This window comes from Pseudomonas moraviensis subsp. stanleyae, from assembly GCF_036283065.1.
Lineage (GTDB): Bacteria > Pseudomonadota > Gammaproteobacteria > Pseudomonadales > Pseudomonadaceae > Aquipseudomonas > Aquipseudomonas stanleyae.
On record NZ_JAADJI010000003.1, the window covers coordinates 394,337 to 450,510 of the forward strand.

General features: G+C 61.2%; 49 protein-coding genes, 1 other RNA gene and 4 pseudogenes (2 of these 54 running past the window's edge). 30 read left to right on the top strand and 24 right to left on the bottom strand.

Annotated elements, in window-relative coordinates:
• From GXB78_RS06960 to GXB78_RS06970, 3 genes are all read right to left on the bottom strand, one after another.
• Window positions 1-3,084, bottom strand: the 5' portion of a protein-coding gene (locus GXB78_RS06960) for an amino acid adenylation domain-containing protein (protein WP_329514869.1). Its footprint begins 318 nt before the window's first position; the window shows 3,084 of its 3,402 coding nt (coding positions 1-3,084); its start codon is at window positions 3,082-3,084; the stop codon falls past the left edge of the window.
• A gap of 186 nt (window positions 3,085-3,270) precedes the next feature.
• The gene (locus tag GXB78_RS06965) at window positions 3,271-4,254 is read right to left on the bottom strand and encodes a TauD/TfdA family dioxygenase (protein ID WP_329514870.1); all 984 of its coding nucleotides are present in this window, start codon (window positions 4,252-4,254) and stop codon (window positions 3,271-3,273) included.
• Between the two features lie 39 nt (window positions 4,255-4,293).
• Complete coding sequence (locus GXB78_RS06970) at window positions 4,294-5,034, bottom strand: thioesterase II family protein (protein ID WP_329514871.1); 741 nt, start codon at window positions 5,032-5,034, stop codon at window positions 4,294-4,296.
• Between the two features lie 135 nt (window positions 5,035-5,169).
• On the opposite strand from GXB78_RS06970, the gene GXB78_RS06975 reads away from it, so the two are divergent.
• Window positions 5,170-6,303, top strand: coding sequence for a cupin-like domain-containing protein (locus GXB78_RS06975; protein ID WP_329514872.1), 1,134 nt, complete (start codon window positions 5,170-5,172; stop codon window positions 6,301-6,303).
• A gap of 189 nt (window positions 6,304-6,492) precedes the next feature.
• Here GXB78_RS06975 and GXB78_RS06980 read toward each other — a convergent pair.
• Window positions 6,493-6,678: pseudogene (locus tag GXB78_RS06980) on the bottom strand (MFS transporter); the annotation flags it as partial.
• On the opposite strand from GXB78_RS06980, the pseudogene GXB78_RS06985 reads away from it, so the two are divergent.
• Window positions 6,669-6,818: pseudogene (locus tag GXB78_RS06985) on the top strand (cupin-like domain-containing protein); the annotation flags it as partial. The pseudogenes GXB78_RS06980 and GXB78_RS06985 sit on opposite strands and share 10 nt — an antisense overlap.
• 169 nt (window positions 6,819-6,987) lie before the next feature.
• On the opposite strand, the pseudogene GXB78_RS06990 reads toward GXB78_RS06985, so the two are convergent.
• Window positions 6,988-7,164, bottom strand: a pseudogene (locus GXB78_RS06990) (MFS transporter); the annotation flags it as partial.
• Here GXB78_RS06990 and GXB78_RS06995 point away from each other — a divergent pair.
• A pseudogene (locus GXB78_RS06995) lies at window positions 7,155-7,304 on the top strand (cupin-like domain-containing protein); the annotation flags it as partial. The pseudogenes GXB78_RS06990 and GXB78_RS06995 overlap by 10 nt on opposite strands.
• A gap of 153 nt (window positions 7,305-7,457) precedes the next feature.
• Here the strand turns inward: GXB78_RS06995 and GXB78_RS07000 are convergent.
• Window positions 7,458-8,639: an MFS transporter gene (locus tag GXB78_RS07000; protein WP_329514873.1), complete on the bottom strand. Its 1,182-nt coding sequence runs from the start codon at window positions 8,637-8,639 to the stop codon at window positions 7,458-7,460.
• Window positions 8,640-8,885: 246 nt separating this feature from the next.
• Here GXB78_RS07000 and GXB78_RS07005 point away from each other — a divergent pair, with 246 nt between their 5' ends.
• The 5 genes from GXB78_RS07005 (at window position 8,886) to GXB78_RS07025 (ending at window position 14,367) form a co-directional block, all read left to right on the top strand.
• The gene (locus GXB78_RS07005) at window positions 8,886-9,890 is read left to right on the top strand and encodes a family 2 encapsulin nanocompartment cargo protein terpene cyclase (protein ID WP_329514874.1); all 1,005 of its coding nucleotides are present in this window, start codon (window positions 8,886-8,888) and stop codon (window positions 9,888-9,890) included.
• Between the two features lie 90 nt (window positions 9,891-9,980).
• Entirely contained in the window at window positions 9,981-10,781 is an 801-nt protein-coding gene (locus tag GXB78_RS07010) for an SDR family oxidoreductase (protein ID WP_329514875.1), read from the top strand.
• Window positions 10,774-12,600, top strand: coding sequence for a glycoside hydrolase family 15 protein (locus GXB78_RS07015; RefSeq protein ID WP_329514876.1), 1,827 nt, complete (start codon window positions 10,774-10,776; stop codon window positions 12,598-12,600). Before GXB78_RS07010 ends, GXB78_RS07015 begins: the two co-directional genes overlap by 8 nt.
• A 392-nt stretch (window positions 12,601-12,992) precedes the next feature.
• Window positions 12,993-13,382, top strand: a complete 390-nt coding sequence (locus GXB78_RS07020; protein WP_329514877.1) for a hypothetical protein — start codon at window positions 12,993-12,995, stop codon at window positions 13,380-13,382.
• A 97-nt stretch (window positions 13,383-13,479) separates the two neighbouring features.
• On the top strand, window positions 13,480-14,367 hold the full coding sequence (locus GXB78_RS07025; protein WP_329514878.1) for an alpha/beta fold hydrolase: 888 nt from the start codon (window positions 13,480-13,482) through the stop codon (window positions 14,365-14,367).
• Here the strand turns inward: GXB78_RS07025 and GXB78_RS07030 are convergent.
• Window positions 14,336-15,319: a GlxA family transcriptional regulator gene (locus GXB78_RS07030; protein ID WP_329514879.1), complete on the bottom strand. Its 984-nt coding sequence runs from the start codon at window positions 15,317-15,319 to the stop codon at window positions 14,336-14,338. The two genes, GXB78_RS07025 and GXB78_RS07030, sit on opposite strands and share 32 nt — an antisense overlap.
• An 89-nt stretch (window positions 15,320-15,408) precedes the next feature.
• Between GXB78_RS07030 and inhA the strand changes: the two genes are divergently transcribed.
• From inhA to GXB78_RS07045, 3 genes are all read left to right on the top strand, one after another.
• Window positions 15,409-16,095 carry an isonitrile hydratase gene (gene inhA / locus GXB78_RS07035; protein ID WP_329514880.1) on the top strand — a complete coding sequence of 229 codons (687 nt, stop codon included), beginning with the start codon at window positions 15,409-15,411 and terminating at the stop codon, window positions 16,093-16,095.
• A gap of 226 nt (window positions 16,096-16,321) precedes the next feature.
• Window positions 16,322-17,113 (top strand): CPBP family intramembrane glutamic endopeptidase, encoded by a 792-nt coding sequence (locus tag GXB78_RS07040; protein ID WP_329514881.1) that lies wholly within the window; start codon window positions 16,322-16,324, stop codon window positions 17,111-17,113.
• 102 nt (window positions 17,114-17,215) lie between these two features.
• Entirely contained in the window at window positions 17,216-18,781 is a 1,566-nt protein-coding gene (locus tag GXB78_RS07045; protein WP_042608406.1) for a methyl-accepting chemotaxis protein, read from the top strand.
• Window positions 18,782-19,093: 312 nt separating this feature from the next.
• Here the strand turns inward: GXB78_RS07045 and GXB78_RS07050 are convergent, their stop codons facing one another.
• Together GXB78_RS07050 and GXB78_RS07055 are read right to left on the bottom strand one after the other, a co-directional pair.
• Window positions 19,094-19,447: a DUF6124 family protein gene (locus GXB78_RS07050; protein WP_329514882.1), complete on the bottom strand. Its 354-nt coding sequence runs from the start codon at window positions 19,445-19,447 to the stop codon at window positions 19,094-19,096.
• Window positions 19,448-20,483: 1,036 nt separating this feature from the next.
• The gene (locus GXB78_RS07055) at window positions 20,484-21,164 is read right to left on the bottom strand and encodes an alpha/beta family hydrolase (protein WP_329514883.1); all 681 of its coding nucleotides are present in this window, start codon (window positions 21,162-21,164) and stop codon (window positions 20,484-20,486) included.
• Window positions 21,165-21,256: 92 nt separating this feature from the next.
• Here GXB78_RS07055 and ccoN (GXB78_RS07060) point away from each other — a divergent pair, with 92 nt between their 5' ends.
• The 4 genes from ccoN (GXB78_RS07060) to ccoP (GXB78_RS07075) are packed head-to-tail and all read left to right on the top strand — an operon-like array spanning window position 21,257 to window position 24,456.
• A complete protein-coding gene (gene ccoN / locus GXB78_RS07060; protein WP_263469602.1) occupies window positions 21,257-22,681 on the top strand; it encodes a cytochrome-c oxidase, cbb3-type subunit I in 1,425 nt (474 codons plus the stop codon).
• A gap of 10 nt (window positions 22,682-22,691) precedes the next feature.
• Window positions 22,692-23,300, top strand: a complete 609-nt coding sequence (gene ccoO, locus GXB78_RS07065; protein WP_329514884.1) for a cytochrome-c oxidase, cbb3-type subunit II — start codon at window positions 22,692-22,694, stop codon at window positions 23,298-23,300.
• 5 nt (window positions 23,301-23,305) lie between these two features.
• The gene (locus GXB78_RS07070) at window positions 23,306-23,503 is read left to right on the top strand and encodes a cbb3-type cytochrome oxidase subunit 3 (protein WP_329514885.1); all 198 of its coding nucleotides are present in this window, start codon (window positions 23,306-23,308) and stop codon (window positions 23,501-23,503) included.
• Window positions 23,500-24,456, top strand: a complete 957-nt coding sequence (gene ccoP / locus GXB78_RS07075; RefSeq protein ID WP_329514886.1) for a cytochrome-c oxidase, cbb3-type subunit III — start codon at window positions 23,500-23,502, stop codon at window positions 24,454-24,456. Before GXB78_RS07070 ends, ccoP (GXB78_RS07075) begins: the two co-directional genes overlap by 4 nt.
• Before the next feature lie 165 nt (window positions 24,457-24,621).
• Here ccoP (GXB78_RS07075) and GXB78_RS07080 read toward each other — a convergent pair whose 3' ends face one another.
• Entirely contained in the window at window positions 24,622-24,756 is a 135-nt protein-coding gene (locus tag GXB78_RS07080) for a hypothetical protein (RefSeq protein WP_329514887.1), read from the bottom strand.
• A gap of 199 nt (window positions 24,757-24,955) precedes the next feature.
• On the opposite strand from GXB78_RS07080, the gene ccoN (GXB78_RS07085) reads away from it, so the two are divergent.
• The 6 genes from ccoN (GXB78_RS07085) to GXB78_RS07110 all read left to right on the top strand — a co-directional run bounded on the left by ccoN (GXB78_RS07085) (window position 24,956) and on the right by GXB78_RS07110 (window position 29,376).
• The gene (ccoN, locus tag GXB78_RS07085; RefSeq protein ID WP_039763035.1) at window positions 24,956-26,398 is read left to right on the top strand and encodes a cytochrome-c oxidase, cbb3-type subunit I; all 1,443 of its coding nucleotides are present in this window, start codon (window positions 24,956-24,958) and stop codon (window positions 26,396-26,398) included.
• On the top strand, window positions 26,398-27,006 hold the full coding sequence (ccoO, locus tag GXB78_RS07090) for a cytochrome-c oxidase, cbb3-type subunit II (protein ID WP_007917161.1): 609 nt from the start codon (window positions 26,398-26,400) through the stop codon (window positions 27,004-27,006). Before ccoN (GXB78_RS07085) ends, ccoO (GXB78_RS07090) begins: the two co-directional genes overlap by 1 nt.
• 5 nt (window positions 27,007-27,011) lie before the next feature.
• Complete coding sequence (locus GXB78_RS07095) at window positions 27,012-27,197, top strand: CcoQ/FixQ family Cbb3-type cytochrome c oxidase assembly chaperone (protein ID WP_016775513.1); 186 nt, start codon at window positions 27,012-27,014, stop codon at window positions 27,195-27,197.
• The gene (gene ccoP, locus GXB78_RS07100) at window positions 27,194-28,177 is read left to right on the top strand and encodes a cytochrome-c oxidase, cbb3-type subunit III (RefSeq protein WP_329514888.1); all 984 of its coding nucleotides are present in this window, start codon (window positions 27,194-27,196) and stop codon (window positions 28,175-28,177) included. Before GXB78_RS07095 ends, ccoP (GXB78_RS07100) begins: the two co-directional genes overlap by 4 nt.
• Before the next feature lie 525 nt (window positions 28,178-28,702).
• The gene (locus GXB78_RS07105) at window positions 28,703-28,957 is read left to right on the top strand and encodes a type II toxin-antitoxin system Phd/YefM family antitoxin (RefSeq protein ID WP_329514889.1); all 255 of its coding nucleotides are present in this window, start codon (window positions 28,703-28,705) and stop codon (window positions 28,955-28,957) included.
• Window positions 28,957-29,376, top strand: coding sequence for a type II toxin-antitoxin system VapC family toxin (locus GXB78_RS07110; RefSeq protein WP_329514890.1), 420 nt, complete (start codon window positions 28,957-28,959; stop codon window positions 29,374-29,376). The genes GXB78_RS07105 and GXB78_RS07110 overlap by 1 nt, the downstream gene beginning before the upstream one ends.
• A gap of 38 nt (window positions 29,377-29,414) precedes the next feature.
• Here GXB78_RS07110 and GXB78_RS07115 read toward each other — a convergent pair whose 3' ends face one another.
• Complete coding sequence (locus GXB78_RS07115; RefSeq protein WP_329514891.1) at window positions 29,415-30,416, bottom strand: metallophosphoesterase family protein; 1,002 nt, start codon at window positions 30,414-30,416, stop codon at window positions 29,415-29,417.
• Between the two features lie 486 nt (window positions 30,417-30,902).
• On the opposite strand from GXB78_RS07115, the gene ccoG reads away from it, so the two are divergent.
• The 6 genes from ccoG to hemN all read left to right on the top strand — a co-directional run bounded on the left by ccoG (window position 30,903) and on the right by hemN (window position 38,650).
• The gene (ccoG, locus tag GXB78_RS07120) at window positions 30,903-32,318 is read left to right on the top strand and encodes a cytochrome c oxidase accessory protein CcoG (RefSeq protein WP_253500657.1); all 1,416 of its coding nucleotides are present in this window, start codon (window positions 30,903-30,905) and stop codon (window positions 32,316-32,318) included.
• A 13-nt stretch (window positions 32,319-32,331) separates the two neighbouring features.
• Window positions 32,332-32,871, top strand: coding sequence for a FixH family protein (locus GXB78_RS07125; RefSeq protein ID WP_329514892.1), 540 nt, complete (start codon window positions 32,332-32,334; stop codon window positions 32,869-32,871).
• Between the two features lie 213 nt (window positions 32,872-33,084).
• Window positions 33,085-35,535 carry a heavy metal translocating P-type ATPase gene (locus GXB78_RS07130; RefSeq protein ID WP_329514893.1) on the top strand — a complete coding sequence of 817 codons (2,451 nt, stop codon included), beginning with the start codon at window positions 33,085-33,087 and terminating at the stop codon, window positions 35,533-35,535.
• 23 nt (window positions 35,536-35,558) lie between these two features.
• The gene (gene ccoS / locus GXB78_RS07135) at window positions 35,559-35,771 is read left to right on the top strand and encodes a cbb3-type cytochrome oxidase assembly protein CcoS (RefSeq protein ID WP_039763029.1); all 213 of its coding nucleotides are present in this window, start codon (window positions 35,559-35,561) and stop codon (window positions 35,769-35,771) included.
• Window positions 35,764-36,447 (top strand): sulfite exporter TauE/SafE family protein, encoded by a 684-nt coding sequence (locus GXB78_RS07140; RefSeq protein WP_329514894.1) that lies wholly within the window; start codon window positions 35,764-35,766, stop codon window positions 36,445-36,447. Before ccoS ends, GXB78_RS07140 begins: the two co-directional genes overlap by 8 nt.
• An 820-nt stretch (window positions 36,448-37,267) precedes the next feature.
• Window positions 37,268-38,650 carry an oxygen-independent coproporphyrinogen III oxidase gene (hemN, locus tag GXB78_RS07145; RefSeq protein ID WP_329514895.1) on the top strand — a complete coding sequence of 461 codons (1,383 nt, stop codon included), beginning with the start codon at window positions 37,268-37,270 and terminating at the stop codon, window positions 38,648-38,650.
• Here the strand turns inward: hemN and GXB78_RS07150 are convergent.
• Entirely contained in the window at window positions 38,647-39,129 is a 483-nt protein-coding gene (locus GXB78_RS07150) for a hypothetical protein (protein ID WP_329514896.1), read from the bottom strand. The two genes, hemN and GXB78_RS07150, sit on opposite strands and share 4 nt — an antisense overlap.
• A 153-nt stretch (window positions 39,130-39,282) precedes the next feature.
• On the opposite strand from GXB78_RS07150, the gene fnr reads away from it, so the two are divergent.
• On the top strand, window positions 39,283-40,017 hold the full coding sequence (gene fnr, locus GXB78_RS07155; protein ID WP_329514897.1) for a fumarate/nitrate reduction transcriptional regulator Fnr: 735 nt from the start codon (window positions 39,283-39,285) through the stop codon (window positions 40,015-40,017).
• A gap of 75 nt (window positions 40,018-40,092) precedes the next feature.
• Window positions 40,093-40,641, top strand: a complete 549-nt coding sequence (locus tag GXB78_RS07160; RefSeq protein ID WP_024012326.1) for an adenine phosphoribosyltransferase — start codon at window positions 40,093-40,095, stop codon at window positions 40,639-40,641.
• 110 nt (window positions 40,642-40,751) lie between these two features.
• Here GXB78_RS07160 and GXB78_RS07165 read toward each other — a convergent pair whose 3' ends face one another.
• The 5 genes from GXB78_RS07165 to dnaX form a co-directional block, all read right to left on the bottom strand.
• Complete coding sequence (locus tag GXB78_RS07165; RefSeq protein WP_329514898.1) at window positions 40,752-41,900, bottom strand: acyl-CoA dehydrogenase family protein; 1,149 nt, start codon at window positions 41,898-41,900, stop codon at window positions 40,752-40,754.
• Window positions 41,901-42,092: 192 nt separating this feature from the next.
• Window positions 42,093-42,695, bottom strand: coding sequence for a recombination mediator RecR (gene recR / locus GXB78_RS07170; RefSeq protein ID WP_243241739.1), 603 nt, complete (start codon window positions 42,693-42,695; stop codon window positions 42,093-42,095).
• Between the two features lie 66 nt (window positions 42,696-42,761).
• Window positions 42,762-43,796 carry an NADP-dependent oxidoreductase gene (locus tag GXB78_RS07175; protein WP_016773860.1) on the bottom strand — a complete coding sequence of 345 codons (1,035 nt, stop codon included), beginning with the start codon at window positions 43,794-43,796 and terminating at the stop codon, window positions 42,762-42,764.
• A 262-nt stretch (window positions 43,797-44,058) separates the two neighbouring features.
• Window positions 44,059-44,397: a YbaB/EbfC family nucleoid-associated protein gene (locus GXB78_RS07180; protein ID WP_003223337.1), complete on the bottom strand. Its 339-nt coding sequence runs from the start codon at window positions 44,395-44,397 to the stop codon at window positions 44,059-44,061.
• A 66-nt stretch (window positions 44,398-44,463) separates the two neighbouring features.
• Complete coding sequence (gene dnaX / locus GXB78_RS07185) at window positions 44,464-46,548, bottom strand: DNA polymerase III subunit gamma/tau (protein ID WP_329514899.1); 2,085 nt, start codon at window positions 46,546-46,548, stop codon at window positions 44,464-44,466.
• Between the two features lie 145 nt (window positions 46,549-46,693).
• On the opposite strand from dnaX, the gene GXB78_RS07190 reads away from it, so the two are divergent.
• A complete protein-coding gene (locus GXB78_RS07190) occupies window positions 46,694-47,443 on the top strand; it encodes a substrate-binding periplasmic protein (RefSeq protein ID WP_329514901.1) in 750 nt (249 codons plus the stop codon).
• Window positions 47,444-47,549: 106 nt separating this feature from the next.
• On the opposite strand, the gene GXB78_RS07195 is transcribed toward GXB78_RS07190, so the two are convergent.
• The 7 genes from GXB78_RS07195 to smc form a co-directional block, all read right to left on the bottom strand.
• Window positions 47,550-49,517: a hypothetical protein gene (locus GXB78_RS07195; RefSeq protein ID WP_329514902.1), complete on the bottom strand. Its 1,968-nt coding sequence runs from the start codon at window positions 49,515-49,517 to the stop codon at window positions 47,550-47,552.
• Between the two features lie 36 nt (window positions 49,518-49,553).
• Entirely contained in the window at window positions 49,554-50,054 is a 501-nt protein-coding gene (locus GXB78_RS07200; RefSeq protein WP_329514903.1) for a hypothetical protein, read from the bottom strand.
• A 205-nt stretch (window positions 50,055-50,259) separates the two neighbouring features.
• An RNA gene (ffs, locus tag GXB78_RS07205) (signal recognition particle sRNA small type) lies at window positions 50,260-50,356 on the bottom strand.
• A gap of 134 nt (window positions 50,357-50,490) precedes the next feature.
• A complete protein-coding gene (locus GXB78_RS07210) occupies window positions 50,491-51,654 on the bottom strand; it encodes a zinc-binding metallopeptidase family protein (protein ID WP_329514904.1) in 1,164 nt (387 codons plus the stop codon).
• 239 nt (window positions 51,655-51,893) lie between these two features.
• Window positions 51,894-54,251 (bottom strand): NAD-dependent DNA ligase LigA, encoded by a 2,358-nt coding sequence (gene ligA / locus GXB78_RS07215; protein WP_329514905.1) that lies wholly within the window; start codon window positions 54,249-54,251, stop codon window positions 51,894-51,896.
• Between the two features lie 183 nt (window positions 54,252-54,434).
• Window positions 54,435-55,298 (bottom strand): cell division protein ZipA, encoded by an 864-nt coding sequence (gene zipA, locus GXB78_RS07220; protein ID WP_041479106.1) that lies wholly within the window; start codon window positions 55,296-55,298, stop codon window positions 54,435-54,437.
• Between the two features lie 225 nt (window positions 55,299-55,523).
• Window positions 55,524-56,174, bottom strand: the 3' portion of a protein-coding gene (smc, locus tag GXB78_RS07225) for a chromosome segregation protein SMC (protein WP_329514906.1). 2,838 nt of this gene lie beyond the right edge of the window; only the last 651 of its 3,489 coding nucleotides appear in the window; the start codon falls outside the window, past its right edge; it ends in the stop codon at window positions 55,524-55,526.

Consider the following 56,174-nt stretch of genomic DNA (forward strand, 5'->3'; position numbering starts at 1 on the left):
CTGCGCCGGATCCGGCGCCGGCAAGGCCTTGCGGTCGAGCTTGCCACTCGGTGTCAGCGGCAGGTTCGCCAGCAACAGCAGATGCCCCGGCACCATGTAATCCGGCAGGCTGGCCTGCAGCGCGGCGCGGGTTTGCTGACGGAACGCCGCTTGCGTCGCCGCACTGGCGAGCACCGCCGGTTCCGTCACCACGTAGGCAACCAGTTGTGCACCGCCCGCGAACGGCACCGCCAGCACCACCGCTTCGCGAACGCCCGGACATTGCTGCAGGCGCGATTCGATCTCGCCCAGTTCGATGCGGAAGCCGCGAATCTTCACCTGATGATCGACCCGGCCGACGTACTCCAACGCGCCATCGCCGCGCAGCCGCGCACGGTCGCCAGTGCGATACAGGCGCTGGCCGTCGGCGAACGGATCGGCAATGAAGCGCTCGGCGCTGAGGCTCGGCTGACGGTGATACCCCCGCGCCAGCCCCGGCCCACCGATGTACAACTCGCCCACCGCGCCTTGCGGCAGCAGGTTCAGATCGTCGTCGAGCACGTACAGGCGCCGCGCTGCCAGGCCCTTGCCGATCGGCATGCCGCGCCACGACACGTCCTGCGCGGTCAGTGCAGTGCAGTCATGAATCGTCGAGACCACCGTGGCCTCGGTCGGGCCATAGGTGTTGAGCAGGCGCACATGGCCAAGCCCGGCCTGCTGCCACAAGCGTAAACCGTCCACCGCCATGGCTTCGCCGCCAACGTGAACCTGTCGCAGCGCACCGAAACTGGCCGGCGGTTTCGCCGCGTATTCCTGCGCCAGCCAATACCAGTAGGCCGCCGGCAGATCGGCCAGGGTGATGCGGTGATCGATGATCACCTGATGCAGCGTCGCGCTGTCCCACAACGGCGCGTCGCGCATGACCACGCTGGCGCCATGGCACAGCGGCGGGAAAAACTGCTCGACGAAACCGTCGAAGCTGCTGGTGGCGAATTGCAGAACCCGGTCGCCTTCGCGCAGATCGCTGTAATCGATGGCGCGGGCGATGAACTCGCTCAGTGCGCCGTGACTGACCGCCACGCCTTTCGGCCTCCCGGTGGAGCCGGAGGTGTAGATCACGTAAGCGAGGTTGTCGGCCTCGACCGTGACCGGCAGGTTGTCGCTCCTCCCGCTGTCGTCCAACTGTTCCAGACACAGGCACTCGATGCCATCGAGGGGCGGCAGGCTGGCGAGGCTTTGCCGGTCGCTGAGCAACAGCTTCAGGCCACTGTCATCGAGTACATGGCGCAGGCGTTCGGCCGGGGTCTGTGGATCCAGCGGCACATAGGCACCGCCGGCCTTGAGCACCGCCAGCAGCGCCACAGCCAATTCCAGCGAACGCCCCAGCGCGACGCCGACCAGCACGTCCGGGCCGACACCCTGTGCGCGCAACTGATGGGCCAGACGATTGCTGCGAGTGTTGAGTTCGGCGTAGCTGAATGCCGGTGCAGGCGCAGTGGCCAACCGCACCGCCGGCGCTTGCCCAGTGCGCGCGACCTGCGCTTCGAACAGGCTTTGCACGCTGGTGAAATGAGGCGCAGGCGCAGTGGACTGAATCAGCGCTTGCCGCTCGCTATCGGCGAGCATCGCCACGTCGCCGATCAACTGCTGCGGGTCCCGGCACACCGACTGGAGAATGTTGCGCCAATGCCCGGCCAGCGCAGCGATGGTCGCGGCGTCGAAAATATCCGTGGCGTAAGTGAAGGCGGCGAACAGTTGCTCGCCCTCCTCACGGGTGTCGAGCATCAGGTCACTGGTGGCCGCGTGTTGCCGAGCGCTGCCGGCCAGTTGTTCTTCGCTCAGATAGCCCACGCGCAAGCCTGAAGCGAGTTGCGCCTGATGCAAATCGGTGACCAGCGGTTGATGGTTGAACATCACTTGAAACAGCGGATTGTGGCTCTGGCTGCGCGCCGGTTGCAGGGCTTCGATCAGGGCGTCGAACGGCAGATCCTGATGGGCCTGAGCACCCAGTGCCGCTTGGCGCAGGCTCTGCAGCAGCGCAGTGAACGGCGTCTGCGCAGTGACCGCGCTGCGCAGGATCTGTGTGTTGACGAAGAAGCCGATCAGGCCTTCGGTTTCACTGCGGGTGCGGTTGGCGATCAGCCCGCCGACACGAATATCGGTCTGGCCGCTGTAGCGATGCAACAGGGTTTTGAACGCTGCCAAAAGCACCACGAACAACGTCACGCCCTGGCGCTGGGCGAGGTTTTTCAGCTCTTCGCGCAGGGCTGCGTCAATCACCGTTTCCAGACGTGCGCCCTGATGGCTGGACTGCGCGGGATAAGCGCGGTCGGTGGGCAATTCCAGCACTGGATGCTCGTCGCCCAGTTGCGCGCGCCAGTAGTCGAGTTGCCGCTCGCGCTCGCCAGCCTCCAGCCAACTGCGCTGCCATAGCGCATAGTCGCGGTAATGCACGGTCAACGGCGCCAGTGTCGGTTCGCGCCCCGCGACCAGCGCGTCGTAGGTACGCATGAATTCGTCGATCAGAATGTTCATCGACCAGCCGTCGGCGATGATGTGATGCAGGGTCAGCAGCAGCACGTGTTCCTCTTCGGCCAGGCGCAACAGCCGCAGACTCAGCAGCGGGCCGTTCTGCAGATCGAAGGCCTGGGTCGCCTCGGCCATCATGTGCTGCTGCGCGAGCGGCCAGCGCTGCGCTTCGGGCAACCCGCTCAGGTCAGTCACGGGCAACTTCAGTGGCTGCGGCTCGGCCACACGCTGGAAGGCACGCTCGCCGTCCTGGCCGAAGGTGGTGCGCAAACATTCGTGGCGCGCCACCAGACGACTGAAGGCCTGCTCGAGTGCCTCGACTTGCAGAGCGCCATCCAGACGCACCGCCATCGGCAAGTTGTAGGCGGCGCTGGTCGGCTCCAGTTGCCAGAGAAACCACATGCGCTGCTGCGCGTAAGACAGGCCGTCGCGCTCGGCGATGCCTTCGCAGGCGGTCATGGGAAGCTGCGCAAAATCGATGCCTTCGCGGGCCATGCCGGCGAGGAACAAACGACGTTTGTCCTGGGGCAATTCGATAAAGCGGCGGGCTAGTTTCTGTGCGTCTGCGGCATTCATGCGTGGAGTCCTTGCTGATCGGCGGCGTGACCTGGAGACCCGGTCGTATCAACAAGAACGAATGGCCCGCGCGACGATTTAGCGCGCCAGCGGCGATAGCGGCCCGACGGTACAGGCCAGACAGACAAATGCCGAAGCCCGGTACAGGTCCGGCTTCGGCATTCAAATTGAAGCGTTGCGATCCGCTCAGCGCGCGTCCTGCGAATGCCCCTCGGCCATCGCCACGATGACTTTGCGCGGCCCTTCGAACGGTGAACGTGCATGCGCGGACAACATGTTGTCGAGCATCAGCACATCGCCTTCCTGCCAGGGGAAACTGATCGCACAGTCATCGAGCACCGCACGAATCTGCGCCAGCACTTCGTCTTCGATTGGCGAGCCGTCGCCGTAGTAGACGTTACGCGGCAGGTCTTCTTCGTCGACGATGTCGAGCAGGCTTTCGCGCACTTCCGCTTGCAGGTTGGAGATGTGAAACAGGTGCGCCTGATTGAACCAGACGTGCTCGCCCGTTACCGGGTGCACCGCCACCGCCTGACAGGTCTGCCGCGTGCGCAGCTCACCGTCGTCCTTCCATTCACAGACAATGCCGTGGGCCTTGCAGTAGGCCTCGACGACTTCGCGGTCTTCGGTGTTGAACACGTCTTCCCACGCCACATCGAGGCCGTTGCCGAAGTTGCGCACATACATCAGGCCTTTACTGACGAAACGTTCACGGATCGCCAGCGGGATGCGCCGGTACACTTCGCGGCTGTCGGCGATCGGCGTCTCGCCGCCGGACTTGGCGGCGATCATGCTGTAGAACCAGATCTTCATCGGCCAGTCGCGGGAATACGCTTGTTCGTTATGCAGCGGAATGCTCTGGTGCGCCGGGTATTCGGTGGAGGTGTATACGCCTTGGGTGACGTTGGTGCGCGGCGTCGAGCCGAACTCGTAGTTCAGCAACGGATGGCCGAAGCTCGCGGCGAACTGGCGGAACTGCTCCGCGCCGTCGAGACGGAAGCCGCGAAACAGCACGCCACCGTCGCGCAGCAGATGCTCATCGACCAGTTCCTTCAATTCATCGAATACCGCCAACAGATCGGTGTCGGCATCGCTCGCCTCGATCAACAGCGGCAAGCGTCCGCGCTGCGGCAGCAATGGCCGAACGGAAAATCCCAAAGCAACAGCCATGACTGGCCTCCTGACTATGCGTGATGGATGAGTCGCGTCTCAGAACGCCGGTTGTGCAGCCTGCGCAAGGCGCCGGTGATGCACTTCCAGATGCGTCTTGATCGTGCGAATGACCCGCGCCTCATGTTCATGAATGAAGAAATGCCCGCCGGTCATCATGTCCACCGAAAAACTGCCCAGGGTCTCCTTGCTCCAGCCGATCAGTTGTTCGGTGGTGGCGCGGTCTTCCTTGCCGCCGAGCACGTGCACCGGGCAACTGAGCAAGGGCCGCTCGGCAGGCGTGAAGCGCCCGCACATCATGAAATCGGCGCGCAGCACCGGCAGGGTCAGGCTCATCAATTCCTGATTGGCGAGGATTTCTTCGCTGGTGCCCTGAAAGGTGCGCAACTGTTCGATGAGTTCTTCATCGCTGCGCGGCTCGGCAAAACCGCGGTCGTAGTCGCTGCGCATGGTCGGTGCGGCGGTGCCGGAGGCGAACAGCGCCAGCGGCTCTAGCGCGCCGAGCTCGCGCAAGGCATGGGCCAGTTCGCAGGCGAGCAACGCGCCGAGGCTGTGCCCGAACAACGCATACGGGCCTTGCAGACCCGGTTTGTGTTCGCGCGCCAGTTGCCGCGCCAATGCGCGCATGTCGGTTTGCAGAGGTTCGTCGAACCGCGCGCCACGCCCCGGCAGTTCCACCGGTTGCAATTGCAGCCACGTCGGCAGTTGACGCCGCCAGCGGCTGTAAACCATGGCGCTGGCACCCGAATAGGGCAGGCACAGCAATGTCAGCTTGGTCACCGCACTTTCCTTGAAAAATGTGTCTGCAAGAAAGACGGATCACTGGCCGGACAAATTAGTCATCGAGCGCTAAATTCCCCCGCCGGCCGCTCGTTGCCTGTTCAGGAAAAAAACAACAATCGCGAGGGAATCACCGTGGACCTGCAGAGCATTCTGGGCAAGCTGTTCGCCAACGCCGGCGCGGTCGGCATCGAGGGGGTTTTCCAGTTCATCTTCAGTGCGCAACAGGCGTACTGGTACGACATCAAGACCAGCCAGCGCACGGAACTCGGGCGCCACCTTAGCCCGGACGTGACCATCGAAGTCGCGGAAAAGGATTTTCTCGGGATCATGGCCGGCGTGGCCAACGTCGAGGAACTGTTCGCCAGCGGTCGCCTGAAGATCGGCGGCAACATGGGCCTGGCGACAATGCTGCCGCAGATCATCGACCACGCCCGCCAGGGAGGCGGCACGGTGGAAAAGGTCGACATGAACAAGCGCTACCCGACCCCGCCGCGCTTCAGCGAAAAGCTCACTGCCGCACTGCCCCGGCAGACCAGCGTCGAACGCCGGGCACGCGCCGAATTGAGCCGACATGAATTCGAAACCCGTTATCTGCCCAATGGCATTCCGCTGGTGATCAGCAACGCCCTGCACGACTGGCCGTTGTTCAGCCTGAGCCGCGAAGAGTCGCTGGTGCATTTCGCCGAACTGCAGGGCATCACCCGCCACGGCGATTACGTGAAGAAGACCTTTTCCACCGAGCGTGATTTCCGCTCGACCTCGATGGCCGAGTTCATCGCCTCGCTGGACAGCCCGGCAGTCAAAGGCGCGGACGGCGAGCCGCCGGCGTACATGGGCAACAACATCCTGCCCGCGCAGTTGTTGCAGCAGATCCAGTACCCGCCCTACTTCGACACGTCGCTGTTCATCCCGCCGCGCATCTGGATCGGCCCCAAAGGCACGCTGACGCCGTTGCATCGTGACGACACCGATAACCTCTTCGCCCAGGTCTGGGGGCAGAAAAAATTCACCCTCGCCGCACCGCATCACCGCGAAGCGCTGGGCACCTGGTCGACTGCGCCCAAGGGCGGTCTGGATGGCTGCGATTTCAACCCGGATGCGCCGGACTATGAGCGTTTCCCGGCGGCGCGGGATGTGACGTTTTTGCGGGTGACGCTGGAGGCGGGGGATTTGCTGTTTTTGCCCGAGGGCTGGTTCCATCAGGTTGAATCGGTGTCGACCTCGTTATCAGTCAACTTCTGGATCAACTCAGGCCGAGGCTGGTAACCCGATCCCCTATAGGAGCGTAGGAGCGTAGGAGCTGACGAGTGCAACGAGGCTGCGATCTTTTGATCTTGATCTTGATCTTGATCTTGATCTTGATCTTGATCTTGATCTTGATCTTCAAAATCCAAAGTCAAAGTCAAAGTCAAAATCAACGTCAAAAGATCGCAGCCTCGTTGCACTCGTCAGCTCCTACGCTCCTACCCGGAGGTGACGGTAGCTCTGGATCGCGGAGCCCAACACCACCGCCCCCGCCGCTATCGCCAGCCAAAACCCGCTACGCGCGCCAAACGCATCGACCAGCGCCCCGGAGCCAGCGGCGCCGATCGCCACGCCGATGCTCAACCCGGTCAGGCCGTCAGTGAGTCTGGCCGGCGGCGCGGGATGTGACGTTTTTGCGGGTGACGCTGGAGGCGGGGGATTTGCTGTTTTTGCCAGAGGGCTGGTTTCATCAGGTTGAATCGGTGTCGACCTCGTTATCAGTCAACTTCTGGGTCAACTCAGGCCGAGGCTGGTAACCCGATCCCCTGTAGGAGCGTAGGAGCGTAGGTGCGTAGGAGCTGACGAGTGCAACGAGGCTGCGATCTTTTGATCTTGATCTTGATCTTGATCTTCAAAATCCAAAGTCAAAATCAACGTCAAAAGATCGCAGCCTCGTTGCACTCGTCAGCTCCTACAACCGTGGGGTTATTTGAGGTGACGGAAACTTTGAAACGCTGAAACCAGCACCACCGCCCCCGCCGCTATCGCCAGCCAGAATCCGCTGCGCGCACCAAACGCATCCACCAACGCCCCGGAGCCAGCGGCGCCGATCGCCACGCCGATGCTCAACCCGGTCAGGCCGTCAGTGAGTCTGGCCGGCGGCGCGGGATGTGACGTTTTTGCGGGTGACGCTGGAGGCGGGGGAATTGCTGTTTTTGCCCGAGGGCTGGTTCCATCAGATTGAATCGGTGTCGACCTCGTTATCAGTCAACTTCTGGGTCAACTCAGGCCGAGGCTGGTAACCCGATCCCCTGTAGGAGCGTAGGAGCGTAGGAGCTGACGAGTGCAACGAGGCTGCGATCTTTTGATCTTGATCTTGATCTTGATCTTCAAAATCCAAAGTCAAATTCAAAATCAACGTCAAAAGATCGCAGCCTCGTTGCACTCGTCAGCTCCTACGCTCCTACCCGGAGGTGGCGGTAGCTCTGGAACGCTGAAACCAACACCACCGCCCCCGCCGCTATCGCCAGCCAGAACCCGCTACGCGCGCCAAACGCATCGACCAACGCGCCGGAGCCAGCGGCGCCGATCGCCACGCCGATGCTCAGCCCGGTCACCAGCCAGGTCAGGCCCTCGGTCAGTTTGGCCGGTGGCACGATGCGTTCGATCAAGGCCATCGCGACAATCAGTGTCGGCGAAAAGAACAGGCCGGCGATGAATACCGCCACCGACAGGCCGAGAATATTGCTCGCCAAAAGCAGCGGCAGCGTAGTCACCGCCGTCGCCACACCGCCGTAGAGAAACAGTCGAGGCAACGGCAGTTTCGAGCGCATCGCACCGAAGGCGATCCCGGCCAGGCATGAGCCGATTGCGTATACCGACAAGACAATACTCGCCGCTGCCGGCTGGCCCTGGTGCTGGGCAAAGGCGACGCTGACCACGTCGATCACCCCGACGATCACGCCCATCGCCAGCATCAACGCCAGCAGCCATTGCACGTCGGTGGAGCGAATGATCGAGCCTTGATGCTGCGACTCCTGCGCGTGCACCGGCGGCTCGGTGCTGCGCTGGGCGACAAACGCCGTCACGCCGATGGCCAGCGCCAACAACGCTGCCAGCGGCCCGGCCTCGGGAAACACCGCGACGGACAAGCCCACCGACAGCGGTGGCCCGACGATAAAACACACTTCGTCGAGCACTGACTCCAGCGCATACGCCGTCTGCAATTGCGGCTGGCCTCGATAGATTTCGGTCCAGCGCGCTCGGACCATCGCCGACATGCTCGGCATGCACCCGGCCAGCGCGGCGAACACGAATAACGTCCAGCTCGGTGCCTGCAACCGCGTGCACAGCAGCAGCATCAATAACCCGCCGCCACCGGTCAGTGCAGCGATGGGCAGCACCCGCCCCTGCCCATAACGGTCCACCAGCCGTGACACCTGCGGCGCACAGAACGCCGTGGCCAGGGCAAAAGTCGCCGCTACCGCCCCCGCCAACGCATACCCGCCGTGCAACTGCGCGAGCATGGTGATCAGGCCGATCCCGGTCATCGAAATCGGCATGCGCGCCAGCATCCCGGCCAGCACAAAAGCCCGGGCGCCGGGGGCGGTGAACAATTCGCGGTAGGGGTTTGCCATCGATTGCAGCCTCATCAGGGGCGGCCAAGTTGCCATAGGCTTGAATGCCGTGGAAGCGCGCAATTGTTGGTGGAGTGTGAAAGCCAGCTGATCTTTGCAGCGCTGAAAGGCGATGACCATTGGTCGAAAACCCACGCTGACCTGTCAGACCTGACAGGTGCGCTTCATTGTCGTTTGCGCTCTGATGAGGCCTTGGATCTTCGCCTATCACCGTGGAACCCCGCGAACGCACTCAGGAGTCTGGCCATGGACCAATCGTCAATGCTCGTCTCACCCGAAGCGGAAAAGGCGCCGTGGGCTGTGCCCGACCTGTATGGTCTGGCGCCCTTTCGCAACGACGCCGCGCTGGCGGCCGCGGTGGATGATCGGCTGATGCCGTGGATCGAGCAGGTGGGGATTTTTCCGGGGCGGCACGACAAGGTCCGCGCCATGGGTTTCGGTCGCTTCGCCATGCTCTGTCATACCGACACCGACGAGCCCGATCGGCTGTTGCTGGCGGCGCAATGTTTCGCCGCGCTGTTTGCCGTCGACGATTACTACTGCGACGATGAGCGAACCGGGTCCGAGCCGAGAATGGTCGGGCCGCGCCTCACTCTGGCACTGGCAGCGCTGGAGCCGGTTCACTTGAGCGACCGGTTTCGCCCGGGGCTCGAGCAGGCCCTGAACAGCGATCCGGTGCTGGTCGCACTGCGGGCCTATCTGAGACGGGTCGAGACGCTCTCGACGGCGGCGCAGGTTGCCCGCGTACGCCATGAAATCACTGCCATGTTCGTCACCATGACCGCCGAAGCGGCTTGGCGGATCGAAGGGCTCACGCCCGCGCTCTGGGAATATCTGGCTCAGCGTCAGGTCAACAGTTTCCTGCCGTGCCTGTCGCTGATCGACGTCATCGGCGGGTATGAATTGCCCGCCAATGTCTACAGCGCACCCGAGGTGCGCAAGGTCACGACCCTGGCCGCCAGCGCCACGATCATTGCCAATGATCTGTTTTCCGCGCTGAAGGAACAGCAGGCCGGTATCGGCGATTTCAACCTGCCGTTGTTGCTGAGCCGCGAACAGGGCTGCTCACCCGCGCAGGCGATGGCGCAAAGTGCTGCCGTTCACGATGACATCATGCATCTATATGAGGCGGCAGAACGGGCGGTATTGCCGCACGCTTCGCCGCTGCTCAAACGCTATCTGCGCGGAATCAAGAGCTGGCTGGCCGGCAACGTCGAATGGCACCGCAGCAGTGGCCGCTACCAGGTCTGACGCTGGCGAACTTTTCATGGTTGCAGATGAACTCTCGCCGCAGGCCATCAGTCAGCTAGTTAAGTCTCTGGAACCAAGGCGTGAATCGTCATGCAGATTTCCCTCGCTCATCAGGTGGCGCTGGTCACCGGCGCCAGCTCCGGCATCGGTCACGCTGCCGCAAAAGCATTGGCCGCCGCCGGCGCGGCGGTCGTGATCAACTACAACAGCAGCGCCGGACCCGCTGAAGAACTGGCGGCACAGATCAACGCTAATGGCGGCAAGGCTCTCGCCATCGGCGCCGACGTCTCGAAAGAGGACGAGGTCGAACGGCTGTTCAAAGAGACCGTCGACGCCTTCGGCTCGCTGGATATTCTGGTGGCCAACTCCGGTCTGCAAAAAGACGCCGCTGCCGTGGACATGACCCTCGACGACTGGAACACGGTGATCGGCGTCAACCTCACCGGGCAGTTTCTCTGCGCGCGGGCGGCGTTGCGGATTTTCCAGCGTCAGGGCGTGCGCGAAGGCGTGTCGCGCGCGGCGGGCAAGATCATTCACATGAGCTCGGTGCACCAGCGCATTCCGTGGGCCGGGCATGTCAATTACGCGGCATCCAAGGGCGGCGTCGATCAATTGATGCAAAGCCTCGCCCAGGAAGTCAGCCACCAGCGCATCCGCATCAACAGCATCGCGCCCGGTGCGATCAGCACCGCGATCAACGCTGAAGCCACCGCAGGCGCGGCCGGCGAAAAACTTCTCGAACTGATTCCCTACGGACGCATTGGCGATGTCGAGGATGTCGCCAATGCCGTGGTCTTTCTCGCTTCCGATCTGTCCGATTACATTGTCGGCACCACCCTGTTCATCGATGGCGGGATGAGCCTCTATCCGGAGTTTCGCGGCAATGGCTGAGCCTGAAATGGAACAACAAAGCGCCATCGGTGCTCACGGCATCATCGGCGACATGCGCAGCGCCGCACTGGTCAACGACAAGGGCAGCGTGGATTTTTTCTGCTGGCCGGAGTTCGACAGCCCGACGATTTTCTGCTCGCTGCTCGACACGCCTGAGGCAGGGATTTTCCAGCTCGCGCCGGACTTGCCCGATGCCCGCCGCGAACAGATTTACCTGCCCGACACCAATGTCTTGCAGACCCGTTGGCTGAGTGAACATGCGGTGGTGGAAATCACCGACCTGTTGCCCATCGGCGACGATGTCGACGCCCTGCCCCTGCTGATGCGCCGGGTGCGAGTGGTCAGTGGTTCGGCGACGTTCAATCTGCGTTGCGCGGTACGTCACGACTACGGCCGCGCCAACAGCCGCGCAGAGATCGACGAGAAGGACGTGACGTTCCACGCTGCGGGTCAGCCATCGCTGCGCCTGGCTTCAGATCAAACCCTGCAGATCGATGCACAAGCGGCCGTCGCGCAGTTCACCCTCAAGCACAATGAAACCGCCGCCTTCATGCTCGGCGGCAGCGATGATCCGCGCTTTGCCGAAGGCGCCGCCGAATTGTGCATGGAGCGCACCTTGAAATACTGGCGCGGCTGGATCGGCCAGTCCAACTATCGCGGGCGCTGGCGGGAAATCGTCAACCGCTCCGCCCTGGCTCTGAAGCTGCTGACCTCGCGTCGCCAAGGCGCGATCCTCGCCGCCGCTACCTTCGGCCTGCCGGAAACCCCCGGCGGCGAGCGCAATTGGGATTACCGCTACACGTGGATTCGCGATGCGTCGTTCACGGTATACGCGTTCATGCGCCTGGGCTTCGTCGACGAGGCCAACCACTATATGCAGTGGCTGCGCGGACGGGTCAGCGACTGCTGCGGCAAACCGATGAAGCTCAATATCCTCTATGCCATCGACGGCCAGCAGGAATTGCCGGAAACCGAACTGACCCACCTGTCCGGTCACGGCGGCGCGCGACCGGTGCGTATCGGCAACGGTGCCTACGAGCAGATCCAGCTCGACATCTTCGGCGAGCTGATGGACGCGGTGTATCTGGTCAACAAGTACGGTGATGCGATTTCCCACGAAGGCTGGCGGCACGTCGGCGAAGTGGTCGATCAGGTCTGCGAGAACTGGCAGAGCGAAGATGTCGGCATCTGGGAAATGCGCGGCGAGACCCATCATTTCCTGCACTCGCGGCTGATGTGCTGGGTGGCGCTGGACCGCGCGATCCGTCTGGCCTCCAAGCGTTCGCTGCCGGCGCCGTTCGCCCGTTGGGATCAGACCCGGCAAGCGATCTACACCGATATCTGGGACAACTTCTGGGATGAAGAGCGCGGGCATTTCGTCCAGTACAAGGGCGGCACCGCGCTGGACGGCTCGATGCTGCTGATGCCGCTGGTGCGTTTCGTCAGTGCCAAGGACCCGCGCTGGCTCTCGACTCTGGAAGCGATCGAAAAAACCCTGGTGCGCGACGGTATGGTCTATCGCTATCGCAACGAAGACGCCAACATCGATGGCCTCAACGGCACCGAAGGCGCATTCGCCGCGTGTTCGTTCTGGTACGTCGAATGCCTCGCGCGCGCCGGCCAAGTGGAAAAAGCCCATCTGGAGTTCGAGCAGTTGCTGCGTTACGCCAACCCGCTGGGCCTGTACGCCGAAGAGTTCGACAGCCATGGCCGCCATCTGGGCAACACGCCGCAAGCGCTGACACATCTGGCGTTGATCAGCGCAGCGAGCTTTCTCGATCGCAAGTTGAGCGGCGAGAAGAGTTCCTGGCAGCCGTAATTGTCACCAAGGGCTGTAGGAAACAGCCCTGATCAACGCCGAATTGTGGAATTGACGCCACGCAAACAGGCTGTTGCTCCCAGTCTCTGTAGCGAGGGAGCTGGTCCCGCCGGGTCGCGAAGCGGCCCCGTCACTTGACTGCTCACTGAATGAAAGCCCCCGCAGCCACTGGCTTTGCGCCTGCTGCGAAGCCGAGCGCGAGCAAGCTCCCTCGCCACAGTTTCAGGCGTGGGACGCTGCCGTGTTGGTTAAACAGAGGCCATGGAGGCCTACCCGGCAACGTACGCTTACACGCCGAAATACCTTGTTGCCAGCCGTTACATCCACACCTACCATCCAACGCAACGGGCACAGCGGAGCTGTCCAACCACCCCCGAATTCAAGGAACCGGAATGCCTCACCACGTCCAGCGCAGCATCCACTCCCCTCTTCGCACCGGGCTGAGCCGCACCCAGCTCTGGGAAAGCGCCGATAAAGGCCTGATCAAATGCTGGGAAATCGGCCGCCAGCGCGCCGAACGATTTCCCGAACTCGCCCAGCGATGCGTTGCGGGCGAGCTGCCGGTGCTTGGCTGGAAGGGTGGCGTCAGTCGCAGCCTGAAGAAAAACGAGAAATACGGTTCGCTGAAATATCTCGCGCAGTGGCAGGGCTTGCGCGGCGAGGATCTGGATATTGATCTGGCGCAGGAGCGTTCGCTGATGTGTTCGCGGACGAAGATGAAGGTCACGTTTACCCCGGACCGGACCAAGTATTTCAATCAGGTGGCGGAGGTAGAGGCTTAGCGCCGGGCGTTGACATGCAGCTCGTCGGCTGCGTTGAGCCGGGCAATGCGTTCGCAGGTCCAGAGTGTTTGTTGCGATTCAAACGGAGTGGTTAGTCATGATCGAAACCGTACTCACCCCAACGCTGACCATCGCCTACGAACAACATGGCCCTGAAACCGGCGCCGCAGTGATTCTGCTCCACGGCTTCCCCTATTCCCCGCGCGCCTTCGACGAAGTCGCCCCGGCGCTGGCCGCGCAAGGCTATCGCGTCGTTGTGCCGTATTTGCGCGGTTATGGGCCGACCCGGTTCAACAGCGCGCAGACCCTGCGCTCTGGCCAGCAAGCCGCCATGGCGCAGGATCTGCTCGATCTGATGGATGCGCTGGCCATCGAACAGGCCACGCTGTGTGGTTATGACTGGGGCGGTCGGGCGGCGTGCATTGTCGCGGCGTTGTTTCCGGCGCGGGTGCGCGGGCTGGTCAGCGGCGATGGGTACCTGGTGCAGGACATTGCGGGTTCGACTCAGCCGCTAGACCCGGAAGACGAGCATCGGCTCTGGTATCAGTACTACTTCCACACGCCGCGTGGCGCCGAGGGTCTGCGGCAGAATCGCCGGGCGTTGTGTCAGTTGCTCTGGCGGCTGTGGTCGCCGACATGGTCGCGAAGGGACGAACGCTACCCGCTGACTGCCGGCGCTTTCGATAATGCTGATTTCGTCGATGTGGTGATTCATTCCTACCGGCATCGTTTCGGGTATGCCTCGGGCGATCCGGCACTGGAATGGATGGAAGAAGCACTGGCCAAGCAGCCCGTCATAAGCGTACCGAGCATTTCGCTGTGCGGTGCCGATGATGGTGTCGGCCCGCCTGCGGCGGTTGATGAAGATGCCGAGCATTTCAGCGGCTTTTATGAGCGGCGCGTGTTGGCCGGCGTCGGGCACAACATCCCCGAAGAAGCGCCGCAGGAAACCCTCAAGGCACTACTGGATCTGTTACAGCGCTGACGGAAAACCGCTCGCGATACGCCTGCGGCGTCACGCCAATGGCACGGAGAAAACTGCGCCGCAGCGTCTCTTCGCTGCCAAAGCCGCAATTGGCCGCGATGCGTTTGACCGGCAGGCCGGTATCGCTGAGCAGTCGCCGGGCGGTTTCCACGCGGATCAATTCGATTGCCCGCGCCGGGGTCTGGCCGGTGTCGGCGCGGTAGTGGCGGATGAAGCTGCGCTCGCTCATGCCGGCCTGTTCGGCGAGGGTCGGGATGCCGAGGTCGCAAGTGAGGTTCTCGGCGATCCAGGCGTGCAGTTCATCGAAGCGGTTGCCCTGCTGTTGCAGCGACAGGGTCACGCTGAACTGCGACTGCCCGCCCGGGCGTTTGAGGAACACCACCAAGTGCCGGGCCACGTCGAGGGCAATGTCGCGGCCGAGGTCTTCTTCGACCATGGCCAGCGCCAGATCAATACCCGCCGTAACCCCTGCAGAGGTCCACACCGGGCCGTCGTTGATGAAAATCGGGTTGGCTTCCACGCGCAGATTCGGATGTTGCTCGGCCAATTGTTCGCAGCGCGTCCAGTGGGTGACCACGCGGCGGCCGTCGAGCCAGCCGCTGGCCGCGAGCAGAAAGGCCCCGGTGCACACCGAAGCCACACGTCGACAGCCGTGGGCATGTTCGCGCACCCAGTCGACCAGTTGCAGATCTTCCGACGCCGTGTAAATGCCCCAGCCACCCGAGATGATCAATGTGTCGCTGGGCGTTTGCGGCAACGGTTCGGCCAGCACCGCCAGCCCCGCCGACGACAGCACCGCCCCGCCGCCGCTGGCGATTACGCTCGGCGCGTAGGGCGTCGGCAATCCGCGCTGGCGGGCGAGATCATTGGCCGAGGCGAACACCTGCAACGGCCCGGTGACATCAAGAATCTGCATGTTGGCAAACGCGAGGACGTGAATGGCTTTGGGCATTTGGCGTAATTCGTGGGGTGATTGGCGTATGCGCCAGAACCTACGCGCCTACAGTGAAGTCGTCCACTTCTTTCAACGGAGCAAGAACGATGACGCTGCAGATCGGTTTTCTGTTATTCCCGCAGGTTCAGCAACTCGACCTGACCGGCCCTTACGACGTGCTCGCCTCGCTGCCTGGCGTGCAGGTGCATCTGGTCTGGAAGGACCTGATGCCGGTGACGTCCAGCACCGGCCTGCTGCTGAAACCGACCACCACCTTCGACGATTGCCCGGAGCTGGACGTGATCTGCGTGCCCGGCGGTGGCGGCGTCGGGCCGTTGATGGAGGATCAGGATGTACTGGATTTCATCAAGCGTCAGGCCGCCCAGGCACGTTATGTGACTTCGGTGTGCACCGGCTCGCTGGTACTTGGCGCAGCGGGTCTGCTGCAGGGCAAACGCGCGACCACCCATTGGGCGTATCACGAGTTGCTGCCGAAGCTGGGGGCGATTGCGGTGAAGGATCGGGTGGTGCGCGACGGCAATCTGTTTACCGGTGGCGGAATCACCGCCGGGATCGATTTTGCCTTGGTGCTGGCGGCGGAACTGGTCGATGCCGACACGGCGCAACTGGTGCAGTTGCAGCTGGAATATGCCCCGGCGCCGCCGTTCAATGCCGGCAGCCCAGACGTGGCGCCGAGTGCGGTGGTCGATGAAGCGCGGTTGCGCGCGGCGCCTTCGTTGAAGCTGCGCACCGAGATTACCGAGCGCGCGGCGGCCAAACTGAACCTGCACTAATTTCCCCGCCAAATGCAAAACCTGTGGGAGCGAGCCTGCTCGCGAAGACGGAGTGTCAGTCGCCAGTGATGTCATCTGGAAAACCGCTTTCGCGAGCAGGCTCGCTCCCACAGGGCTCCGTGTCGACCATAGATGTGAGTTATCCCCAATTGACCATACCTTCCCTTGTCCCACCGCCCTCGCCCGTGTAGAAAGCCCCTTCCAGAATTTCGCACAAGGACTTTCGATGAAGGCGCTGCCCTGGCTCTATCTTGCGCTGCTCGGCCTCGGTTACGGACTGGCCCTGAGCTATGGCCAACTCGGTTGGCTGGCATTGATCTCCGTGGGGCTTTTGCTGTTCGCCGCGTTCGCCGTGCGCCAGCAGCAGGTGCCGGTCGCGCGCTGGCTCGGCCATGGTCTGTTTGTCGTCCTGGCCTTGGCGCTGGCAATGCATTGGCTACCGGGTTTTGCCAACGGTCGCGCGATCAATCCGCAACGCTTCACTGAAAACGCCGTGCCGTTCGCGATGTACCTCAACCTCGACAAACCGCTGGTGGGTTTCTGGCTGCTGCTGGTGTGCCCGTGGATTGTTGCGCGGCGGTCGTTGCGACTGAAGGTCTACGCCACCGCCCTCGCCCTGACGCTGTGCGTGATTCTCGCACTCGGCGGTGCGCTGTTGCTTGGCGTGATTGCCTGGGCGCCAAAGTGGCCGGATCAGGCCTGGCTCTGGGTGCTGAACAATCTGCTGCTGGTGACGCTGGTCGAGGAAGCGCTGTTTCGCGGCTATATACAGGGCGGACTCAGCCGTCGTCTCAAGCACTTGCCGTATGGCGACAACCTCGCGCTGCTGTCGGCCTCGCTGCTCTTCGGTCTGGTGCACGCCGGCGCTGGCTGGACCTGGGTGTTGCTGGCGGGACTGGCCGGGGTCGGCTATGGTCTGGCCTACCGCTTCGGCGGACTGGGCGCGGCGATCGCCACGCATTTCGGCCTGAATCTGCTGCACTTCGGCCTGTTCACCTATCCGATGCTGGCCAGTTGACGCAAGCGCCGTTTTGCGACGCCGTACTTAATTCTGAAAAAAAACTTCAATAAAAACCTGGCAGCGCCGACAACCTTTGAAAGCCTTGCGGATTGAAAAACCATGCGTAACAACCAGCCCATTACTCAACGCGAGCGGACCTTTCCAGCTCAGCAACGGTTGATTTCCACCACCGATGCCAAGGGCGTGATCACCTACTGCAACGACGCGTTCGTTGAAATCAGCGGGTTTTCGCGGGAGGAACTGATCCGGGCGCCGCACAATCTGGTCCGTCACCCTGACGTGCCGTCGGCGGTGTTCTCGCACATGTGGGGCACACTGAAACAAGGCTTGCCATGGATGGGCATTGTCAAGAATCGCTGCAAATCCGGCGACCACTATTGGGTTAACGCCTACGTCACGCCGGTGTTTGATGGCAGCCAGGTAATCGGTTACGAGTCGGTGCGCGTCAAACCCACCGCCGAACAGATCCGCCGCGCCGAAGCGCTTTATCAACGCATCAACCAGGGCAAGTCGGCGATTCCTTCGACGGACAAATGGCTGCCGATCCTGCAGGACTGGCTGCCGTTCATTCTGGTCAGCCAACTGAGCTTCATGATCGGCGCGACGCTGAACTCGCAGTGGGGCTTCGCCCTCGCCGCCGGTCTGTCGGTGCCGCTGGGCCTGATGGGCCTGCAATGGCAGCAACGCGGGCTCAAGCGCCTGCTGCGCCTGGCCGAGCAGACCACCTCCGACCCGCTGATCGCGCAGATGTACACCGACAGCCGTGGCGCCCAGGCGCGTCTGGAGATGTCGATCCTCAGCCAGGAAGCGCGCCTGAAAACCTGCCTGACCCGCCTGCAGGACACCGCCGAACACCTGACCGATCAGGCCAAGCAGTCCGACGCCCTGGCGCACAACAGCTCGACCGGCCTGGAACGCCAGCGCGTGGAAACCGAACAGGTCGCCACCGCCGTCAACCAGATGGCCGCCACCACCCAGGAAGTCGCCAGCCACGTGCAACGCACCGCTGACGCCACCCAGGAAGCCAATCGCCTGACCGGTCGCGGCCGCGACATCGCCGGAGAAACCCGCGAAGCCATTCAGCGTTTGTCCGTGGTTGTTGGGGAAACCGGCCTGACCGTGACGCAACTGGCCAAGGACAGCGACGAAATCGGCGGCGTGGTCGACGTGATCAAAGGCATCGCCGACCAGACCAACCTGCTCGCCCTCAACGCTGCGATCGAAGCGGCACGTGCCGGCGAAATGGGCCGTGGTTTTGCGGTCGTGGCTGACGAAGTACGCCAGTTGGCGCAACGCACCAGCGAATCCACCGGGCAGATTCATGCCCTGATCGCCAAGTTGCAGCAGACCGCCTCCAGCGCCGTGCAGACCATGGAAGCCGGGCATCGCCAGGCCGAAGAAGGCGTGGCCCGGGTACTGGAAGCGGATCAGGCCCTGGTCGGCATCAGCGAAGCCGTGGCCAACATCACCGACATGACCACCCAAATCGCCGCCGCGACCGAAGAGCAAAGTGCCGTGGCTGAAGAGATCAGCCGTAACATCAGCAATATTTCGGAATTGGCGGATCAGACCTCGGAACAGGCGCACAACTCGGCATTGTTGAGTGAAGAGCTGACCAAAACTGCGAATACGCAATATTCGTTGGTGGAGCGGTTTAACCGCTGATTGGATGGTTGAAATGAAAAAACCCGGATGGCGTGAGCTTTCCGGTTTTTTTGTTGTGCCAATGAAAAGCCCCCCTCACCCAACCCTCTCCCCCCAAGGGGGGCGAGGGGGAAAGGGGGCCGATCTCGGTCGGGTTTTAGATCTGCGTTTGGCTTTGAGCAGCTTCTCTAATGTGCATTCGGCGCGGTATTTCAAGTCGGTGTACGTCGAACAAACACCTCAGTCAGTTCCTTCTCCCTCTGGGAGAGGGCTAGGGTGAGGGCTGGTTCTGAAGGAACCCGATCTCTGCCACGCTGGAGCCGAGGGACTCAATTATTGAGGCAGCTTCAGCTTGTCCAGCAGTCGATTGACCAACAATTCGTTGAGCATGATCACCTGTTGCAGCGCCAGCAGTGGTTTGCGTTCCGGGCCGCCTATCGAGTTGGCGATGTTACCGGCCATGGCATGCGCGTATGAAAGCGACTCGCAGGCCTCGAGCAACAAGGTTTCGTCATCCAGCGTGGGGTCCACGACATAGACGGGGCGGTATTTTGGCGAATTTGGCGGGGCGGCCAGGTCTGCGGGTTTGAGGTAATAGTTGAGGGCGCGGTCGGTGGCTTCTTTGACTTTTTGCGAGTCGAGGTCGGGGCCGTGGGGGGTTGGCGGGTTGGGGGTTGCTTTGAACATGATGAAGCTCCTATTGCAGATTCAAGGAGCCGTCACCTTCGCTACCAAACGAGGGTGGCGGCCATACGCGGGTTGGTAGACCGGCTGCAATAGGAACCCGGCGCCCGCGAACGAGCCCCACGCATGACCACCATATAAACCGAGCCCCGAAAAAAGGACGGTCTGAAGGCGTAGACATACGGCCATTACAGACGGGCTACCAAACCCGATCACTGCTTTTTGTCAGTGACCGAGAAACGATATAGCCAACCTCATAGCCGTGTAAGCCGGCGGATTCTGGCGTACGCGTAGGCAACGGCGCAAGGAGTTGTAGCCGGGATGGCGTAACGGATCGTGTAGTTTAAACGCGCGAACAAAATCATGTTTACACACAGGAAATGCCGGACCGAGCACGCTTCCGGCTCTTTATCGTGTCAGCGAAATCGCCCCTCACCCTAACCCTCTCCCGGAGGGAGAGGGGACTGAACCGAGGTGTTTGGGAGAACTACGCCGACGTGCAATACCGCGTTGAACTCAGGCTTTGAAAACCACACATATCGGCCCCCTCTCCCTCGGGAGAGGGCTGGGGTGAGGGGCCGCAGCAACACAAATCAAAAGCCGAACACCCACGCTTTTCACCACTCAATAGGCCGAGTGTCAGCTCGCCTGCTCTTGATCTTGATCCACCGGCGACGTCGGAAGGCTGAGCGGAGGGATTGATCCGGGGGTGGGAGCGCAGCGACCGTTTGGCGCAGCCAAACACATCGAGAGGAGGTGCAGCGAAGCAAACCGGAGGCGATGCGCCCGGATCGATCCCGCAGCGAAGGGACCCCGAGCCCCAGCGAGCGGGCCGAACGTAGGAGCTAGCGTTTTTTGCTTACTTTTTTAGGCGCTTGTAAAAAAGTAAGTCGCCGTCAGGCGAAACCGCCAGCCGCAGCTCCCGAAGCAACGGATATGCCCCCAAAAGCAAGATCAACAGCTACCCCTCACCCCAGCCCTCTCCCCCAAGGGGGCGAGGGGGAAAGGGAGCCGATCTCCATGGAGAATAGAATCTCGGTTACCCCTTGAGAAATTCGGATACTTTCTGCGCGGCGCTGCCCAAATGCTGTTCATGGGTAAACCCGGAAGCCTTGAGCGGCTTCAAATCATGATCCCCCGCCGCCAACCACATCACCTCAATACTCGGTGACAACGTGTAAGCCTCGACAGCTTCACGATTACCCAGCGCATCCCGTTCCCCCTGCACAACCAACGTCCGCGTGCGCAACGCAGCCAAATGCTCCACCCGCGGCTTCTCCGGCTTCCCAGCCGCATAAAACGGATATCCCAGACACACCAACCCATCAGCCCCCTGCTCATCCGCCAGCAGACTCGCCATCCGCCCCCCCATCGACTTGCCGCCAATCGCCAACGGCCCAGTGACATGACGCCGCACAACCGCAAACACCTCGCGCCAACATTCCTGCAACTTGCCAGCAGGATTCGGCGGCCGCTTCACCCCATCCACCCGCCGCTGCGCCATATACGGAAACTCAAACCGCAACACGTTCACCCCAAGCCCGGCAAGGCGCCCAGCCATGTCGTTCATCCAATCGCTATCCATCGGCGCCCCCGCTCCGTGCGCCAGAATCAGCGTTGCCGAAGCCTCACCAACAGCGGCATCCCACAGCCACCCATGATCACGCGCACACTGCGCCCATTGATCCCCGTCAATACTGGCCTTGTGCTGTTTGTCCATGCTTGCCTCGCTTTTAGTCTGCCTATAACTCCAGGCGAAGGATTCGCGTCGTTTGCGCGCGCTCACTTCGGCTGAACCGTGGATGGGGAACCATGAACACTTCTATCAGTACCGCCTACAACTACAAGGTGGTCCGCCAATTCGCCATTATGACGGTGGTGTGGGGCATCGTCGGCATGGGCCTCGGGGTTTTTCTCGCGGCGCAATTGGTCTGGCCGGAACTCAACTTCAATCTGCCGTGGACCAGTTTCGGCCGTCTGCGCCCGCTGCACACCAACGCGGTGATCTTCGCTTTCGGTGGCTGCGCGCTGTTCGCCAGCTCTTTCTACTCGGTGCAACGCACCTGCCAGACACAATTGTTCGCGCCGAAAATCGCTGCGTTCTGCTTCTGGGGCTGGCAACTGGTGATCCTCCTGGCGGCGATCAGCCTGCCGCTGGGTTACACCAGTTCCAAGGAATACGCCGAACTGGAATGGCCGATCGACATCCTCATCACCATCGTCTGGGTCGCCTACGCCATCGTGTTCTTCGGCACGATCATGCAGCGCAAGACCAAACACATCTATGTCGGCAATTGGTTCTTCGGCGCGTTCATCATCACCGTGGCGATTCTGCACATCGTCAACAACCTCGAGTTGCCGGTGAGTTTCACCAAGTCCTACTCGGTTTACGCCGGTGCCACCGACGCGATGGTGCAATGGTGGTACGGCCACAACGCTGTGGGCTTTTTCCTCACTGCCGGGTTCCTCGGCATGATGTATTACTTCGTGCCGAAACAGGCCGAGCGCCCGGTGTATTCATATCGCCTGTCGATCGTGCATTTCTGGGCGCTGATCACCCTGTACATCTGGGCCGGCCCGCACCACTTGCACTACACCGCGCTGCCGGACTGGGCGCAGTCGCTGGGCATGGTGATGTCACTGATTCTGCTGGCACCGAGCTGGGGCGGCATGATCAACGGCATGATGACCCTCTCGGGCGCCTGGCATAAGTTGCGCAGCGATCCGATCCTGCGTTTCCTCGTGGTGTCGCTGGCGTTCTACGGCATGTCGACCTTCGAAGGTCCGATGATGGCCATCAAGACCGTCAACGCCCTCTCCCACTACACCGACTGGACCATTGGCCACGTTCACGCCGGCGCGCTCGGCTGGGTGGCGATGATCTCGATCGGCGCGCTGTACCACATGATCCCGAAAATCTTCGGCAAGGCGCAGATGCACAGCGTCGGCCTGATCAATGCGCATTTCTGGCTGGCGACCATCGGCACCGTGCTCTACATCGCCTCGATGTGGGTCAACGGCATCGCCCAGGGCCTGATGTGGCGCGCGGTCAACGAGGACGGCACGCTGACCTATTCCTTCGTCGAAACCCTGGTGGCCAGCCATCCGGGCTTTGTCGTGCGCCTGATCGGTGGGGCGATTTTCCTCAGCGGCATGTTGCTGATGGCTTACAACACCTGGCGCACCGTGCGGGCCTCGCAGCCTGCCGAAGTCGTCGCTGCCGCGCAGATGGCCTGAGGAGTCCGCCATGAAACACGAAACCATTGAAAAGAACGTCGGCCTGCTGATGCTGCTGATGGTGTTCGCCGTGAGCATCGGCGGCCTGACCCAGATCGTCCCGCTGTTCTTCCAGGACGTCACCAACAAACCGGTGGAGGGCATGAAGCCCTACACCGCACTGCAACTGGAAGGCCGCGACATCTATATCCGCGAAGGCTGCGTCGGTTGCCACTCGCAGATGATCCGCCCGTTCCGCGCCGAAACCGAGCGTTACGGGCACTACTCGGTGGCGGGCGAAAGCGTCTGGGATCATCCGTTCCTGTGGGGTTCGAAACGCACCGGGCCGGACCTCGCTCGCGTTGGCGCGCGCTACTCGGATGACTGGCACCGCGCGCACTTGTACAACCCGCGCAACGTCGTGCCGGAATCGAAGATGCCCGCCTATCCGTGGCTGGTCACCCAGGCCGTCGACAGCAGTCACACCGAAACCAAGCTGAAAACCATGCGCACCCTCGGCGTGCCGTACAGCGACGACGACATCAGCGGCGCCGTGGCCAGTCTCAAGGGCAAGACCGAAATGGACGCCCTCGTTTCCTATCTGCAAGTGCTCGGCACTGCGATCAAGAGCAAGAGGTAAGCACGATGATCTTTGAGATGAGTGCAGGCCTGATCCGCGGCCTCGGCACGGTCGTGGTGTTCGTCGCCTTCGTCGGCCTGACCTTGTGGGTGTTCAACCGCAAGCGCACGCCGGAATTCGCCGAAGCACGCCTGTTGCCGTTCGCCGACGAACCACTACCCGAAACACCTTCAGCCCCTGAAACAAGGAGTACCCGGCCATGACCACCTTCTGGAGTACGTGGATCTGCGTACTGACCATTGGCAGCCTGATCGGCCTGACCTGGCTGCTGATCGGCACGCGCCGGGGCGAGACCAAGGGCAGCGTCGACCAGACCATGGGCCACAGCTTCGACGGCATCGAGGAGTACGACAACCCGCTGCCGCAGTGGTGGTTCATGCTGTTCGCCGGCACATTGGTGTTCTCGGTGGGCTATCTGATCCTCTATCCGGGCCTGGGCAACTGGAAAGGCATCCTGCCCGGTTACGAGGATGGCTGGACCGGCGTGCACGAGTGGGAAAAGGAAATGCACAAGGCCGACGCCCGTTTCGGCCCGATCTTCGCCAAATTCGCAGCGATGCCCCTGGAAGAAGTGGCCAAGGACCCGCAAGCGCTGAAAATGGGCGGTCGCTTGTTCGCCTCCAACTGCTCGGTGTGCCACGGCTCGGATGCCAAAGGCGCGTTCGGCTTCCCCAACCTCGCCGACAGCGACTGGCGCTGGGGCGGTGATGCCGAGACGATCAAGACCACCATCCTGGGCGGTCGCATGGCAGCGATGCCGGCCTGGGGCGAAGTGCTCGGCGAAGCCGGGGTGAAAAACGTTGCCGCGTATGTGCGCCACGAACTGGCCAGCCTGCCGCTACCTGCCGACAGCAAGGCGGATCTGCAAGCCGGGCAGCAAGCGTTCAGCACCACTTGCGTGGCTTGCCACGGCGCAACTGGCCAAGGCACCCCCGCAATGGGCGCACCGAATCTTACCCATCCGGCCGGCTTCATCTACGGCACCAGCCTGACCCAGCTTGAACAGACTATTCGCCATGGCCGCCAAGGACACATGCCGGCGCAGAATGAGTTGCTGGGCAACGATAAAGTGCAATTGCTTGCCGCCTATGTGTACAGTCTTTCAAAAAATGATGAGCAATTGAGCGGCAAGCTTCAAGCTGAAAGCCACAAGTAAAGGCGACAGCCCAGCATACAAATTTGCAGGCGACTTGTATCCACTTGTCGCTTGCAGCTTGCAGCTCGTAGCTGCTTCTTTTTGTCGCACCCCTTCCCACCTCACCTTTCGGTTCGCCTGATTCGGGTCTACGCTTGTTCGAAAGCGGACTGGTGCGTGACTGTTTCAAATCACTCCCGGGCGATGCGTCCGATGAACCGGCTGATGAATTCGCCGCAAGGGCAGGTAGATAACGGCTGTTGCGCCGAATGTCTTTCGTCCCCCGATCATGACGTCGAAAAAGATGTCGTCGATGTCCATCCGAACTCCGCGCTTTTTTCACTCACTGCGACATTTTGACAGGGGTCGTTTTTGACCCTACACGGCGCATGGAAAGGCCGCAGAATCAGCGTTGGAAAGCATTGACCCAGGTCATGGCGCGTTGCAATGACCCCCTGCTCTCTGCATACTTGCGGCCGATTCCAATCCTAATAAAACACCCAAACCGTGGAACCTTAGAATGAGCACAGCAATCAGTCCGACTGCTTATAACTATAAGGTAGTCCGCCAGTTCGCCATCATGACGGTGGTCTGGGGGATCCTTGGCATGGGGCTCGGTGTCTTCATTGCCTCGCAACTGGTCTGGCCGGAATTGAACTTCGGTCTGCCGTGGACGAGCTTTGGACGCCTGCGCCCGTTGCACACAAACCTGGTGATTTTCGCCTTCGGCGGTTGTGCACTGTTTGCCACCTCCTACTATGTCGTGCAGCGAACCTGCCAGACGCGACTGATTTCCGACAGCCTCGCGGCGTTCACCTTCTGGGGCTGGCAAGCGGTCATCGTCGGCGCCATCGTTACCTTGCCGCTGGGTTACACCACCACCAAGGAATACGCCGAGCTGGAATGGCCGATCGCCATTTTGCTGGCCATTGTCTGGGTCACCTACGGTCTGGTGTTCTTCGGCACCATCACCAAGCGCAAAACCAAGCACATCTATGTCGGCAACTGGTTCTACGGCGCGTTTATCGTCGTCACCGCGATGCTGCACATCGTCAACCACATGTCGCTGCCGGTCAGCCTGTTCAAGTCGTATTCGGCCTACTCGGGCGCCACTGACGCAATGATCCAGTGGTGGTACGGCCACAACGCGGTGGGCTTCTTCCTGACCACCGGGTTCCTCGGAATGATGTACTACTTCGTGCCGAAACAGGCCGAACGTCCGATCTATTCCTATCGTCTGTCGATCGTGCACTTCTGGGCACTGATCACCCTGTACATCTGGGCCGGCCCGCACCACCTGCACTACACCGCCCTGCCGGACTGGGCACAATCGCTGGGCATGGCGATGTCGATCATTCTCCTGGCGCCGAGCTGGGGCGGCATGATCAACGGCATGATGACCCTCTCGGGCGCCTGGCATAAATTGCGCACCGACCCGATCCTGCGCTTCCTGGTGGTATCGCTGGCGTTCTACGGCATGTCGACCTTCGAAGGGCCGATGATGGCGATCAAGACCGTCAACTCACTCTCGCACTACACCGACTGGACCATCGGCCACGTCCACGCCGGCGCCCTCGGCTGGGTAGCGATGATCTCGATCGGCGCGATCTATCACATGATCCCGAAACTGTTCGGCCGGGCGCAGATGCACAGCACCGGGCTGATCAACGCGCACTTCTGGCTCGCGACCATCGGCACCGTGCTCTACATCGCTTCGATGTGGGTCAACGGCATCACCCAGGGCCTGATGTGGCGTGCAATCAACGATGACGGCACCCTCACCTACTCGTTCGTCGAAGCGCTGCAGGCCAGCCACCCGGGCTTCATCGTCCGCGCGCTGGGCGGGGCGTTCTTTGCCAGCGGCATGCTGCTGATGGCGTACAACGTGTACCGCACCGTTCGTGCGTCGGATCCGGTTGAAGCCGAAGCCGCCGCCAAGATTGCCGTCGTTGGAGCTCACTGATGAAGCATGAAGCTGTCGAGAAGAATATTGGCCTGCTGGCCTTCTTCATGGTCATCGCCGTCAGCGTCGGTGGCCTGACTCAAATTGTTCCGCTGTTCTTCCAGGACGTCACCAACAAGCCGGTCGAGGGCATGAAGCCACGCTCGGCGCTGGAACTGGAAGGCCGCGACGTGTACATCGCCAACGGTTGTGTCGGCTGCCACTCGCAGATGATCCGCCCGTTCCGCGCTGAAACCGAACGCTATGGCCACTATTCGGTTGCCGGTGAAAGCGTCTGGGACCACCCGTTCCTATGGGGTTCCAAACGTACCGGTCCGGACCTGGCCCGTGTCGGCGGTCGTTACTCCGATGACTGGCAACGTGCGCACTTGTACAACCCGCGCAACGTGGTCCCCGAGTCGAAAATGCCGGCTTATCCGTTCCTCGTGGAAAACAAGCTCGACGGCAAGGAAACCGCGAAAAAAATGGAAGTGTTGCGCACCCTCGGCGTGCCCTATACCGACGAAGACATCGCCGGTGCTCAGGACGCCGTGAAGGGCAAAACTGAAATGGACGCGCTGGTGGCCTATCTGCAAGGCCTGGGCACCATCATCAAAAGCAAACGGTGAATCTGATGGATATCGGGATGATTCGAGGCCTGGGCACCGTTGTCGTGATGGTGGCCTTCATCGGTCTGGCCTTGTGGGTGTTCAGCCCCAAGCGCAAGTCGGAGTTTGACGACGCGACCATGTTGCCTTTTGCCGATGATCCCGAAGCCATCAAGCACGTCGAGCAAGCTTCTAGGAGTAACAAAGAATGACTACATTCTGGAGTCTGTACGTCACAGTCCTCAGTCTCGGTACGATCTTCGCCTTGACCTGGCTGCTGCTGTCGACCCGCAAGGGCCAGCGCAGCGAACAGACGGACGAGACGGTCGGCCACTCCTTCGACGGGATCGAGGAGTACGACAACCCGCTGCCGAAATGGTGGTTCATGCTGTTCGTCGGCACCATCATTTTTGCCTTGGGTTACCTGGTGCTGTATCCGGGTCTGGGCAACTGGAAAGGTCTGCTGCCGGGCTACAACTATCTGGATACCGAGAAACAGACCGCGTTCGCCAATGGCCAGACCGGCTGGACTGGCGTCCACGAGTGGGAAAAGGAAATGGCCCGTTCGGACGCTCGCTTCGGTCCGATCTTCGCCAAGTTCGCGGCGATGCCGATCGAAGAAGTCGCCAAGGACCCGCAGGCACTGAAAATGGGCGGCCGTCTGTTCGCCTCCAACTGCTCGGTGTGCCACGGCTCCGACGCCAAGGGCGCCTATGGCTTCCCCAACCTGACCGATGCCGACTGGCGCTGGGGCGGTGAACCGGAAACCATCAAGACCACCATCATGGGCGGCCGCCACGCGGTGATGCCTGCGTGGGCTGAAGTGATCGGCGAGCAAGGCGTGGCCGACGTCGCGGCCTTCGTGGTGACCAACCTCGACGGGCGCAAACTGCCGGAAGGCACCAAGGCCGACCCGGCCAATGGCGGCAAACTCTTCGCCGCCAACTGCGTGGCCTGCCACGGCCCCGCCGGCAAAGGCACCCCGGCCATGGGCGCGCCAGACCTGACACACCCGGGCGCATTCATCTACGGCTCAAGCTTCGCGCAACTGCAGCAGACCATCCGTTACGGCCGTCAGGGCCAGATGCCGGCGCAGGAACAACTGCAGGGCAATGACAAGGTCCATTTGCTGGCAGCGTATGTTTACAGCCTGTCCCATGGTGAAAAAACACCGGAGGCGCAGGCGGAATAAGTCCAACGCCTGAAGAATAAAAGGCCCCGCCAATGAGAATTGGCGGGGCCTTTTTTATGGTGGCATTCATGATTGGAAACGGTTACTCAATGGACCTGCGCAGAGATGCACGGTAGGTTTTTTTCGCCCCGATAAGCCATATCGGGACCACTTCAAGGATGAAGCTCGAATGTCGAAAGATGACCTGATAAAACGGCAAAATCCGCCTCAACCCAGCTCAACCGATAGGGCAAGGTTCGAACGAACATCTGTCAAACCGTTACTTGAGGTTTCGCAGAAAACCATGAACAGCCCCGGTAACGGTGGCGGGCTGGACGGCCTCGGCGGCGGTAGATTGCTCTGACAAGGGCAGCAAAAACACCGAATTCAAGTCCATATACAGCGCCTCGCGCCTCGGCGCGAAGCGCTCTAACCGGTGCCCTTATGAAAGTGACAAACCGATCGTCCTCGACTCGCCTTTCCGATTGCGGGGAAACCCTCAAAGTAGTAACGTTCCTACATCAGAATTTCTGGAGGCCAAACTTGATGGCCATCACCACCATTTCCAGCCGCGAGTTCAATCAGGACACCAGTGCAGCCAAAAAAGCCACACATCAAGGTCCAGTTATCATTACTGACCGAGGCAGGCCTGCCCACGTATTGCTCAGCATCGAGGAGTACCAAAAACTGACTGGGTGCCAGACCAGCATCGTTGAGCTACTGGCGATGCCGAACGCGGCTGAAATCGAATTCGAACCCGAGCGCGCCGTCATCTCTCCTCGCAGCGTGGACTTTTCCTGATGTTTCTACTGGATACCAATGTAGTTTCCGAACTGCGGAAATCCCAAGCCAACCAGCATGTAGTGACATGGGCAAACAGCATTCCCCCGGCCAGCCTGTATCTATCCGCAATCACTGTACTGGAACTGGAAACCGGGGTTCTACGTATAGAACGTCGTGATCCTTCACAAGGCCAGCTGCTGCGCAACTGGCTGGAACATCGGGTCAAACCGGCGTTCTCTGGAAGGATCCTGCCGGTCGATACCACAGTCGCCACTCGGTGCGCACAATTGCATGTTCCCGACCGCAGCAGTGAATGCGACGCCTTGATCGCCGCCACCGCGCTTGTACACGGGCTTACGCTGGTAACTCGCAACATTGCGGACTTTCAACTCAGCGGCGTCAATCTGGTCAACCCATGGATCGCTGCCAATAACTGATTGATGAATACCCCGCCCTATCAGCGGCGGGGATTTTTTCACGGGCGTTGGGCAAAGATTGAATGCACCGCCGTGGTGTCGATCAACGTTCGATTGCGCCACTGGTTGTTTTCCACCAGATAAACCTGCAGTTGCTTGCGGTCCTCAGTGAAACTGGCAACCAGATAGGTTTGCTGAGAGGTACTGCCGCTCAGGTACATGGGCACGTTACCCTCCTGATAGGCATCGCCCCCGTCTTTATGCAAATGGCCGGCAAAGATCGCCGTCACTTGATATTTGTTGATCATGTCGTGGAAGCGTTTCTGTTGCGCCTGGTTCCCCTTGTGGTTAAACGGTTTGTGCATGTTGATGATAATGGCGTAGCCCGACGCTCGCGCCAGCCTCAGATCGGTCTCGAGCCAGTCCAGGGCGTCGTTGATTTCGAACGTCGTCGGGTTCAATGGATGAGCGATACGGGTGGTGTAGGTCGGCTCGTTATTGAGCTGCACCATATGCACTTCGCCGATATTTTTCGAATAGGCGAGACTGCCCGAATACGTTTTGCTCAGAAAGCTGCCGGTAATCTTCAAATCGAAGTTGTCGACTTTACCTTCATGATGTTCTTTGAACTCGACGATGCTGCCTGCTGCACAGCTGTTACTGAAACAGTCATCGACATTATTTTCATAGTCGTGATTGCCCAGTCCGTACAAGTAGTCGCCGCCGAAATACTTATTCAATGCCGCCTTCATATAAGACCGCTGCCAGCCATGCCCGAAAGCGGTGATATCGCCATTGATCATCAACGGCACCTGCGCTTGCGAGCCGTATTGATTCCTGAATTCGGCAATGCTTGCAAGTTGGCTGTCAACTAGCCATTTCGAGCGTTCCTTGAATTCGGAATCGGATTCGGGTTGGCGACTATCGGTCTTGTCTGTCCACGGATATTGAGTGTCTGAAGCAAAGACCATGTGTTTCGGCATGCCAGCAGCCTGAGCAGTAATAGCCGAAGCTATCAGACAAACACCCATAAAGATGCTCACGAGTTTATTCAACGTCATGTTTTAAATTCCATTTCAATTAATTTTCAATGCGCAAAATGATTTTCGCGAAAACAGAACTTATTCGAATACAGCGAAAACCTCAAAGCTTCCCCGAACAACAATCAAATGAATATGTTTCAGACCGGGCAACTTACAACATACAGCGCTGTAGAAATCTGGTGCTTACTGCTAAATCTGGCACCGCGGCAATAATAACCGACTGCTTATTATTCAACTTGCGAAATCAACAACGGTAGCGTGCACAGTCAATTGAACGATGAAACTAGCCGCCTCGGCAAAACCGGCCATACTCAACAAGTCAATTGATCTGCATCAGGCTTTTCTGCAATCGCTACACCATCTGCATTTTTTACCCAACGCGACCAAAGGTCGCACCCTTGAGCCAGAGCTGCAGGCGTATCATCGCGCTACTGCAACAGCCCTTTTTGACCTTGGTCGGCACGTATCGACCGAGGCATTTTTCCACTGCCGTGGGATGCAATGATGAGCAATCAGATTCCGGTACACGACGTCACGCCGCCGAGCAAGAACGCTAACAACAGCGTCGACCTTTATGCCTCACGAGAAAAAATCTACACCCGTGCCTTCACCGGCCTGTTCCGCAATTTGCGGATGCTCGGCGGTGCGGCGTTGTTTCTGCTGTATTTCGGCACGGTGTGGCTGAACTGGGGCGGTCACCAGGCGGTGTGGTGGAACCTGCCGGAACGCAAGTTCTTCATCTTCGGCGCGACCTTCTGGCCGCAGGATTTCATTCTGCTTTCGGGCCTGTTGATCATTGCTGCATTCGGCCTGTTTTTCATCACCGTCTACGCCGGGCGTGTCTGGTGCGGTTATACCTGCCCGCAGAGCGTGTGGACGTGGATTTTCATGTGGTGCGAAAAGGTCACCGAAGGCGACCGCAACCAGCGCATCAAACTCGACAAGGCGCCGATGAGCGCCAACAAATTCCTGCGCAAACTGGCCAAGCACTCGCTTTGGCTGCTGATCGGGTTTGTCACCGGCATGACCTTCGTCGGCTACTTCTCGCCAATTCGCGAACTGGTCATCGAGTTCTTCACCGGCCAGGCCGATGGCTGGTCGTATTTCTGGGTCGGTTTTTTCACCCTCGCCACGTATGGCAATGCCGGTTGGTTGCGTGAGCAAGTGTGTATTTACATGTGCCCGTATGCCCGGTTCCAGAGCGTGATGTTCGACAAGGACACGCTGATCGTTTCCTACGACCCGCGCCGGGGCGAAAGCCGTGGGCCGCGCAAGAAAGGCATCGACTACAAGGCCCTTGGCCTCGGCGATTGCATCGACTGCACGATGTGCGTGCAGGTCTGCCCGACCGGCATCGACATTCGCGATGGCCTGCAGATCGAGTGCATCGGCTGCGCTGCATGCATCGACGCCTGCGACAGCATCATGGACAAGATGGATTACCCGCGCGGGCTGATCAGCTACACCACCGAACACAACCTGTCGGGGCAGAAAACCCATAAACTGCGGCCACGCCTGATCGGTTACGCCGTGGTGCTGCTGGCGATGATCAGCCTGTTGGTCGGCGCGTTCTTCATGCGTTCGCTGGTCGGTTTCGACGTCAGCAAGGATCGCGTGCTGTACCGCGAAAACGCCGAAGGTCGAATCGAAAACGTCTACAGCCTGAAGATCATGAACAAGGATCAGCGCGACCACACTTACCTGCTGCAAGCCGAGGGCCTGCCGGACCTGCGCCTGCAAGGCAAGCGCGAGATCAAGGTTGCTGCCGGGGATATCGTCAGCATGCCGGTCGAGTTGTCGAGCGCACCGGAACAACTGCCATCGAGCACCAACGAGGTGAAATTCATCCTCAAGGACGCCGATGACGACAGCGTCCACGTTGAAGCCAAGAGCCGATTCATCGGCCCACAAATCCGTTGAGAGAATTTTGAACATGCCCGCTGCAAACGCCGCAAGTCCCTGGTACAAGCACCTCTGGCCGTGGATCATCATCGCCATCCTCGCCTGCTCGGTGGCCTTGACCCTGTCCATGGTGACCATCGCGGTGAACAATCCGGACAATCTGGTCAACGACAACTATTACGAAGCGGGCAAAGGCATCAACCGTTCACTGGACCGTGAACTGCTGGCGCAAACCCTGAAACTGCGTGCGGCGGTACATCTGGATGAGGTGACCGGTGAAGTCGATTTGCACCTGAGCGGTGACAGCCAGCCGCAAACCCTGGAACTGAACCTGATCTCGCCGACCCAGCCGGAGAAGGATCGCAAGATCGTGCTGACCCGCAGTGACAGCGAGAGCGGGCGCTACATTGGCCAGTTGAGCGACAAGGTTGAAGGTCGGCGGTTTGTCGAGCTGCTTGGCAGCCAGGACGAGCACGTGTGGCGCATGTTCGAAGAAGAACTGGTCAGCCATGACAAGGAACTGCTGCTGGGTGATGAGCCATTGCAGGGTGCGGAAGACCTGAAGAAGTGAATCAAAATCAAGAGCCCCTCACCCTAGCCCTCTCCCGGAGGGAGAGGGGACTGATCTCGGTTGCTTGGAAGCGGGGCGTATGACAGTGACAATGTCGGCGACTGAAGCCGCTCTTCAGCCTCACACCGATCGGCTCCCTCTCCCTCCGGGAGAGGGCTGGGGTGAGGGCAAGCGGATACACCCAATGCAAGGGCTCACACCCTCAACGATGCCATGACCACCCCACTTGCCTGCTACCACTGCGCCCTGCCCGTCCCGTCCGGCAGCCGCTTCACCGCCGTCGTCCTCGGGCAGGCCCGCGAGTTCTGCTGCCCGGGCTGTCAGGCGGTGGCCGAAGCCATCGTCGCCGGTGGTCTGGAAAGCTATTACCAGCATCGCAGCGAAGCCTCCGCCAACCCCGAAGCGCTGCCGGTGCAACTGAGAGATGAACTGGCGCTGTACGACCGCGCCGACGTGCAACAACCCTTCGTCCGCCACGAAGGCGATCTGGCCGAAACCACCTTGTTGATGGAAGGCATCAGTTGCGCCGCCTGTGGCTGGCTGATCGAGAAACACCTGCGCACCCTGCCTGCCGTCGCCGAGGCGCGGCTGAACCTGTCCAACCATCGTCTGCACGTACGCTGGGCCGACGCGCAACTGCCGCTGAGCCAGATCCTCGCCGAGCTGCGCCACATCGGTTACGCCGCCCACCCCTATCAAGCCGACCGCGCCAGCGAACAATTGGCCAGCGACAATCGCCTGGCCCTGCGCCAACTTGGCGTCGCCGGGTTGCTGTGGTTTCAGGCGATGATGGCGACCATGGCGACCTGGCCGGAATTCAATATTGACCTCAGTCCCGAGCTGCACACGATCCTGCGCTGGGTCGCGCTGTTTCTGACCACGCCGATCGTGTTCTACAGCTGCGCGCCGTTCTTCAAAGGGGCGATGCGCGATTTGCGTACCCGCCACCTGACCATGGACGTCTCGGTGTCGCTGGCGATCGGCAGCGCCTACATCGCCGGGATCTGGACGTCGATCACCGGTGTGGGCGAGCTGTACTTCGATGCGGTTGGGATGTTCGCGCTGTTTCTGCTCGCCGGACGTTATCTGGAACGCCGCGCCCGCGAACGCACCGCCGCTGCCACTGCGCAACTGGTCAACCTGTTGCCGGCCTCGTGTCTGCGCCTCGATGCGAATGGTCAGAGCGAGCGCATCCTGCTCAGCGAGCTGCGTCTCGGCGAGCGGATTCTGGTGCCGCCCGGTTCGATTCTGCCGGCTGACGGCAAGATCATCGACGGTCAGTCGAGCATCGACGAATCGCTGCTGACCGGCGAATACCTGCCGCAGCCGCGCACGCTGGGTGATGCGGTCACCGCCGGTACGCTCAACGTCGAAGGCGCGTTGACCGTGCAAGTGCAGGCGCTGGGACAGGACACACGTCTCTCGGCGATCGTGCGCTTGCTCGATCGCGCGCAGGCAGAAAAACCACGCTTGGCAGAAATCGCCGACCGCGCCGCGCAATGGTTTTTGCTGCTGTCGCTGATCGCCGCGGCAGTGATCGGCCTGCTGTGGTGGCAACTGGATTCCTCACGGGCGTTCTGGATTGTCCTCGCCATGCTGGTGGCAACCTGCCCGTGCGCACTGTCGCTGGCGACACCGACTGCACTCACCGCTGCCACCGGCACGCTGCACAAACTCGGGCTGTTGCTGACCCGCGGCCACGTGCTGGAAGGCTTGAATCAGATCGACACGGTAATCTTCGACAAAACCGGCACGCTCACTGAAGGTCGTCTGGTACTACGCTCGATTCGGCCGCTCGGCGCGCTCGACAGCGAACAATGCCTGGGCCTCGCCGCCGCGCTGGAAAACCGTTCCGAACATCCGATTGCCCGCGCTTTCGGCCGCGCGCCATTGGCTGCTGAAGAAGTGCACAGCACTCCGGGCCTGGGCCTTGAGGGTGTGGTCGGTGAGCAACGTTTGCGTATCGGCCAGGCGCAGTTCGCCTGTGCGCTCAGCGGCGCGGCGCTGCCGGCGATGCCCGATGAAGCCGGACAATGGCTGCTGCTCGCCGACAGCCACGGGCCGCTGGCGTGGCTGGGCCTCGATGATCGCCTGCGTGATGACGCCCATGCCCTGCTCGCGGCCTGCAAAGCGCGGGGCTGGCGCACCTTGCTGTTGTCCGGCGACAGTTCGCCGATGGTCGCCAGTGTCGCCGCCGAACTGGGCATCGACGAGGCCCGTGGCGGCTTGCGCCCCGATGACAAACTGCATGTGCTGCAACAACTGCACAAGGAAGGGCGCAAGGTGCTGATGCTCGGCGACGGCGTCAACGACGTGCCGGTGCTGGCGGCGGCCGACATCAGCGTGGCGATGGGCTCGGCTACCGATCTGGCGAAAACCAGCGCCGATGCGGTGCTGCTGTCCAACCGTCTCGATGCTCTGGTGCAAGCTTTCACGCTGGCGCGACGTACGCGCCGGGTAATCATCGAAAACCTGCTATGGGCGGCGCTGTACAATGGCCTCATGTTGCCGTTCGCCGCCCTCGGCTGGATCACTCCGGTATGGGCTGCGGTCGGCATGTCGATCAGTTCGCTGACCGTGGTGCTCAACGCCCTGCGCCTGACTCGCCTGCCGAGCGCGCCGGCCGCCAGCAGCCCGACCCACACCCGCCCGCTGCCGGCCTGAGCCGCGCGGGCCTGGAGTTACCGATGCCAGCTCTCTATGTGATGATTCCCGCTGCCTTGCTGATCGTCGCCATCGCCGTGTACATCTTCTTCTGGGCGGTGGACAGCGGCCAGTACGACGACCTCGACGGCCCGGCGCACAGCATCCTCTTTGACGATCAGGACCCCAACCACACCGCCGCGGTGGACGAAGCCAACGCCGGCAAACCGGACGACAAGGCGCCACCCCATGCTTGAACTGGCGCCCCTGCTGGTCTCGGCGCTGATCCTCGGCCTGCTCGGCGGCGGCCATTGTCTGGGCATGTGCGGCGGCCTGATGGGCGCGCTGACCCTGGCGATTCCCAAGGAACAGCGCAGCCGGCGCTTTCGCCTGTTGCTGGCGTACAACCTCGGGCGGATTCTCAGTTACGCCACGGCAGGATTGCTCATCGGCCTGGCCGGCTGGGCCGTCGCCAACAGCCCGGCGGCACTGTTCCTGCGCGTGCTGGCCGGGTTGCTGCTGATCGCCATGGGTTTGTACCTGGCCGGTTGGTGGAGCGGGCTGACCCGTATCGAAGCGCTTGGGCGGAGTTTGTGGCGCTTCATCCAACCGGTGGCGAATCGCTTGCTGCCGGTGTCGAGTCTGCCTCGCGCGTTACTGCTCGGTGCGCTGTGGGGCTGGCTGCCGTGCGGGCTGGTTTACAGCACGCTGCTGTGGAGCGCGAGTCAGGGCAATGCGCTGGACAGTGCCTTACTGATGCTTGCGTTTGGCCTCGGCACCTGGCCGGTGCTGCTCGCCACCGGGCTGGCGGCTGAGAGAGTTACCGCGATCCTGCGCAAACGCAGCGTGCGCATGGCCGGTGGCTTGCTGGTGATACTGTTCGGGATCTGGACCCTTCCCGGTCCCCATCAACATTGGCTTATGGGCCATTAAACCGGCGGCGCGGCCTTCGCGAGCAAGCTCGCTCCCACATAAATAATCTGCCGCCAAACAAACCTGAAACGCCGCGTTGTTCAACAGGAGGAGCGTTAGCTCGGCTATAGCGCATGAAACATCAAAAGCCCCTCACCCTAGCCCTCTCCCGGAGGGAGAGGGGACCGACCGAGGTGTTTGGGCAAGTTACGCCGACTTGAAATACCGAGCCGAATGCAAGTATGCAGGAGATCAAAAGCCCCTCACCCTAGCCCTCTCCCGGAGGGAGAGGGGACTGACCGAGGTGTTTGGGCGGGATACGCCGACCTGAGATACCCATTTTGAATGCAGGTTTTGAACACCACCAAGATCGGCCCCCTCTCCCTCGGGAGAGGGCTGGGGTGAGGGGCGAATCCACCGAAAATCTCAAGCCATGCGACGCTTCTAACCACTCAACAATGAGCGTTAGCTCGAGTGCTCTTGATCTTGATCCACGGGCGACTTCGGAAGGCTGAGTGGAGGGATTGATCCGGGCGTGGGAGCGCAGCGACCGTACGACGCAGTCGTACACAGCGGGAGGAGGTGCAGCGGAGCAAACCGGAGACGCTGCGCCCGGATCGATCCCGCAGCGAAGGAACCCGAGCCTGCGAGGGCCGAACGCAGGAGCAAGCCTTTTCGGTTACCTTTTCGGCGTTTGGAAAAGGTGACTCGCCGTAAGGGCGAAACCGCCAGCCGCAACACCGCAAACACTGGATATGCCCCCCTTGATGCAAATCAACATGCCACACCAGGCACCCCGATAGACTCGCCACACTGCCAGCCTATCCGGGGGAATGCCCGCATGCTCGACGCCATTCGTTGGGACACCGATTTGATCCGCCGCTACGACTTGGCGGGGCCGCGCTACACCTCGTACCCGACCGCCGTGCAATTTCACGGTCAGGTGGGCACTTTCGACCTGTTCCACGCCCTGCGCGACAGCCGTAAGGCGCAGCGGCCGTTGTCGCTATACGTGCATGTGCCGTTCTGCGCGAACATTTGCTACTACTGCGCCTGCAACAAGGTCATCACCAAGGACCGCGGCCGCGCGCAGCCGTATCTGCAACGGCTCGAGCAGGAAATCCAGTTGATCGCCTGCCACCTCGACCCGACGCAAAAAGTCGAGCAACTGCATTTCGGTGGCGGCACGCCGACCTTTCTCAGCCACGACGAACTGCGCCAGCTGATGGCGCACCTGCGCAAGCATTTCAATCTGCTCGATGACGACTCCGGTGATTACGGCATCGAAATCGACCCGCGCGAGGCCGACTGGTCGACCATGGGCCTGCTGCGCGAATTGGGTTTCAACCGGGTCAGCATCGGTCTGCAGGATCTTGACCCAGCGGTGCAGCGCGCGGTCAATCGCCTGCAAAGTCTGGAAGAAACCCGCGCGGTGATCGATGCGGCGCGAACCCTGCAATTTCGCTCGATCAACATCGATCTGATCTACGGCCTGCCGAAGCAGACGCCGGAAAACTTCGCCCGTACTGTCGACGAAGTGATCAGCCTGCAACCGGATCGCCTCTCGGTGTTCAACTATGCGCACCTGCCGGAGCGCTTCATGCCGCAACGGCGGATCAACAGCAGCGACTTGCCGAGCCCGGCGCACAAGCTGGAAATGCTCCAGCGCACCATCGAGCAACTGACCGCTGCCGGTTACCGCTACATCGGGATGGACCACTTCGCCCTGCCCGATGACGAGTTGGCGATCGCTCAGGAAGAACACACCCTGCAACGCAATTTCCAGGGCTACACCACCCACGGTCACTGCGACCTGATTGGTCTGGGCGTGTCGGCGATCAGCCAGATTGGCGATCTGTACTGCCAGAACAGCAGCGACCTCACTGCCTATCAGAACAGCCTCGCCAGCGCGCAACTGGCGACCAGTCGCGGCCTGATATGCAACGCCGACGACCGCTTGCGGCGCGCAGTGATTCAGCAGCTGATCTGCAATTTCAAACTCGAGTTCGCCGAGATCGAACAGCAGTTCAACGTCGACTTCCAAGGCTATTTCGGCGCGCTGTGGCCGCAGTTGCAAGGCATGGCCGAGGATGGCCTGCTCAGGCTCGAGCGCGAGCGCATCGAGGTGTTGCCGGCGGGCCGATTGCTGGTGCGCTCGGTGTGCATGGTCTTCGATGCGTACCTCGAGCAGCAGAACCGCCAGCGTTTCTCGCGAGTGATTTAAGGCTTGGTCAGCAACGAGCCGACCTTGAGGTTCTGATCAGGATTGAGCGCCGACTGGTTCATCACTTTCGACAGGGACAGGTTGGCGGTGATCAGGCCACTATTGAGGGCGGCGATGGCCCCGCGCAGTGCGGCGAGCTTGTTGATCTTTTCCTCGTTGGAGAGGGTTCTGTCTGACATGACCGCCGCCATGCGCGCTTTCTTCTCGATGATTTCTTTCTGGATTTTGCGGATCATCTTCAGCAACTGCTGGATGTTCTCCGGCAAGCCACTGTTGTCGATATCGCTGTTCTCGCCGCCGACAGCAGCGGATTTGGCGATGGCGGCGCCGGACAGCGACACTTTGACGCCCTCGACCAAGGTCGGGGTTGCCGTACGCGACAAGTCTTCATCGCGATCGATTGCAGCGTCGGTGTTGGTCATCTCCGGCGAAGCGGCAACGCCGCTGCTACCGGGGCCTAACGTGCCAATGGCGGTCATCGGGGCCTTCCCTGGATGATGCAGATAGTTGTTTATCGGCCGCAGGTGCTGCGGCTTTATGTCTGTGGGACAACGCCGCCGTGTGCTGGCCTGAATGTCCTTGGGTGGGTTACCCTTACGGCTTATGTGTGTTTTCCCACAAGGATTGAAGAAATGTCCGAGCCAGTCAAACTGCGCGCTCACACCCAGGCCCACTGCAAGGATTGCAGCTTGGCCCCGCTCTGCCTGCCACTTTCGCTGAATCTGGAAGACATGGATGCGCTGGACGAAATCGTTAAACGCGGCCGCCCGTTGAAGAAAGGCGAGTTTCTGTTTCGCCAGGGCGACACCTTCGATTCCGTTTATGCGGTCCGCTCCGGTGCACTGAAGACTTTCAGCCTGAGCGATGCCGGCGAAGAGCAACTGACTGGCTTCCACCTGCCGAGCGAACTGGTTGGCCTGTCGGGCATGGACACCGAGAAACACCCGGTGACAGCCCAGGCGCTGGAAACCACTTCTGTTTGCGAAATCCCCTTCGAACGCCTCGACGAACTGGCCCTGCAATTGCCGCAACTGCGCCGCCAGTTGATGCGGGTGATGAGCCGCGAGATCCGCGACGATCAGCAAATGATGTTGCTGCTGTCGAAGAAGACCGCTGACGAGCGCATCGCCACTTTTCTGGTCAACCTGTCGGCACGCTTCCGCGCTCGCGGCTTCTCGGCCAACCAGTTCCGCCTGAGCATGTCGCGCAATGAAATCGGCAATTACCTGGGCCTGGCGGTGGAAACCGTGTCGCGGGTGTTCACGCGCTTCCAGCAGAACGAGCTGATTGCCGCCGAGGGCAAGGAGATCCACATCCTCGACCCGATCCAGCTGTGCGCGCTGGCCGGCGGTTCGATCGAAGGCTGATCACGACCCGCGGTTGAGCGAATCGTTTCAGCCGCGGGTATACTGCGCCGTTTGCAGCCCTGCCAGGACACCCCGATGGTCTTCGACTCCTTCGACATCAAATCCCTGATCCGCCCCGTGATCGACTTTCCCAAGCCGGGCGTGATCTTTCGCGACATCACCCCGCTGTTCCAGTCGCCGACGGCCCTGCGCCTGGTGATGGACAGCTTCGCCCATCGCTACGTCGAAGCCGACTTCACCCACATCGGCGCAATGGACGCCCGTGGTTTTCTAATCGGTTCGGTACTGGCCTATCAATTGAACAAGCCGCTGGTGCTGTTTCGCAAGCAAGGCAAACTGCCGGCGGACGTGCTGGCCGAAGGTTATGCGACCGAATACGGCGAAGCGTTTCTGGAAGTGCACGCCGACAGCCTGTGTGAAGGCGATTCGGTGGTGATGTTCGATGACCTGATCGCTACTGGCGGCACGCTGATCGCCGCGGCCAACCTGATTCGCCGCATGGGCGCGCGGGTGCATGAAGCGGCGGCGATCATTGACCTGCCAGAGCTGCAGGGTTCGCAGCGTCTGCAGGACATGGGCATCCCGACTTTCTGCCTGACGCAGTTTGCTTTGACCGATAAATAAGCAGCGTCTGACAGGCCGCTTTCGCGAGCAGGCTCGCTCCCACAGGGGAATGCATTTCAACTGTGGGAGCGAGCCTGCTCGCGAAGGGGCCGGCAGCTACACCGCAAGACTTAAAGCCCCATCTGCTTGCTGATGATTTCATTCATCACCTCCCGCGTCCCGCCACCAATCGACAGAATGCGGTTATCCCGATACAGCCGCTCCACCAGGCTTTCACGCATGTAACCGAGCCCGCCAAGAATCTGCACGGCCTCAGTGGTAATGCGGTCCGAGGTGTCGGTGGCGAAGTTCTTCGCCATGGAAATCTCCTTGATCACAGTCTGCCCCGCCGCCATTTTTGCCGCTTGCCGGTAAGTGAACTCCCGCGACACTTCCAGCGCCGTGGCCATTTCGGCGAGGCGATGTTTGATCACTTGAAATTTGCCGATCGGCTTACCGAACGCCTCACGCTCGCGCGCCCACTTCAGACTCTCCTCCAGCGCCAATTGCGCGGTCATGTTGGCCATCAGCGCCAGTGCGAGCCGTTCGCTCTGGAAATTGCCCATGATGCAGGCGAAGCCCATGTTCTCTGCGCCGATCAAGTTTCCTACAGGCACGCGGCAGTCGTCGAAGAACAATTCAGCGGTGTCCGACGCCCACCAGCCCATTTTCTTCAGCTGCCGGCCGACGCTGAAACCTGGCGTGCCCTTCTCGATCAGCAACAGGCTGATGCCGCCGAACCCCGGCGCACCGGTGCGCACCGCGACGGTGTAGAAATCCGCGCGCACGCCGCTGGTGATAAAGGTTTTGCTGCCGCTGACCCGATAGCAATCACCGTCACGCACAGCACGGGTTTGCAGGTTGGCGACGTCGGAACCGGCGCCGGGCTCGGTCACGGCCAAGGCGCTGATCTTCTCGCCGCTGAGCACCTGTGGCACAACTCGCTCACGGACTTCCGGGCGTGCCCATTTGACGATCGGCGGCAGACCGATATCCAGCGAGCCCAGCCCCGCTACCAGGCCGCCAGAGCCACAGCGCATCAGCTCTTCACTCGCAGCAACCTTGGCAAACAGATCGCCTTCATGGCTACCGCCGAGCGCTTCGGGATAGCCAATACCGAGAATGCCCGCCGCACCGGCCTTGAGGTAAAGCTCGCGGGGAAAGCTTTCGGCTTCTTCCCACTCATCGATGTCCGGCAGGATCGCGCGTTCGACGAAACGTCTGACGCTGTCGCGGACCAATTGGTGGCTGGGGTCGAAGTATTCCTGAAAGGCAGGCATGGGCGAGCTCCACGGAAGGGTTCGCCGACGTTAACCGAGCGCTTGCTTGGTTATCAATGAAATTGTGCGAATCAGATGGGCCGCGGCGCGCCATTCGCGAGCAGGCTCGCTCCCACAGGGGATTTGTGAACGACACAAAACCAATGTGGGAGCGAGCCTGCTCGCGAAGGCGTCAGTTCAGACGCCGCAAATTCAGAGGGAAATCGGTTTACGCCCGGCAAACGAATGCGCCAGCGTGCCGCCGTCGACCAGCTCCAGTTCACCGCCCAGCGGTACGCCGTGGGCAATCCGCGAGGCGACCAGGCCTTTGTGGTTGAGCAACTGCGCGATGTAATGCGCCGTCGCCTCGCCTTCCACTGTCGGGTTGGTAGCGAGAATGACTTCGGTAAACGTCCCCGCCTCTTCAATCCGCGCCATCAGTTGCGGAATGCCGATCGCTTCCGGCCCCAGGCCATCCAGCGGCGACAAGTGCCCCTTGAGAACGAAATAGCGACCACGGAATCCGGTCTGCTCCACCGCATAGACATCCATCGGCCCTTCGACCACGCAGAGCAGTGTGTCATCACGGCGCGGGTCGGCGCATTGCGGGCACAGATCATCTTCGGTCAGCGTGCGGCATTGGCGGCAATGGCCGACGCCTTCCATCGCCTGGCTCAAGGCCTGGGCCAGACGCGTACCGCCGCTGCGATCACGTTCGAGCAACTGCAACGCCATGCGCTGAGCGGTTTTCTGACCCACGCCTGGCAAGGTGCGCAGAGCGTCGATCAGTTGGCGAATCAAAGGGCTGAAGCTCATGGGTAAACAGTCCGACTAAACAACGAGACGCGGTTTATACCCGCGCCTCTGGCCAGCGTCAAATCCTCAATCCTGGGCGACCCGGACCACCAGTTTGCCGAAGTTGCGCCCTTCCAGCAGACCGATGAACGCCTCGGGTGCCTGCTCCAGACCTTCGACCACATCCTCGCGGAATTTCACCTTGCCGTCGCGTACCCACGGCACCATGTGGCTGATGAATTCCGGCTGACGATCACCGTAGTCATCGAAGACGATGAAGCCCTGAATCCGCACACGCTTGGTCAACAGCGTGCGTTGCAGCATGGGCAGGCGATCCGGGCCGGTGGGTGCCTCGGCGGCGTTGTAGCCGGCGATCAGACCGCACAACGGGATGCGCGCCTTGGGATTGAGCAACGGCACGACCGCATCGAAGACATGCCCGCCGACGTTCTCGTAGTAGATGTCGATGCCGTTGGGGCAGGCCTTGGCCAGTTGCTCGGCGAAGTCGTCGGCCTTGTGGTCGATGCAGGCATCAAAACCCAGCTCTTCGACCACGTATTTGCACTTCTCGGCACCACCGGCCACGCCGACCGCGCGCAGACCTTTGATCTTCGCCACTTGCCCGACCACCGAGCCGACGGCGCCGGACGCAGCGGCCACCACGAGGGTTTCGCCTTCTTTCGGCTGACCGATGTCCATCAGGCCCATGTACGCGGTCATGCCCGGCATACCCAGCACCCCGAGAGCCATCGACGGGCTCGGCAGGCCGGCCGGGATCGGCATGATGTTGCGGCCGTCGCTGATGCTGTGGCTCTGCCAACCGGTGGCGCCAACCACCAGATCACCGGTGTGGAATTTCGGATGATTGGACTGTTCGACCCGGCTGACCGCGCCGCCAGTCATGACTTCGCCAATTTGCACTGGCGCAGCGTAGGACGGAGCGTCGCTCATACGCCCGCGCATGTACGGGTCGAGCGACAGGTACAGGGTTTTCAGCAAGACCTGACCGTCCTGCAGATCCGGCAGGGCCTCGCGCTCAAGACGGAAGTTTTCCGGAGTCGGCGCACCAGTCGGGCGCGAGGCAAGGACGAAGCGTTGGTTGAGGGTGAGAGGGTCGGACATGTCAGCGTCTCCTGTGAATGGGGAATTCGGTGTATAGGGAGCAGACCTTGGTAGCGGTGGTGTGTTCGATGTTTCTTCAGTTTTGACCGAGGCGCGCCCTTCGCGAGCAGGCTCGCTCCCACAGGGATTGCATTTCCAAGTGTGGGAGCGAGCCTGCTCGCGAAAGCGCCAGTCCTGCCGGCACATACCCATCATGCAGAAACAAAAATGCCAGGCGCAATGCCTGGCATTTTGTGTAGCTCATCTGCCGCGCAATGGCGAATCAGAATGGCAGTTTCATACCCGCTGGCAGGTTCATGCCAGCGGTCATGCTGCCCATTTTTTCCTGGCTGTTGGCTTCGATCTTGCGCACGGCGTCGTTGACGGCGGCGGCGACAACGGCTTCCAGCATCTCCTTGTCGTCTTCGCTCAGGCCTTCGACCAGGCTTGGGTCGATGCTCACGCTCTTGACGTCGTGACGACCGGTCATCACCACGGTGACCATGTCGCCGCCGGCCTTGCCGGTGACTTCGGCGTTGGCCAGTTCTTCCTGCATCTTGGCCATTTTTTCCTGCATCTGCTGCGCCTGCTTCATCAGGCCGGCCATGCCACCTTTCATCATGGGAATCACCTCAAACGTACTTGGATAAAACAGCGCCCGGCCATCGCGGCCGAGCACCTTCAGTTATTAGCCTTGGGTGACCAAGGCGTCGACAGGTTCAATAGTATCGCTTCGCACCACCGCGCCGAACTGCTGAACCATCTGCTGGATGAACGGATCACCGTGGATCGACTCCTCTGCCTCGCGCTGGCGATTGGCGCGGCGACGGGAGGCAGCCTGGGCCGGGGTTTCCTGCTCGGGCTTGATCAGCTCGATGGTCAGCGTCAGCGTGCGCCCGTGGAACTGGTTCAACGCGTCGTTGAGACGCCGCTGTTGCGTGGCGTTGAACAGTGCGCTGTGGGCCGGATCAAGGTGCATCAGCCAGTGGTCGCCATCGACCGCAATCAAGGTGCAGTTGGCGGCGATGCTGCCGGTCATGCCGGAAATCGGCAGCTTCGGGAACAGCTCCAGCCATTGCAGGGCCAGGCCGGTGGCCGGCGCGGCGGCAGGTTCCGGCTCGGGCTCAGGCTCGGGATCGGTGGCGTGTTCGCTGGCCAGTTCGTCGAGGTAGCTGTAGGCCGAATCCATGTCCGGCTCGATGTAGTCTTCATCCAGCGGCGGTTCGTCGTCCATGTCCATGCCCGGCGTAGCGGCATCGACGTCAGCGACGGACGGCTCGGGAATCGGCGCAGCGGCCCACTCCGGCGCATCCGGCACCACGCTGTCCGGGGTCGGCAGCGGCATCGGCGGCAATTCCGGCTGCTCACCGGCGGTTTCCAGCACCGGTTCGACGGCGGGTTGCTGAACCGGCGCCGGCTCGGGCTCGGCTTCCACCGGGTCGTTCCACGGCAGATCGACGACAGCTTCGACGGCGACGGGCTCAGGCTCCGGTTGCGCTTCGACAACCGGCGCAACAGGTTCTGGCTCGGCAGTCGGCGCCGCTACCGGTGCGGGCCCAGGCGCCGGCGCAACAGCCGCAGCGACCACCGGCGCAGGCTTCGGCGCGGCAGCCACTGAGTTTGCGGAATCAACTGTGGCCTGGCTGATCCCCACTGGCTTTAGCGGTTGCCTCGGCGCGTCCGCGGTATCCGCCGGTCGGAACGCCAGCATCCGCAGCAGGACCATCTCGAAGCCACCACGCGGGTCCGGCGCCAGCGGCAAGTCGCGGCGGCCAATCAGGCCCATCTGGTAATAGAACTGCACGTCTTCGGCCGGCAACGCCTGGGCCAGGGCCAATACGCGATCACGGTCGCCGTGGCCGTTGTCGACGCCTTCCGGCAGCGCCTGAGCGATGGCCACACGGTGCAGCACGTTGAGAATTTCCGAGAGCACGCCGTTCCAGTCCGGACCTTGCTCGGCCAGATGCCGCACGGCTTCGAGCAGCGCCTTGGCGTCACCCTCGATCAATGAATGCAGAACGTCGTAGACCTGACCGTGATCCAGCGTGCCGAGCATCGCCCGTACGTCAGTAGCCAGAACCTTGCCTTCGCCGAAGGCAATGGCCTGATCGGTCAGGCTCATGGCGTCACGCATCGAACCATCGGCGGCGCGGCCGAGCAGCCACAGTGCATCGTCTTCGAACGGTACGTTTTCCGCGGTCAAAACGTGGGTCAAATGCTCGACCACACGCTCCGGCGTCATATTCTTCAGGGAGAACTGCAGGCAGCGCGAAAGAATCGTTGCCGGAAGTTTCTGCGGATCGGTGGTCGCCAGGATGAACTTGACGTAGGGCGGCGGCTCTTCAAGGGTTTTCAGCAGCGCATTGAAGGAATGGCTGGACAGCATGTGCACTTCGTCGATCAGGTAGACCTTGAAGCGCCCACGGCTTGGCGCGTACTGCACGTTGTCGAGCAGTTCGCGGGTGTCTTCGACCTTGGTGCGGCTGGCGGCGTCGATTTCGATCAGGTCGACGAAACGGCCTTCATCGATCTCGCGGCACACCGAACATTCGCCGCAAGGGCTGGAGGTGATGCCTGTCTCGCAGTTCAGGCACTTGGCAATGATCCGCGCGATGGTGGTCTTGCCGACCCCGCGCGTCCCGGTGAACAGGTAGGCGTGGTGCAGCCGCTGGCTGTCCAAGGCATTGATCAGAGCCTTGAGCACATGGGTCTGGCCGACCATTTCGCGGAACGAGCGCGGACGCCATTTACGTGCAAGAACCTGATAACTCATCGAAAACCGTCGCAGCGAAGGAAGCAGAAGCGGCTAATGCTAGCGGAGCAAGGGCAAAATTGCATCCGGTGTCCTCGTCTAATATGGCTAAGCTGCATCAGCAGAGGCTTTTATCGGCTCGGAACGGCGAATGACCGGAGCGTTTATGCGGTGGGCCCTTGGGGCATTGCTGGGAATCAGCCTCAACGCGATGGCAGGACAAGCGCCGTTGCGCTTCGCCGTGCCGGACAGCTGGGCGATGCCGATGGTGCAACTGCAAAGCGGCAGACCGACCCAGGGCATCCTGCATGACATCCTGCTCAGCCTGGCGACCCAGGTCGGCGCGCCGGCGCAATTCATCGTCCTGCCGCGCGCGCGGGTCCAGAGCGCCATGGAACACGGCGACATCGATGTGCGCTGCTATGCCGCACAGTCGTGGCTGCCGAATCAGTCCGGCGATTACATCTGGAGCGTGCCGCTGTGGTTTCAGCGCGACCTGCTGGTGAGCCGCGAAGATCAATCGGCGCAGATCAATCCCGCCGATCTGCCGCGACAGGCCATCGGCACCGTCCTCGGTTACAGCTACCCGACCCTGCAATCACTGTTCGACGCCGACCGGTTGCAACGCGAAGACGCGCGCAATCAAGAGCAGGTGCTGGAAAAGCTCCTCGCCGGCCGTTATCGCTACGCGGTGAGCAATCAGTGGACGCTGGACTGGATCAATCAGCGCCTGCTGCCGGAGCAGCAATTGCGAGGGGTCGCGGTGCTGCAGGAACAGCATATCGGCTGCTATGTGCGGAACGACCCGAAGGTGCCGGTGCAGCGGATTCTGCGCACGTTGCTGCGGATGAAAATGTCCGGCGAGATAGACGACATTATCCGGCTCTACACCGGCACCTCTTCAACCACACCCTAACCCCCTGTGGGAGCGAGCCTGCTCGCGAAAGCGTTGTGTAAGGCCACCCCGATGTTGAACGTGCCGACGCCTTCGCGAGCAGGCTCGCTCCCACAGGGTTGCCGGGTCAATAACCGTGCGATTCGCGAAATTTCGGCTCGCGGCTGTGGTGATAATCGATCCACTCCACCACGTCGTAGGGCAGGTAAAGCTGTTGTCGGGCGCGGGACACGGCGATATACACGGCGCAGATGCGCTGATCGAATTCGTAGGCGTCCTTGAATTTCTCATTGCTGAGCAACGCCCGGGTCAACAGAACGCGCCTGAATTCCATGCCGCCGGCCTGCTCGGCCATCATCAACAGACAGGCCTTGCCCGGCTCGATGATCCTCTGGCTCAGTCGGGTCAGGTCGGCAATCCTGAAGCCTTCTTGCAGCTGCGCTTCGATCCACACAAAGGCTTCATCGAAGCGGTTGGCCTCACGCACTTGCCGCCAATCTGCCATGTCGCTGAAATACGGGTGCGGCCCTTTCTCGCTGGACCCGGCGTTGTAGAAATCGCGCCGGAACAGTTCGATGGCGGTGGTCATGAAATGCTTGATGTCGTCCTGCGCTTCCCTGTCGGGAAAACTGAAGGCGCAATTGGAATCGTGCAGGTGGATGGCCCACATCATCGTGTCCCACGGTGACGCGGTCAGCACCACGCAACCCTCGGGCGGTACGAAGGCTTGCGGGTAGTACTCGATATCGACGTCAGCATGTCGCGCACCTTCGAAAGGCACTTTGCTTTTCTGCGTGTGCCGCGAGATCAGCGGATTGACCAAGCGCTCGACATTGCGCCCCGAACGCACCGAATAGCAGATATCGCTCTGGCGCACTTCTCGCTTGCGCTTGAGCGGCTCGCCCTTGGCGTGCTGATACTCATCGCCGAGGGTGATCAGCACCTGCTTCCCGCGCTCGATCATTTGTAGCAGCGACGCCGGCACATCCTGGCTTTCGTCGATGATCACATGGGTGTAGCGCGGCGGGACGCGGCAACCGGCGAGACTGGCGCGCTTGATCATCAACAACGTCTGAAAACCGCTCTGGCTGGCCCAGGCCGGGTTGGCCTCGAGATAAACCCAGAGGCGACTGGAATACTCCAGCAGCGCCTGCGAGTCTGCAGCGGTCAACGGCTGCTGGAAGTGCGGCAGATGCCTGGCGGACAGCGTGTGGTCTCTGGAGGCGCAATACAGCTCCAGCACGCGTAGGCAGACCTCAAGTATGCCCTGCCCGTCGTGGTGGCGAAAGCCGAACATATTCAGTTCCTGCGCCAGCGCCTGCTTGCTCGGGATGCGCGCTGGCGTCCTGGCCATATGCGACCGAGGGCCAAGCAACTGGGCCTGGGCAAATTCGAAAAAAGTCTGGCCGATTTCCGTGTCGTGTACCTGCACGATGTGCTTGCGCAACGTCGCCAGTTTCGCCGGGGTGCGCGCCAGCACCAGGGTGCGTTTGGAGCGCAGGCATTCAATCAGCGCGCTGAGCATGTAGCTCTTGCCGATGCCCGCATAACCCTGCACATGGAGGTCTTCGTCGAGGTTGGCGCGAAAGGTCCGCAGCAGCTTGTCCTGCGCCGCGCTCAACCAGTGTTCACGCTCGCGTGGCGTGACCATTTGCTGAATGAACGGGTTGTTCTGCTTCTGATGGCGAATCTTGTAGTCGACATCCCAGTGCCCATCGGGCAACAGATATTCCTGCGCAGTGACTTCATCAGCCATGAGAAAGCGCAGGTTCAGGCCCTTGAGCGCATTGAGGCCGAAATACAGTTTGCGCGAATCGAACAGTCGCCGCGCCTCGGACATCAGTCCCGCCGATCCAGAACGCCGAGCGGTGACAGACCAGTCGATGAGTCTGGCGAGAATTTTCTCCGCCGCGCTGGCGCTCAGATCCTGTTCCGTGGCCTGGGCGAGATTCTGGATGACCAGCACCGCCGCCAGTTCCGGATCGCTCAGGTTGGCCAGTGCCGCATCACCCTCGGGCTGCAACAACGCCGTACACACATCATGGGTGATGGGCAGAAATACCGGGGTGGCCAAATCAAAATGTTCCGGGTGCATACAACCTCGCTGCCTGGGCTTTGACACATCACCAGATCAGTCCTGGTCATTCTCGTCGTGCAATTCATGGGTGGGCGGCGAGTATTGCTCATTGCCGGCCTCGGGGTTGATCCGCAGCTTGAAGGAGTAGTCGCCCAGCGTGCCGGACATGCCGCGTCGCTCAGCGCCGCTAGCCACAGCCCCCGCATCGATCTGCGCGTGCACTTCGTAGAGCGCCATTTCCAGCAGTTTGCGCAGGTATTCAGGGTTTTGTGCGGTGGCGTGCAGTTGCAGGTCGTACTTTGCGCCCGGCGAGATTGAGTTGTGCTCGACGATGACCGGTTGAGGTTCCACCGGGTCCGGCTGTTCAGGCTCTTCGGCCGCGTTGAAAACAACAGATGCCGCCAGAATCGCGGCGTGCTCTTCATCCATCAGATCGAGCACTCGCGACAGCTCCAGCGTGCGCTCGGGCTGATCCTGCATTTGCGCTTTGACTTCCAGACGGCGTAACTGCCATTCGCGCAGTTTTTCCCGGGTCAGATCGTCAATTTCAGCCACTTGCCTTACCTCTCGATGCCAGGCGAGGGAGTATGCCACTGTTCAGCTTCGACAGCCGCACGGCCAACGGAACGCTGCGCTGCTGATCTGAGCTTTTCTGATGGCGGATCAACGCCAAAGGCCAAATCGCAGGCATAAAAAAACCGCAGTGGGCGAAACCCATGCAGTTCTGTCTGAAGCCTTCGGTGGTTCGTTAAGGTGGTGCCCCCACCAGCCACACCCCGGCACACAATGTTCCCGCTGTGGCTGCTTCCTTCCGGATCTGACCAGGTTCACGGGTAATCGTTGCGGGGGGACCGATGGGGTCACCATAACGACGCTTGCCTGTCGGCGAGCCGCGCCATTGTACCTGTCTGAGATGAAGTTACAACCGTTGGTTGCAGATAAAAAACATGAACGGGTTCAAGGACATAAAGATCGCAGCCTGCGGCACCTCCTACAGGGCCAGGACTTCGTCTGCACGACCGCCCGCCTGCTGGATCACCAGATGAATGAAGTGCAGCTTGGCGATCGCCGCTGCCGGCAGTACGAACGGATAGAAATCCGGCTGGCCCATGCTGCGCGACAGTTCATTGAGCATGCCGGCCAGTTCGATCCAGGCATTGACGAATGACAGGAACGCGCTCCCGCCGGGATGCTCGGGGTCGTACAGGGTGCTGGTCGGAAACGGCTGATAGTCGAAGTCCATTTCCCGTGCGCTCATGCCGAAGCCCAGCGCGGTGTCCACCGCGTCCATCATGTGCAGGTAATGCGCCCAGGTTTCCGCCCAGTCTTCCCACGGGTGCATGGTTGCGTAGGCGCTGACGTAGTGTTGCGGCCAGTCCAGTGGCGCGCCTTGCTGATAATGCCGGTCCAGCGCCTCGGCGTAACTGGCGCGTTCGTCGCCGAACAGGTTGCGAAATGCGCCGAGCCAGGGGCCGTTGGCGATGAGGCGATCCCAGTAGTAGTGGCCGACCTCATGGCGAAAATGCCCGAGCAGCGTGCGATAGGGTTCGTGCATCTGCGCCCTGACCTGCTCGCGATGAGCGTCGTCGGCCTCTTTGATGTCGAGGGTGATCAGGCCATTGGCGTGGCCGGTCATTGGCGCGTTACCTTGCAGGTCGACACCGATGAAGTCGAACGCCAGCCCGGTTTCTTCATCCACGGTTTTCGCGATGACGGGAAGACCAAGGGTGATCAATTGCGCGACCAGTCGACGCTTGGCGATCTCGACCTTGCGCCAGCGCTCGGGGTTTTCCGGGACCGACAGGTCGGGAATGGTGCGGTTGAGGCTGCAGGCGATGCACAAGGTGTCGTGATCGTTGGCCGGCAGGAGCCAGTTGCAGGCGGCGGGCATGTCGAGGTTGGCGCAGCGGCGGAACAGACCGGCGTCGGGATCGACCTCAAGTGTCCATGTGCCCTCTTGTGGCCCAGGCTGCAGCGAGGTCAGGCGACTTTGTTCAGGTTGATAACCGAGCAAGGCGTTACAGGCCAGGCACTGACTGTTGCGAAAGAACAGCGACTGGCCGCAACGGCACGGCCAGACTTTGCTGTTGCGTGAGGATCCGGCCACGAACGGCGCGATGATGCGGGAACTGAGCTGCTCGAAAAAACGGTGCATGGCGATCTCTCCCTGGGACTGGCCAAGACTAGATCATTGCGAAGACAACATCGTTCCCGAATACAACGCGCTACCCGATGACACCGCCGTTGTGGCGAGGGAGCTTGCTCCCGCCGGGTTGCGAAGCAGCCCCAAATCCATACACCGACGCTGGCCGGGAAAACCGCGCGCGCTGTTTTTGCGGCGACTTCGTCGCCGAGCGGGAGCAAGCTCCCTCGCCACAAAGAGCAGCGCATCCCTTACACGGTGACGCCGTGGGTTTTGAGGAAGGCGATAAACGCCTCTTCATCCATGACCTTCACACCCAGCTCATTGGCCTTGGTCAGTTTCGAGCCGGCACCGGGGCCTGCGACCACACAGTGGGTTTTTGCTGACACGGAACCGGCAACCTTGGCGCCGAGGCTTTCCAGATGATCCTTGGCCACATCCCGGCTCATCAATTCGACCTTGCCGGTCAGCACCCAGGTTTCGCCGGACAACGGCAGACCTTCGACGACCTTCTTCTCGCTCTGCCAATGCATACCGAAATCGCGCAGTTGTTGCTCAGACTGCTCGGCGAGTTGGCGATTCTCGGGCGAGGCGAAGAACTCGCGCACCGAGTTGGCCTGCTTCTCCGGCAGCGCCTGACGCATGTCCAGCCAGTCAGCGTTCATCACCGCTTCCAGCGAACCAAAGCGGTCCGCCAGTTTCTGTGCACCACCGGGGCCGACGAAAGGAATGTGCAGTTTGTCGAGCAAGCCGCCCAGCGTGGTACTGGCGGCGAACTCCGCGCCCAACTCCCCTTGGTCCTGAATCTGCAAACCATGGCCGAGCAATTCGCTGATGACCTGCTGGTTGTGCGCATCCTCAAAGAAGCTGTGAATCTCGTGCGCCACTTCCAGCCCGACGTCCGGCAGGTAGGTCAGCACATGTGGCAAGGCCTGCTGCACGCGCTCCAGTGAACCCAGCGACCGCGCCAGCACCTTGGCCGTCTCTTCGCCGACATCGGGAATGCCGAGGGCGTAGATGAAACGCGCCAGGCTCGGTTGCTTGCTGTCTTCGATGGCTTTCAGCAGCTTGTTGCTCGAGACCTCGGCGAAGCCTTCGAGGTCGACGATGTCATCGAACTTCAGCGCATACAGATCAGCCGGCGAACTGACCAGACCTTCATCGACCAGTTGCTCGACGCTCTTGTCGCCCAGACCTTCGATGTCCATGGCCCGGCGCGAAACGAAGTGAATGATCGCCTGCTTGAGTTGCGCGCCACAGGCCAATCGGCCGACGCAGCGATACACCGCGCCTTCGCTGAAGGTCTCCTTGCCCTTGCTGCGTTTGACCAGTTGCGTGCGTTCGACGTGGGAGCCACACACCGGGCAGCTTTCCGGAATGGCCACCGGGCGCGCGCTGTCAGGACGACGCTCGGTGACCACCTGCACCACTTGCGGAATCACATCGCCGGCGCGGCGAATGATCACCGTGTCGCCGATCATCAGGCCCAGTCGCGCCACCTCGTCCATGTTGTGCAAGGTGGCGTTGGCCACGGTGACGCCGGCGACTTTCACCGGCTTCAGACGCGCCACCGGCGTCACCGCACCGGTGCGGCCGACCTGGAATTCAACGTCGAGCAGCTCGGTGAGTTCTTCCATCGCCGGGAATTTGTGCGCGATCGCCCAGCGCGGTTCGCGGGCGCGGAAGCCCAGCTCACGCTGGTCGGCAATGCTGTTGACCTTGAACACCACACCGTCGATTTCATAGGCCAGCGAGTCACGGCGCGCGCCGATGTCGCGGTAATACTCCAGGCATTCATCGATGCCCTTGGCCAGCTTCAGTTCGTGACTGATCGGCATGCCCCACTTCTGCAACTGCTTGAGGTTGCCGATGTGGGTGTCGGAAATATCGTGGGAGACCTGGCCGATGCCGTAGCAGCAGAATTCCAGCGGCCGGTTGGCGGTGATCTTCGAATCGAGCTGGCGCAGACTTCCCGCTGCCGCATTGCGCGGGTTGGCGAAGGTCTTGCCGCCGATCTCCAGTTGCGACGCGTTGAGGCGTTCGAAACCGGCCTTGGACATGAACACTTCACCGCGCACTTCCAGCGTCGCCGGCCAGCCTTCGCCGTGCAGCTTCAGAGGAATATTGCGCACGGTGCGCACGTTGACGCTGATGTCCTCGCCGGCGGTGCCATCGCCCCGCGTGGCGCCGCGTACCAGCAGACCGTCCTGATACAGCAGGCTGACCGCCAGGCCATCGAGCTTCGGTTCGCAGCTGTATTCCACCGCCGCGCCGCCACCGAACAGATCGCCGGCCGGCACATCGAGACCTTCGTTGACGCGGCGATCAAACTCGCGCATGTCGGATTCTTCGAAGGCGTTGCCGAGACTGAGCATCGGGATTTCGTGACGCACCTGGGTGAACGCAGTCAGCGCCATACTGCCGACGCGCTGGGTCGGCGAGTCGCTGGTGACCAGTTCCGGGTTGGCTGCCTCCAGTGCCTTGAGCTCGTGGAACAAGCGATCGTACTCGGCATCGGGAATGCTCGGCTCGTCGAGAACGTGGTAGCGATAATTGTGCTGATCCAGCTCAGCGCGCAGCTCTAGAATGCGGGTTTTGGCGGCGGTCATGGGTGTTCTCTCACAAAGCAAAAGAGCAGCCGAGGCTGCTCCAGTGTCTAATCATAGTCGCTCAAGGTAGTAGACCTTGTGGCGAGGGAGCTTGCTCCCGCTCGGTGGCGAAGCCGCCGTAAATTTGGGGTCGCTTCGCAACCCAGCGGGAGCAAGCTCCCTCGCCACAACTGCGCTCTGGCCTTAGCGCTTCTGGGTCAGGGCGCGGCGCTCGAATTCGACGATGCGCTGACGGTAGTGCTCGATCGTCTGCGCGGTCAGTACGCTGCGCTGGTCGTCTTTCAATTCGCCGTTCAGTTCCTGGGACAGCTTGCGGGCTGCTGCGACCATCACGTCGAAGGCCTGCTTCGGATGACGCGGGCCTGGCAGGCCGAGGAAGAAGCTCACCGCCGGGGTGCTGAAATGGTCGATGTCGTCCAGATCGAAAATGCCCGGCTTGACCGCGTTGGCCATGGAGAACAGCACTTCGCCGTTGCCAGCCATGCTTTCGTGGCGGTGGAAAATATCCATCTCGCCGAAACGCAGGCCGCTTTCGAGAATGTTCTGCAGCAGCGCCGGGCCCTTGAAGCCGGCAGGGTCGCGGCAGATCACGCTGATCACCAGGACCTCTTCGGCTTGCGGCTGATCTTTTTCCGCCACAGCCGGTGCAGGCTTGCTGTCTTCGGCGAAATCGTCGTCACGGCTGCTGAAGCTCGGACCGCCGTCCAGATCCAGGTCGAGGTTCAGGTCGCCCTGCGCCGGGCCATTGCTGCCGCGCTTGCCACGTTTGGAACCGGATTCACGCGGTTCGCGGGCTTCGCGGTTAGGCATGCTCACCGACGGCAGATCGTGCTCGTCCAGTTGCGGCTCCTTGTGCGTGTCCAGCACGCGGGCCGGGCCCAACAGCTCGGCGCTGGTGTCCTCGTCCGGCAGATTGGACAGGCTCCGGTCGAGACGGAATTTCAGCTTTCCCTTGCCGCCGCGCATACGGCGCCAGCCATCGAAAAGAATACCGGCTATCACAATGATGCCGATGACGATCAGCCACTCGCGCAGACCGATTTCCATGTAATCCCGTGCCTCTATAAAAAATGCTGAAAAATAAGGGGTTTACACTGCGTAAACCGCTTTAAAACGTGGCGCCAACTCTATGTTCTGACAGGCGTTTTGCCCACGTATACGAAAAATTGACATTAAACTAGCACGATCAAAGGCTTCGCAGCTACAAGCTTTGAGCTCCAAGCCACAAGCCGTCCACCTGCAGCCTGGAGCTTGTCACTTGCAGCACCGCCGCTAGGCGTCCACCATCGCCATCGCCTCCTCGACATCCACCGCCACCAGCCGCGAACAACCCGGTTCATGCATGGTCACGCCCATCAACTGCTCGGCCATTTCCATGGCGATCTTGTTGTGGGTGATGTAGATGAACTGCACGGTCTGCGACATCTCTTTGACCAGGCGTGCATAGCGTCCAACGTTAGCGTCATCCAGTGGCGCGTCAACCTCATCAAGCATGCAGAACGGCGCCGGGTTCAACTTGAAGATGGCAAAAACCAGAGCCAGAGCAGTCAGGGCTTTTTCGCCGCCGGAGAGCAAATGGATGGTGCTGTTCTTCTTCCCGGGCGGCTGCGCCATGATCGTCACCCCTGTATCGAGTAGATCTTCGCCCGTCAGTTCCAAATACGCGCGCCCGCCACCGAAAACTTTCGGGAAAAGTGCCTGTAAACCGCCGTTGATCTGATCAAAGGTATCTTTGAAACGGTTACGGGTTTCCTTGTCGATCTTGCGGATGACGTTTTCCAGGGTCTCCAGCGCTTCGACCAGATCGGCGTCCTGCGCATCCAGATAACGTTTACGCTCCGATTGTTGCGTGTATTCATCGATGGCCGCGAGGTTGATCGCACCCAGACGCTGGATCCGCGCATTGATGCGTTCGAGTTCTTC

What these genes read in the sequence shown, in the direction of transcription:
- GXB78_RS06965 (WP_329514870.1), bottom strand. Translation starts at nt 4,254, where the DNA reads ATGGCTGTTGCTTTGGGATTTTCCGTTCGGCCATTGCTGCCGCAGCGC.
- GXB78_RS07000 (WP_329514873.1), bottom strand. Translation starts at nt 8,639, where the DNA reads ATGGCAAACCCCTACCGCGAATTGTTCACCGCCCCCGGCGCCCGGGCT.
- GXB78_RS07005 (WP_329514874.1), top strand. Translation starts at nt 8,886, where the DNA reads ATGGACCAATCGTCAATGCTCGTCTCACCCGAAGCGGAAAAGGCGCCG.
- GXB78_RS07010 (WP_329514875.1), top strand. Translation starts at nt 9,981, where the DNA reads ATGCAGATTTCCCTCGCTCATCAGGTGGCGCTGGTCACCGGCGCCAGC.
- GXB78_RS07015 (WP_329514876.1), top strand. Translation starts at nt 10,774, where the DNA reads ATGGCTGAGCCTGAAATGGAACAACAAAGCGCCATCGGTGCTCACGGC.
- GXB78_RS07020 (WP_329514877.1), top strand. Translation starts at nt 12,993, where the DNA reads ATGCCTCACCACGTCCAGCGCAGCATCCACTCCCCTCTTCGCACCGGG.
- GXB78_RS07025 (WP_329514878.1), top strand. Translation starts at nt 13,480, where the DNA reads ATGATCGAAACCGTACTCACCCCAACGCTGACCATCGCCTACGAACAA.
- GXB78_RS07030 (WP_329514879.1), bottom strand. Translation starts at nt 15,319, where the DNA reads ATGCCCAAAGCCATTCACGTCCTCGCGTTTGCCAACATGCAGATTCTT.
- inhA (WP_329514880.1), top strand. Translation starts at nt 15,409, where the DNA reads ATGACGCTGCAGATCGGTTTTCTGTTATTCCCGCAGGTTCAGCAACTC.
- GXB78_RS07040 (WP_329514881.1), top strand. Translation starts at nt 16,322, where the DNA reads ATGAAGGCGCTGCCCTGGCTCTATCTTGCGCTGCTCGGCCTCGGTTAC.
- GXB78_RS07045 (WP_042608406.1), top strand. Translation starts at nt 17,216, where the DNA reads ATGCGTAACAACCAGCCCATTACTCAACGCGAGCGGACCTTTCCAGCT.
- GXB78_RS07050 (WP_329514882.1), bottom strand. Translation starts at nt 19,447, where the DNA reads ATGTTCAAAGCAACCCCCAACCCGCCAACCCCCCACGGCCCCGACCTC.
- GXB78_RS07055 (WP_329514883.1), bottom strand. Translation starts at nt 21,164, where the DNA reads ATGGACAAACAGCACAAGGCCAGTATTGACGGGGATCAATGGGCGCAG.
- ccoN (WP_263469602.1), top strand. Translation starts at nt 21,257, where the DNA reads ATGAACACTTCTATCAGTACCGCCTACAACTACAAGGTGGTCCGCCAA.
- ccoO (WP_329514884.1), top strand. Translation starts at nt 22,692, where the DNA reads ATGAAACACGAAACCATTGAAAAGAACGTCGGCCTGCTGATGCTGCTG.
- GXB78_RS07070 (WP_329514885.1), top strand. Translation starts at nt 23,306, where the DNA reads ATGATCTTTGAGATGAGTGCAGGCCTGATCCGCGGCCTCGGCACGGTC.
- ccoP (WP_329514886.1), top strand. Translation starts at nt 23,500, where the DNA reads ATGACCACCTTCTGGAGTACGTGGATCTGCGTACTGACCATTGGCAGC.
- GXB78_RS07080 (WP_329514887.1), bottom strand. Translation starts at nt 24,756, where the DNA reads ATGGACATCGACGACATCTTTTTCGACGTCATGATCGGGGGACGAAAG.
- ccoN (WP_039763035.1), top strand. Translation starts at nt 24,956, where the DNA reads ATGAGCACAGCAATCAGTCCGACTGCTTATAACTATAAGGTAGTCCGC.
- ccoO (WP_007917161.1), top strand. Translation starts at nt 26,398, where the DNA reads ATGAAGCATGAAGCTGTCGAGAAGAATATTGGCCTGCTGGCCTTCTTC.
- GXB78_RS07095 (WP_016775513.1), top strand. Translation starts at nt 27,012, where the DNA reads ATGGATATCGGGATGATTCGAGGCCTGGGCACCGTTGTCGTGATGGTG.
- ccoP (WP_329514888.1), top strand. Translation starts at nt 27,194, where the DNA reads ATGACTACATTCTGGAGTCTGTACGTCACAGTCCTCAGTCTCGGTACG.
- GXB78_RS07105 (WP_329514889.1), top strand. Translation starts at nt 28,703, where the DNA reads ATGGCCATCACCACCATTTCCAGCCGCGAGTTCAATCAGGACACCAGT.
- GXB78_RS07110 (WP_329514890.1), top strand. Translation starts at nt 28,957, where the DNA reads ATGTTTCTACTGGATACCAATGTAGTTTCCGAACTGCGGAAATCCCAA.
- GXB78_RS07115 (WP_329514891.1), bottom strand. Translation starts at nt 30,416, where the DNA reads ATGACGTTGAATAAACTCGTGAGCATCTTTATGGGTGTTTGTCTGATA.
- ccoG (WP_253500657.1), top strand. Translation starts at nt 30,903, where the DNA reads ATGAGCAATCAGATTCCGGTACACGACGTCACGCCGCCGAGCAAGAAC.
- GXB78_RS07125 (WP_329514892.1), top strand. Translation starts at nt 32,332, where the DNA reads ATGCCCGCTGCAAACGCCGCAAGTCCCTGGTACAAGCACCTCTGGCCG.
- GXB78_RS07130 (WP_329514893.1), top strand. Translation starts at nt 33,085, where the DNA reads ATGACCACCCCACTTGCCTGCTACCACTGCGCCCTGCCCGTCCCGTCC.
- ccoS (WP_039763029.1), top strand. Translation starts at nt 35,559, where the DNA reads ATGCCAGCTCTCTATGTGATGATTCCCGCTGCCTTGCTGATCGTCGCC.
- GXB78_RS07140 (WP_329514894.1), top strand. Translation starts at nt 35,764, where the DNA reads ATGCTTGAACTGGCGCCCCTGCTGGTCTCGGCGCTGATCCTCGGCCTG.
- hemN (WP_329514895.1), top strand. Translation starts at nt 37,268, where the DNA reads ATGCTCGACGCCATTCGTTGGGACACCGATTTGATCCGCCGCTACGAC.
- GXB78_RS07150 (WP_329514896.1), bottom strand. Translation starts at nt 39,129, where the DNA reads ATGACCGCCATTGGCACGTTAGGCCCCGGTAGCAGCGGCGTTGCCGCT.
- fnr (WP_329514897.1), top strand. Translation starts at nt 39,283, where the DNA reads ATGTCCGAGCCAGTCAAACTGCGCGCTCACACCCAGGCCCACTGCAAG.
- GXB78_RS07160 (WP_024012326.1), top strand. Translation starts at nt 40,093, where the DNA reads ATGGTCTTCGACTCCTTCGACATCAAATCCCTGATCCGCCCCGTGATC.
- GXB78_RS07165 (WP_329514898.1), bottom strand. Translation starts at nt 41,900, where the DNA reads ATGCCTGCCTTTCAGGAATACTTCGACCCCAGCCACCAATTGGTCCGC.
- recR (WP_243241739.1), bottom strand. Translation starts at nt 42,695, where the DNA reads ATGAGCTTCAGCCCTTTGATTCGCCAACTGATCGACGCTCTGCGCACC.
- GXB78_RS07175 (WP_016773860.1), bottom strand. Translation starts at nt 43,796, where the DNA reads ATGTCCGACCCTCTCACCCTCAACCAACGCTTCGTCCTTGCCTCGCGC.
- GXB78_RS07180 (WP_003223337.1), bottom strand. Translation starts at nt 44,397, where the DNA reads ATGATGAAAGGTGGCATGGCCGGCCTGATGAAGCAGGCGCAGCAGATG.
- dnaX (WP_329514899.1), bottom strand. Translation starts at nt 46,548, where the DNA reads ATGAGTTATCAGGTTCTTGCACGTAAATGGCGTCCGCGCTCGTTCCGC.
- GXB78_RS07190 (WP_329514901.1), top strand. Translation starts at nt 46,694, where the DNA reads ATGCGGTGGGCCCTTGGGGCATTGCTGGGAATCAGCCTCAACGCGATG.
- GXB78_RS07195 (WP_329514902.1), bottom strand. Translation starts at nt 49,517, where the DNA reads ATGCACCCGGAACATTTTGATTTGGCCACCCCGGTATTTCTGCCCATC.
- GXB78_RS07210 (WP_329514904.1), bottom strand. Translation starts at nt 51,654, where the DNA reads ATGCACCGTTTTTTCGAGCAGCTCAGTTCCCGCATCATCGCGCCGTTC.
- ligA (WP_329514905.1), bottom strand. Translation starts at nt 54,251, where the DNA reads ATGACCGCCGCCAAAACCCGCATTCTAGAGCTGCGCGCTGAGCTGGAT.
- zipA (WP_041479106.1), bottom strand. Translation starts at nt 55,298, where the DNA reads ATGGAAATCGGTCTGCGCGAGTGGCTGATCGTCATCGGCATCATTGTG.